This is a genomic window from Pseudomonas laurentiana (assembly GCF_014648275.1).
In the GTDB taxonomy this organism is placed as follows: Bacteria; Pseudomonadota; Gammaproteobacteria; order Pseudomonadales; family Pseudomonadaceae; genus Aquipseudomonas; species Aquipseudomonas laurentiana.
In genome coordinates this window covers 56,799-110,508 of sequence record NZ_BMQU01000014.1, presented here as the reverse complement: position 1 = coordinate 110,508, position 53,710 = coordinate 56,799, and the positions used below count along the sequence as shown (strand labels likewise).

The window sequence follows — 53,710 nt, the reverse complement described above, 5'->3', positions numbered from 1 at the left end:
TCTGCTCGGATCCCTGTGGGAGTTGGCTTGCCAACGATGCAGGCGCCGCGCAGTGACGGGCACCATCGCGGGCAAGCCTCCCACAGAAAAGCGGTGTTTTGTGCGGATTTCTGTGGGAGGAACTGTCTTGATCAGGCTTTGCGTTTCAACGGCTGTGCGCTGAATTTTACGCCCGCCAGGCCGTGCTCGATCAGTGCGCGGATGTTGGCGTGGTCGGTGCCTTGCGGTGTAGCGACTACGCTGCGGTAGTGTTCGCCGAACGCCAGCAGTGCTTCCTGGTTGCTCAGGCCTTCCAGCAGGGCCAGGCCGAGGGTTTTGCACGAGCCTTCGTTTTGCCCGGCTGCGTTTTCGACGCCGCCGTTGTTGAACGCCTGTGGCTGGTAGTCGTAGCCCGACGCGATGAAGGCCAGGGTGTCGGCAAAGAGGTGTTCGCCGCTGTTGAGGCTGGCGCGCAGGGTGGTCAGGTCAGTCATGGGGTTTTCCTTTGGCAAACGCCGCCTGTTGTTCGGGGCTGGCTTCTTTCTGGTATTGGCTTTTCCACTCGGCATAAGGCATGCCGTACACCACTTCGCGGGCGTCATCCAGGCTGAGGTCGATCTGGCGCTCGTCGGCCGCGGCCTTGTACCACTTGGACAGGCAGTTGCGGCAGAAGCCGGAGAGGTTCATCAGGTCGATGTTCTGCACGTCGGTACGCTTGCGCAGGTGCTCAACCAGGCGGCGGAAGGCCGCCGCTTCGAGTTCGAGTTGCTCTTGAGGCGTCATGGCTAGTCTCGTGAAGGTGTGGCGCAGTGGGGGCAGTCTACCGCGATACGGCTTTTTTCAAGTGGCGACCGCCGTTGATGACCACGCTGCTGCCGGTGCTGTACTGGCTCTCCAGCAGGAAGAGCACGGCGTCGATCAACGGTTGAGCCCCAGGCTCGAATTCCAGCAGGGCTTTTTTCAAGGTTTGCTGACGGTATTCCTCGTCACTGTTTTCCTTGAGGATCAGTAACCCCGGCAGGATCGCGTTGACCCTCACGCGCGGGGCGTACTTTTCGGCGAAGGACAACACCATGTTCTGCAGCGCCGCCTTGGTCGCAGCATAGCCAATGTGGCTTTTGCTGCCGCGTGAGGAGGTTTCATCGCAGATGTGGATGATGTCCGACTTTTCCAGCTTCAGCAGTTGCTCGCCCAGGGCCAGGTTGAGGTGGTAGGGCGCCTCGACATGCAATTTGAACATGGTATTGAGGTTGGCCAGGTTGTCGTCCAGCCACAGTGAGGCGTTGTGGACGATGGCGCGCAAGCCTTCAAAGTTGTCTTGCAGGTACTGGATCAGTGCCAGGCGATCGTTCTCGTCGCACAGGTCCGCCTGGAACTGGATGATGTTCGGGTGCTCGGCCTCGTGGCTTTTGCTACGGCTGGCGCTGACGACCGTGTGGCCGGCATTTGCCAGCTTCAAGGCCAGTGCCAGCCCCACACGTTGGCTGGCTCCGGTGACTAGGATTGGGCTGTTCATGTAAGGGCAGTCAACTTTTCTTACGCGTTCGCAGGGTTAGCGCCCAGCATACCCGAACTGTGCTGTGTTGCACGCGCCCTGAGCCGGCTAGCGGCTTTCCAGTGTGGTCGCCGGGGGCGTGGCAGGGTCGGCGCTGCTGGCGTTGAGCCAACCGGCCAGGCAACGGGTCGACAGCGGGATGAAGACGTAGACCATCAGCGGTGTCAGCCCCAGGGTGCTGAGCAGCACGCGTGGCAGCAGGCTCAATTCTGCGAGCCAGTGGCCGAACAGCAGGTTGAAGGCCAGTGACACCGGGAAGAAGGCCAACCAGATGGCTACCGCTTGTTTCCAGCGGGGCGGGCGCTGGGCGGCATGGCTGCCGAACCAGCCATCGATACCACTGACACGGTGTTCCGACGGTTGTTGAAACAGGCCGTTGCCGCGTGCGAGCCATGCGGTGCGTGAGGCCGAGTGCTCCCAGGCGTGCAGGGTTTTTTCATCGGCAAAGCGAAAGATGATCTGGAATTCATCGTCTTGCGGTGGCGGGGCCAGTACGCCTGAACCCAGATAGCCGGGGAAGTCGGTGGCCAGTTGTTCGCCTTCGCGTAGCCAGGCGATCAGGTCCTGGTAGCGGCCATTGGCAACGCGGCGCGCCACCATCAAGGTAACGGGTGGGGTAGACATCGTGTATCTCCGGGCAAATGGAGGCGGCGGATAGTCGCGTCCATGGAACGCTGCCCGGGGTGGTGGGCAGCGCTTGAATACAAGCAAGGATTATTCCGTAAATGGGCTGACTCGTCAGTGCTGATTCGTGGCAGGTTCGCTCAGATCGGTCTTGCGCCTTGTTGCTGTTAGCGGAGTAGAATGGCCTCCACCTTCTGAACATGCGGCTGTCCCGGCGATGACTGAATCCGCCCATCCCTCCCTGAGCTCCAACGCCCTCGATCACGAGGAGCTGTTTCCTATCCGTGAGGTGTCCCGCTTAACCGGTATCAACCCGGTGACGTTGCGCGCCTGGGAGCGCCGTTATGGGCTTATTCAGCCAACACGCACCGAAAGTGGGCATCGGCTGTATTCCCAGGCCGATATCGACGAAGTGCGTAATATTCTCGGCTGGATCGAGCGTGGCGTTGCGGTGAGCAAGGTCGGTGGCCTGCTTGCCAAGAGCCAGGTGATCAAGGCTCAGGCGCTGCAGACACTGCCACAAGGTCTCCAGGACGACTGGGGGCAATGGCAGGCCCAGTTACGTCAAGCGGTCAGGGCGTTTGATGAGCGCCAGCTTGAGCAGGTGTATGGGCAGGTGTTTGCCAGTTATCCGCTGGTGGTGGTGTTCCAGGACATTCTGATGCCGGTGTGGCAGGAAATGCGTACCGCTCAGGACGTGTTTGGCCAGCTCAGCGAGTGGCTGTTCCTCGACGGTTTCCTGCGTGCCCGTGCCTTGCAACGTTTGCAACTGGCGCGTGAGCAGCAAGAGATCCATGTTGTGCTGGCGGCCATCCCCGGGCAGTGCCGTGAGCTGGAGCTGTTGGTGGCTGCGTTGTTGCTGGGCAGCAGCGAGATCGCTGTGAGCGTGTTGCCGCTGGGGCAACCGATGGAGGAATTGAGCCTGGTGTGCGAGCGCATCAAGCCTCATGCCCTGGTGTTGTTTTCCAATCATCCGCCGGCCAATGATCTACCCAAGCGTCTGGCACGCCTGGCATTGGGGCTGGAGTGCCCGCTGTTGTTCGCCGGTGAGGCCGCAGACCTCGCTCAAGACCTGTTGGTGGGTTCGCAGGTCGCGTGCCTGGGCAGTGAGGGGCGCTTGATGCGTCGACGTTTGCAGCAGTACCTGGCGGGCCATCTCGACACTTGAGGGGGCTTCAGGCCGCGTGCACTTCCGGGTGGGCACGGCGATGTTGTTGCAGGATGTACTCGCGCAAGCGCTCGATCTCGGCAGGGTGGCGCTGGCTCAGGCGATAGGCGGCAAGGCCATCAGCAGCCCGCCGCTGCAGGGTGCCCTCAAGCGCAATAGGCGCTTCAGCGTTCCCAGGGTTGAACCACAGCGAAAAACGCGCGGGCGGCTCACCTGGCTGGCGCACTTCAAGCAGTACCCCTTTAAAGGACATTTCTCGCACCCACAGGTCGGTGCTCAGGCCCATGTCGTCTTCAAGGGCGATCGGTGTGTCCAGGGTCAGGCGCCAGGGGCGTACCATCGGCCCGTCTTCGTAGATGCTCGGTGCGCCTACTTGCAGGTGCGTGGCGTGGAATTCGTCTTCAACCAGTTGCAGGGGAAAGCTCATCTGGTGATTTTCGAATTGCGCCTGCAGGGTGACCTGTTCGTGGGCGATCAGGCGGGTCAGCAGGTTCTTGAGTTTGCTGTCGCTGTTAAGCAGCAAGCTGGCCGTCGCATCCGCCACATCGAACTGTGGCGAATGTTGCATGTTCTGAATGAAGTCCAGCTCATCCTGAGTGAGGAGGGCGTCTGCTTGCATGGTCAAACCTGGAAGTTCTGATCAGTCTACGAAGTGGTAAGTTGATGGACAGCACGGCGTCCAGTTGGTTTACGACCGTTGGTCGCTTTCCAGTACGTTGATGCGTGCCAAGGCCTCGGCCAGCTGCTGTTCCAGCTGCGCTGCTCGCTGTTCGGCTTCCACCTGGCGGCTGACGTCGTTCTGAATACCGATGAAGTACTTCAGTTGATCGGCCTCGTTGTATACGGGCGTGATCGACAGTTCGTTCCAGAAGGTGCTGCCATCCTTGCGGTAGTTGAGCAGGATTTCTCGGCAGGGGCGGCCTTCCTTGATGGCCTGGCGGATGCGTTCGCGAGCGGGTTGGTCACGGGCGTTCTGTTGCAGGAAACGACAGTCGCGGTAGAGCACCTCGTTGGCGGTATAGCCGGTGATGCGCTCGAAGGCGGCGTTTACATAGATCAGGATGGTGTCGTCGCCTTCCTGTTCCGCGACCACAATGCCGTCTGTGGAGGCGTCAATCATGCGTTGCAGCAGTTTGGCGTTGATCATGGGCAAGGGCCTGAAAATGGAAAGTTCGACCGGACAGGGTAGCGGGTTTCTGTGTATCGCTCGCAGGCTTACACCGTTGGTGTGAGGCCATTTGCCAGTCTGCAGTGTTAGTATCCTACGTTTTTACTCAGTTTCGGAATCTACTATGAAAGTCGCCATCCTTTCCGGTTCGGTCTATGGTACTGCCGAAGAGGTCGCTCGCCACGCAGAATCGCTGCTCAACGCCTCTGGTTTCGAGGCCTGGCATGCTGGCCGGGCTACTTTGCAGAGCCTTCAGGACTTTGCTCCAGAGGCCTTTCTGGCCGTTACGTCGACCACTGGCATGGGCGAACTGCCGGACAACCTGATGCCGTTGTTCTGCGAAATTCGTGATGCCTTGCCTGCGGCATGGCGTGGTTTGCCTGGCGCCGTCATTGGTCTGGGCGACTCAAGCTACGGTGATACCTTCTGTGGTGGTGGTGAGCAATTGCGCGAGCTGTTTGCCGAGATGGGCCTGAGGGAAGTGCAGCCAATGCTGCGTCTGGATGCCAGTGAGACCGTCACCCCAGAGACCGATGCCGAACCGTGGTTGGCCGAGTTTGGCGCTGCCCTGCGCGGATGACCTGCGCTATTGGTCGGTGGGTCCTGGGATTTCTGTGTCATGACTCACACGGTCAATAAGCTGGCTGGCAATGCAACCCCCGGTTTGATCAGAGCTGGCTAGACTGTCTGCTAGCAGCGCACATGAACGTGCCGGGGTGATTGCAATGAATTCAGCCAATACCGTGCTCAACAGGACTTCGCTTACGCCACTGGGACTGCGCAGATGCCGCTTGCCGAGATACCGTTAAGTGTCTGGCGCACCCGGGGGCATGATTTTTCGTTCCGGGGCCAGACCATCCGTTACTGGACCGCAGGGCAAGGAGAACCACTGCTTTTACTGCATGGGTTCCCAACAGCCAGTTGGGATTGGCACTACCTCTGGCAACCGCTGGCGCAACGTTATCGGGTGATTGCCTGTGACATGCTCGGTTTTGGCGATTCGTCCAAGCCGTTGCGTCATACCTATAGCCTGCTGGAGCAGGCCGACCTGCAGCAGGCGTTGCTTGAACACCTGAACGTCACTGAGCCTGTGCACCTGCTGGGGCATGACTACGGTGCCACGGTCGCTCAGGAGCTGTTGGCACGTCACCATGAAGGGCGGGCGCAGATTGCCAGTTGTGTGTTTCTCAACGCTGCGCTGTTTCCCGAGTGCCATCGGCCCCTGTTGATTCAGAAGCTGCTGCTCAGCCGGCTTGGCTGGCTGGTGGCACGTACGTTTCGACGTGATGATCTGGTCGATTGCGTCAGCAAGATCTATGGGCCTTGCACCCATCCCAGTGAAAGTGCGCTGGATGACTGCTGGAGCCTGATGGTTGCCAACCGCGGCATGCGGGTTTTACACAAGCTAAGTACCTACCCCTTGGAGCGCATCACCTACCGTGAGCGTTGGGTTGGGGCGTTGCTGGCGGGGGGTGTACCGTTGCGGTTCATCAATGGCGCGGTAGATCCGGTGTGCGGAGGCCATGTGGTTGAGCGCTATCGACAGTTGGTGCCTGAGCCCGATGCCGTGTTGCTGCAGGGTATCGGCCATTACCCGCATACCGAATCACCTACCCAAGTGTTGCATCACTATTTGGTGTTTCGCGCACACTTCCAACTGGGGCGCCCGCTGAAACAAGCCTGATCCCGAATGTGAGGATCCGTGGGGAGCCTTGAACCTGGACTCTCGGCTGATCCTGCCACTGTGGGCTTGATTCTGGCGCCGTAATACAGAATAAAAAAGGCCGCTGCAGAGCAGCGGCCAAGTAAGACGTAGATCAAGGAGCTTCAAAATCAACGTCGGTGAACGGGGTAGGCACTCGGGTCTTGAGTGCGCCTACAAACCGGCCAGGAGTTGCTCGGTGAGCGTGCTCTACTGGGCAGGTGGGATAAGAATAAGGCGCTGATCTTTCTGGAAAAATAGCGGTTTCTGACATTCTCTTTTACGCAGGGTGTAATAGTTTTAGGTTATGTAGCGCGATCGTCTGTTGGTAGCGGTGTACAGGTATTTTTGTTTGGCGTGTGTTTGATGTAAGCAATTGTGCAGTGAGGCCAGGCGTGGGCGTTAACTTTTGCGGTGCGTAAGTTGATTATTGGATCCATTGTTACTTGATTGATTTTGATACTTTTCAGGCAGTGTTTTCCATTGGACTTGTGAGTGTGTGTGGGTAGTTTGCTTGCGCAGTAAACCACCACATTCACAAGGACTGCGAATGAATACGCCTACCTCGTTAATATTTTCTACTGAAGAGTTAAGCAGCTTCAGTACTCAAGAACTTTTGCTTGAAATGACCAATACTGTGCTGAGAATACAGTCGGTTCTAAGCAAGGCGCCTTCTTTGGCGCAGGTGATGAGAGGTCAGTTTCAGGCGCGAATGACCGCGCTTGGTTGTGATGTTGATCTTGAGGCCCTGCAGACTCACCAAGGAACGCCGTTGATCAACCTTGTGCTGCAGGCAATGCTCGATCAGCAGGGGTTATCACTGGAAAAGATCGGCCCTCGGCTTTTTAACGCCGGCGTGAGCCAGCCTGTTGAGGTTGACGTAAACGTCGTTCATCAGGTGCTTGGCGAATTGCTGCCCGAGTGGGTCGATACATGGTTGAAGCAGCTTCAAGACTTTTGGGCGGGCGCTTCAAGCCCTGATAAGCCGTTTGGTCCAAACAACCTCTACATACTGTTTGCCCATCTGTTTTTTCTCGATGTTAACGTATGGGCAGGGCGGCGGCCCGAACGATTGGCGCAGGCCAGTCAAGTGGAAACGTTCATTTCTGATATTGATACCAACGTCAGGGCACTTTCACTGCTTGATGAGCGTGGACAGGCCACCCCACTGTTTCAGGCGTTCGTATTAGGCGAGTTTTCCGAGTCCTCTGCCGATACGACGGTTTGGTTGTATAGCGCCTGGGACGGGCTGACGCCGTACCGCGATCTTCAGACACTGCTTGCGGGTATGGAGTGGCGCCTGCAAGCACCTGAAACACGGCAATTGATGCTGCAACATCTGGCCCCATCGCAACAGGCCTTACTTCAGGGGCGAGTACTCAAGGTCGTCGAGCAGCCGTTTGCCGAAAGTGTATTCAAACACCAAGTGTCGGATCTGAAACGTACCCAGCGACAATGGTTTCACGACATCGTGCAGACTGCCCGGGTTAAGGCGCAGGATGCCTGTGAGGTATGGGAAGCACTGACGGCGATGGAAGAGCAGGCGGTGCTGGTTTCGGTGCTGCAGGCCCGCCATGCCGACCGCCTCAGGGAGCACCGTGTCGCCCGTCAGCCAGAGTGGTTGCGGTTTCTGGTGGGTGACGAGAAGGCCGCTTACGAGCAGCGTGAAAAGACGCTGGTTCAGGCCCAGCAGCGCGTAGATACATTGCTTCAGGGGCATGTCAGCTATGAAGCGTTTGCTCACGCGCAAATTCAGGCGTATGTGCAAAAGCACCTGGGCATGACGATTGATGCCGAGCATGTTGTGCTCGATATGACGTACTCGATAGACATTGATGGCCATGCACTGACAGGCGGCAGGCAGTTGACCCTTGGCCAATGGGTGCTTTCGGGGGGATATCGGGGGAAAGATGCTCAGGTGCTCGTGCGGGTTGTGCAGGGGCCGAACCTGTCGACCCCGTTCATTGCAACAATGACCGCCGAGTTGAACCTGCGCGAAGGGTACATTGATTCCACGCAGGCACTTTACTTCAGTGAGGAAGGGGGGACAGCAATGACCGACGCCCTCCGTGCGTGCTTGTCGTTGTCCTTTTTGAGCGCGCGTTATCAGGGCATGGACCAAGCGGCATTCGAGGTGTTCGAGCGCCTTGGCCAACACAGCGGGCCGCTGGAGGCGCTGGGTGTGGAAGTGGGCGGCGTGTTGCTCAACGACCATGGGTTGGCATTGAAGGATCTGTTCTATTTGCGTTATCCCCATGGTGACGACTGGCGCTACATCGTCTATTCGCCAGGTGCCCCAGGGGGCGATGTCAGGGTGTTCGACGCGGTTCACCAGTTGAGTATGGCCATGGGCGAGTGGACGCTTACGCCGGCAGGCCGTGAGTACCTGGTCGGGCAGGTGGCCTTTGCTGACCGCGCTGGCTTTAGTCGCTATCTGGAACAACAGCATCGGTTACCGACCCATTGGACGCGTGAAAGCGTGGTGCTTGAGCGCTGGGTGGTCGGCACATGGCATGACGCGCTCTCCGAGGTTGCCTTCAAGAAGGTGAACGGCCTGCTGGATGAGTTGCAGGCCGTTACTCCGCAGTGGTATCGCGATGCTGCACCGCAAGATCGCCAGGCGCTGACTGACCTGGACTTCGTGCTGTTGGCACTGCGTGGTGAATATGAAGAGCATTACCGCCTTCCCCATTTCCGAAGCTTTGCCCATCACGAAGTCGGGCAGCGGATCAACGCCTTTCTCGGATCAAGCGCAGAGGGTGGTTGGGTGGATCCCGACACGGTGTTGGTGACGTTGGAAACGGATGCCGTGATGACACTGACTCAAGTGGTCATAAGCGGATACGACAGCAGTTTCAATTTTGAGGATTTCGCCAAGCTCGCCTCGACCTGTGGTCAGGATCTGTCGAGGCTCGATCGTCGATTTTTGGCGAGTTATATCCGTTCGGCGAACCTGGGAGAGCGCTACATCGCGCTGGCCAAGCAGACACTGGTCGAGTCGACGGACTCCAATTACAGCCTGTACCGAGCGTTGCATCGCTACCTGCTGTGCTTTCAGATCAAACGGACCTGGCTCTGTGAAACGCTGTCGGGGAACCTCTCCACAGCACAGAGCCGGTGGATGAAGGAAGCGGTTGAGTCGCTTCTGGAGCTCGAACCACCCGTAGTGGGTGGCGATACCTTCAACAAGGACGGTGTTTACCAACTGGCTTTGCGTGGCCGACGTATCGAAGGTGTCTACATTTTCAGGCACCAGCAGGGCAGCTCCGCAGATGACCTGCTCTACACCCCGGATGCACCTGATGGCATCTGGTTGCGCAGTCGGGATGACCTCGCCAGGCAGTGGAAGGAGGGCGGGCTGGGCGATTACTTCTATCAGCGAACGGCGATCAAGGATCAGCGAATCATCGGGACACTGGCGGATGATGTCGTCCGCGCTGGCGATCCGACCGCTACGATCACGCAGGCCTACGGTGAGTACGCCCGCATCAGTGATTTTGGCGATGAGTTTGACGTCATGACGCACCGCATCATTGAAGATGTCGACCTTGATACCACCAGTGTTGCCGAGCGGATATCGTGGTTGTTGTTTGAAGTCGCACTCGGCACAGCCGCCATTCTTTCGATGCCGTTTCCGCCTGCCGCGATGGCGGTATCGGCCTTTACCACGTTGAGGACGTTCACTGTGGGGGCGTTGGCCTATCGCGATGGTGACCGGGCCTCGGCGTTGGCTGCCTTTGCACTTGCCGGGGCGGGCGTGTTCTCGCTGGCCGGGGGCTGGGGGCGGTTGCTCGGTGCCCTTTCCAAGTTATCGGATGGGCCGAGTTCTGCTCAGGTGGAGTTGCTCAAGCGCCTGTGCTCGGACATCGTTGCCCCGGTAGCGCCCCGGACATTGACCCCTGCGTTCAAGGTTTTCCAGGAAGAGCTGACCTTGTTCCTCAATGACATGGACTCGCCCGCGCAGGGGTTGTCTAAAGGTCGTGCCCCATTCGCCAACTGATCGTCTTTGCGGTGGCCAGTAGCAATTGAGCGGCTGGCCCCTGTTCATCGGCATGGAAGATCGAGGTCGGGCCGACTACGGTGATAACTGCCGCGATCTTGCCGACGGCGTTGAACACCGGCGCCGACAGTGCATCGACGCCGGGCATCAGCAGGCCGTGGATATGGTGCAGGCCACGTTCACGGATTTGCGCAAACAACGTGTCGTACTCACTGGCGGTCTGCTGCAGGTTCGCCAGCTCCTGATCGCGCAGCTCGGTGGTTTCGCGCTCCGGCAGGTAAGCACCGAACACCAGCCCGGTAGATGAGCTGAGCAACGGCAGTACCGAGCCGATTTGGGTGACCACGGTTACGGCACGCACGGCAGGCTCAATGCTGACCACGGTCGGGCCCTTGTTGCCCCACACGGCCAAAAAGCAGCTTTCATTAAGTTCATCGCGCAATTGCGACAGCGGCAGTGCGCCGACCTTCAAGACATCCATGCCACCCAGGGCAGCCAGGCCAACCCGCAGCGCTTCGCGGCCCAGCCCGTAGTGGTTGGTTGCCGGGTTCTGTTCGGCAAAACCGCTGGCGATCAAGGCCTGCAGGTAGCGGTGAACCTTGCTCGCAGGCATCTGAACGTGTTCGGCCAGGCGCGACAGCGACGTGGCGGGCGACAGTTCGGCCAAGGCCTTGAGGATGTCGGTGCCGACCTCTGCCGAGCGAACCTTCTGTTTGCCGGTGCTGTCGGCGGTGGAGCTGGCTTTGGCCATGGGGCATTCGATCCGGGAGAGACAGGAGGGCGTCTTTATAGCTTGACGGACTTTGGCAATCAAATTACGTTATGCGTAATGTGATTACGATAAAAATAATGCAGACGTGCTGTTGCCGCCTGGTCGGTACGCAGCCAACTGCCCGTAACCGGCCTCATGGCCAGGAGTCTCGATGAACCTCGATTCCACGTCCTCACTCAGCTACCAGAGCGGTTTCGGCAACGAATTCGCCAGCGAAGCATTGCCGGGCGCCCTGCCAGTCGGGCAGAACTCTCCGCAAAAAGCCCCGTACGGGCTGTACGCCGAACTGTTCTCCGGCACCGCGTTCACCATGACCCGTAGTGAGCTGCGTCGTACCTGGATGTACCGTATCCGGCCGTCGGCCCTGCACCCGGCGTTCGAGCGCCTGGAGCGTCAGCTGGCCGGTGGTCCGTTGGGCGCAGTGACGCCAAACCGGCTGCGCTGGAACCCGTTGGATATTCCCGCCGAGCCTACCGATTTCATTGACGGCTGGGTCGCCATGGCGGCCAACTCGGCCGCTGACAAGCCGTCGGGTGTCAGCGTCTACAGTTACCGTGCGAACCGCTCGATGGAGCGCGTGTTCTTCAACGCCGATGGCGAACTGTTGCTGGTGCCGGAACAGGGCCGTCTGCGTATCGCCACCGAGCTGGGGGTGCTGGAGGTCGAACCACTGGAGATCGCCGTACTGCCGCGGGGCTTGAAGTTCCGGGTTGAACTGCTCGACAGTACCGCGCGCGGCTACATTGCCGAAAACCACGGTGCGCCGCTGCGTATCCCGGACCTTGGGCCGATTGGCAGCAACGGTCTGGCCAACCCGCGTGATTTCCTGGCACCGGTGGCCCACTACGAAGAGCACCAGGGCCCTGTGCCGCTGGTGCAGAAGTTCCTGGGTGAGCTGTGGGGTTGTGTGTTGCAGCATTCACCGCTGGATGTGGTGGCGTGGCACGGCAACAACGTGCCGTACAAATACGACCTGCGTCGTTTCAACACCATTGGCACGGTCAGCTTCGACCACCCGGACCCGTCGATCTTCACCGTACTGACCTCGCCGACCAGCGTGCCGGGCATGGCCAACATCGATTTCGTGATTTTCCCGCCACGCTGGATGGTGGCCGAGAACACGTTCCGTCCACCATGGTTCCATCGCAACCTGATGAACGAGTTCATGGGCCTGATCCAGGGAGCTTATGACGCCAAGGCCGAAGGTTTCCTGCCTGGCGGCGCGTCGTTGCACAGCTGCATGAGCGCCCACGGCCCGGATGCTGAAACCTGTGCCAAGGCGATTGCCGCTGACCTTGCGCCCAGCAAGATCGATAACACCATGGCCTTTATGTTCGAGACCAGCCAGATGCTGAGACCGACGCGCCATGCACTGGAATGCCCGCAATTGCAGGCCGACTACGATAGTTGCTGGGCATCGTTGCCGAGCACCTTCACCCCGAATCGGAGATAACCCATGAATCAGTCCGCCATTGCCCGTAGTTGGGTCGATCACGCCAACGGGCATAGCGATTTTCCGCTGCAGAACCTGCCCCTGGGTATCTTCAGCCGTAAAGACCAGGCGCCACGCTGCGGTGTTGCCATCGGTGATGCCATCCTCGATCTGGAAGGCGCCTTGGCCGCCGGCCTGTTCGAGGGCGAAGCCCGTGTGGCTGTCGAGGCTACCCGTGGCGGTGCGCTGAATGCGTTCTTCGCGCTGGGCCGTGGTGCCCGGGTTGCCCTGCGTGAGCGTCTGCTGGCGCTGTTGGGTGAAGCCAGTGAGCATCAGGCCGCGCTGCGACCACTGCTGTATCCGGCTGCTGAGTGCCAGTTGCACCTGCCTGCCCGGATCGGCGACTACACCGACTTCTACGTGGGCATCGAACACGCCAAGAACGTTGGCAAACTGTTCCGTCCGGACAACCCTCTGCTGCCGAACTACAAGTATGTGCCGATTGGTTATCACGGCCGTGCCTCGACCATTCGTCCGTCGGGCACTGATGTCCGTCGGCCGAAGGGGCAAACCCTGCCTGCCGGGCAGAACGAACCGGTTTTCGGCCCGTGCGCACGGCTCGACTACGAGCTGGAACTGGGCATCTGGATCGGCCAGGGCAATGAGTTGGGCGATGCCATTCCGGTGGCCGAAGCGGCTGAGCATATTGCGGGTTTCTGCTTGCTCAACGACTGGTCGGCGCGTGATATCCAGGCGTGGGAGTACCAGCCACTGGGCCCGTTCCTGTCCAAGAGCTTCATCTCTACGGTGTCGCCGTGGGTGGTGACGGCCGAAGCGCTGGAGCCGTTCCGTTGTGCACAACCGGCCCGTCCGGAAGGTGACCCGCAGCCACTGTCTTACCTGCTCGACAAACGCGATCAGGCGCTGGGCGCCTTCGACATCGAACTGGAAGTGCTGCTGGTGACCGAGCGCATGCGTGAGCAGAACCTCCCGGCCCATCGTCTGACCCTGAGCAACACCTTGAGCATGTACTGGACCGTGGCACAGATGGTCGCGCACCACAGCGTCAACGGTTGCCAACTGCAATCGGGCGACCTGTTCGGTTCTGGCACCCTGTCGGGCGCTAAACCAGGGCAGTTCGGCAGCCTGCTGGAGATTACTCAGGGCGGCAAGGAACCGATCGAGCTGGCATCTGGTGAAGTGCGTCGCTTCCTTGAGGACGGTGACGAGATCATCCTGCGCGCCCGTTGCATCCGCGACGGTGTTGCCAGCATCGGTTTTGGCGAGTGTCGCGGCAAGATCCTGCCAGCACACTAAAAATGAGGGCGGGGCATGGAACTCTATACCTATTTCCGTTCGACCTCGTCGTACCGGGTACGGATTGCCCTGGCGCTCAAGGGGCTGGATTTTCAGTCCCTGCCGGTCAACCTGCTCAAAGGCGAGCAGCGTGAGCCTGCATTTCTGGCGCTCAACCCTCAAGGCCGTGTACCGGCCCTGAGGGTCGACTCCGGGGCGTTGCTGTTGCAGTCGCCGGCGATCATCGAGTATCTGGAAGAATGTTATCCACAGCCGGCACTGCTGCCTGTCGCACTTGAGCAGCGAGCTCAAGCGCGAGGTGTGGCGGCGCTCATTGGTTGCGACATCCACCCGCTACACAATGTCAGCGTGCTCAACCAATTGCGTCAGTTGGTGCATGATGAAACGCAGGTCAATCAGTGGATCGCCCACTGGATTAGCCAAGGGCTGGCGGCGGTTGAACAGTTGATCGGTGACAGCGGCTACTGCTTCGGCGCTCAACCGGGCCTGGCGGATGTCTACCTGATTCCGCAGCTGTATGCCGCACAACGGTTCAGCATCGATCTCAGCAGCTACCCTCGTATCAATCGGGTAGCCGCATTGGCCGCGCAACACCCGGCGTTCGTCCAGGCGCACCCGTCTAACCAACCTGATACCCCATGACGCGGCTGGCGATGGGGTTCAATGAATCGATGTCGTTTTAGGGGGCAGGTGGTTCAAGCGTTCGGTCAGGCGCAAGCGTTGGATCGGGTCATCGCTGAGCAACAAGGCATGCTCCAGGTCGAAACGTTCGGCCTGTGGGCAATCCAGCCGCTGATAGAGGGTGGCACGGGCCAGGTAGTCGCTGGCGTTGGCCGGCCCTAGTTCAATGACCCGTTCAGCATCTTTCAGCGCTGCCAGGTCGTCGTCATGGGTGGTGTGCAGTTGCCGCAGGTTACGCGACAGGCGCTGAAGCATCTGGAGTGGGCTGGCGGTCAGCAGGTGGTCGGCACTCAATGTCATTTGTGGGCCGAACTGCCGACCGAGCAGTTCGCGACAGTCCGCAGGGTATAGACGACGTCCACCACAGGGATCGAGCAGGTGGTCGGCACCCGGCACCCGCAGCAGGAAGTATCCCGGGAAGTTCACACCCTCCAGTGGGATGGACAGGCCACGGGCCAGCTCCAGGCTCAATAGTGCCAAGGCCAGCGGCTGGCCGCGACGGCGCATCAGCACCTTGTCCAGCAGCGCCGCCTGCGGGCGCAATGGGTAATACTCATCCTGCTGAAACCCCAAGGCGCATAGCTGACGCAGCAGGGGTTGCGCCAGTTCGCTCACGGGCAACATGGGCAAGCCCACACTGACTTCGCGCTGCAGTGTTTGCACCAGTGCCAGGTAGTCGGCAGGTTGCAGAGTGGGGTCATGTTCGGCGGCGATCCATAACCCCGCTTCAAACAGCGCGACAGGCTGACGTTCGAGGCAGGCCAGACAGGCTTTGCGTGGGTTCATGAAAGTCTCCGCTCACGCTTATTTTTTAGCTCCGAGCGTGGCTTTCGTCCAGTGCCCCTATCAGTTGGCCAGAGCGTGCCTATACTTGCATCAGCACCCTGCAATTCGGGAGCTTGTCGATGTTTGCTCTGATGCAAAGCACACGCACCCAATCGCTGCACCTGTGTATCGATCCTCCGACCGGGCTCAAGGCCGTGATTGCTATCCATAGTGAGCAGCGTGGCCCCGCTATGGGTGGTTGTCGCTACCTGGCCTACCCCGACGATGAAAGTGCGATGGTCGATGCCATTCGTCTGGCGCAGGGTATGAGTTACAAGGCCGCGCTGGCCGGCTTGCCGCTGGGCGGAGGCAAGGCGGTGATCATTCGCAACCCGCATGTGGAAAACCGTGCCGCGTTGTTTGAGGCGTTCGGTCGCTTTGTCGACTCACTCGAAGGTCGCTACATCACCGCGATCGACAGCGGTACGTCGACGCTGGACATGGACTGCATTGCGCAAACCACACAGCATGTCACGAGTACCACCGCGTCGGGTGACCCCTCGCCGTATTCCGCCATGGGTGTGTTTGCCGGTATCCGGGCGACCTCAATGGCGCGTTTGGGCAGTGACAACCTGGAAGGCCTGCGGGTGGCGGTGCAAGGGTTGGGTAATGTGGGCTACGCCCTGGCTGAGCAACTGCACGCAGCGGGTGCCGAGTTGCTGGTCAGTGACCATGATCCCGGACGGGTGCAATTGGCAATGGAGCAGTTCAATGCTCATCCGATTGCCACTGACGCACTCATCAGCACACCCTGCGATATCTTCGCGCCCTGTGGCCTAGGCTCGATTCTTACAGGACAGAGTGTAATGCAGCTTCGTTGCGCGGCCGTTGCAGGCTCGGCAAACAATCAGCTGACCAACCTGCAGGTGGCCGATCAACTGGAAAATCGCGGCATCCTGTACGCACCGGACTACATCATCAATTCTGGTGGCCTGATTTATGTGGCGCTCAAGCACCAAGGCGAAGAGCTGCCGAGCATTACCGCGCATCTGGCGCGTATTCCTTCGCGACTGACGGAAGTCTTTGCTCATGCCCAGGCGGAGAAGCGCTCGCCGGCACGGGTTGCGCAAACCCTTGCCGAGCGCCTGCTGTACTCTTGAGCGCGTTACTCGGCAGGGCTTTCATCACCCAGCAGTTCGCTGAGCGCATCGGGCTGGCTCTTGAAGGCCTTGGCGAAGACATCGCGGTTTTTCGCCATGTAGATACCGGCGTCCTCAACCTGCTGTTCACTCAATGACGGCACGGCTTTCTTCAGCACTTCGGCCAGCAGTTCAGCCAGCTCAAGCATCTTGTCGTGACGGTCTGCTTCGGCTTTATCCATGAACAAGCGCTCCAGGTCTCGGCTGCTGCGGTACACCACTTCGACGGCCATTCATCACCTCACATGCCTTTCGATAATTGAACAATACGAATACTGTGTTTTTGTACAGTAAAGAGAATAAGGCAATCCATGGATTTTGGATAGTGGCATTTTTATAGCCAAACCCTCGGCCTTCGGCCATTCATCTTGTTGGGCACGTGCCTTGCGGCAATCTGCCGCCTTCTCAAACCCAATGCCTGGCCTTTTTACTGCATGCAGATAAAGCGTCATGTATCTGCTGCATCCTCCTTCAAGCCGTATCAAGGAATCTGTACCGTGAATAACAATTGGGCTGACAAACTACGTAAAAGCCTCCATGGCTCTGCCGACTCACTGGGTAACCTGTGCGTTGAGGCGTTTCATTACCTGGCCTTGTTCGGTATCGGTGCAATTACGGCCTACGCTGCCGTAGTGACATTCATGGAGATGCTGGGCAAGGGCGGTGTCAGTGTCGATGACATCCTGCTGTTGTTCATCTATCTGGAACTGGGGGCAATGGTCGGTATTTATTTCAAGACCAACCACATGCCAATCCGCTTCCTGTTGTATGTGGCGATCACTGCCTTGACCCGCCTGTTGATCGGCGATGTATCGCATCACAAGGCTCCCGATGTGGGCCTGCTGTATGTGTGCGGCGGTATCCTGCTGCTGTCGTTCTCGATCCTGGTGGTGCGCTTCGCCTCGTCGCGCTACCCCTCGAGCAGGGCGATTAACGCGAGCGGCAAGGACATCGAAGAGGGCAAATAGAGCCCTCGGTAGTGCAGTGCCCCTGTTAATGAGGGGCGCCGTGCAGGGTGGTGCGGTCACGCTCGGTCATTGCCGTCAGGATAGCCACGGCGCTGTGCCCTCGCTCAATGGCAAGGCCGAACTGGATGCTTTCGATCAAGCGTTGCAGGCGCTTGGGATCATTGCGTTGTGCGGCGTGTACCAGGCGTTTGGCAACGATACCCTGGGCGTCGGAGAGGGTCAGCATGATGCTGCCGTCGAGGCGTTCGATGCTCAGGTTGACCCGGTACTCTGGCATGAACGCGGCACTGATTTGCTCAAAGGGGTTGTTCATGGTGCGTTACCTGGCGATGTCATGCAGTGATTGACAGGCCTAGCGCCTGGTGAGTTCGTCACTGTGAACACAGCAAGGTCTGTGCCCGTCAGGCACAAAAAAGGCGAGCCGCAGCTCGCCTTTTTTCGTTGACCCGTCTACTTCAGCTATTGAGGGCTTGCTGGTTTTCCTCGAAGTCTTCCTGCAGCAGCTGATCGGTGTGTTCGCTTTCGGCGCTTTGTTGAGGCACTGCACGTTTACTGCGCAGTTTGCCGTAGAAGTGTTCCAGCGCGTGGTTGAGCTTCTCGGCCGCACCGTCCACCGCCTGCTCCAGCGAAGCGGCCTTGTGGGTTACGGAAATCGGTTGGTGGCCTTTGGGGCGAGCCTCCATCTGGCAACGTTTGTCGTGTGGGCCGGGCTTGGTGCCGTTTTCGTCCCCCAGGTGAACTTCGATGCGGGTGAGGTCTTCTTCGAAGCGGTCGAGTTGTTGTTCGACGGTGCTGCGGACCCACTGTTCCAGCCGGATGCTGCTTTGAATATGGTTGTCGCTATTGACATGGACTTGCATAGATCAATCCTTATTCAGCTAGCTCGCAAGAGAATCGATGATGCCGATGTGGCCTGTGGTAATCATCGCCTCTTGACTACAAGGTCAGGCAGTTGGCGAAACAATTCAAGCCCTTTTGAAAGAAAAATATCTTGTCGCAAAAAGCGGGCTTCGGAGGGCGTGTTTACCTGCGCTGGATCAAGAGGCCTCGTTGCAGACGTGCTGGGTTGATTGTTACCGCAAGTGTAAAAAAGCGTAAATGCGCTTTACTCGGTGGTGAGAATAACTATCATTCGCCCCCTGTTTCTATTTACGTAGAATTTACACTTCCAGGGAGAGGTCCACCATGTCCCCCAGCTTTACCAAGTCCTGCCTCGCACTCGCGTTGTGTTCGCTGTACACCGTCCAGGCTTCGGCCCAGAGTCAGCCTCTTGAGTTGGACAACATGGTGGTGACCGCCTCCGGTTTTTCCCAGCAGATCAAGGATGCCCCAGCGTCGATTTCGGTCATCTCCCGTGAGCAGATCGAGAACAAGTCCTACCGCGATGTCACCGATGCGCTGCGCGATGTGCCGGGCGTGGTGGTCACCGGTGGCGGCAGTTCCAGTGACATCAGCATTCGAGGCATGGCCTCGAAGTACACCCTGATGCTGGTCGACGGCAAGCGCCAGGATTCGCGTGCTACCCGCCCCAACAGCGATGGGGCCGGGATCGAGCAGGGCTGGATGCCCCCGCTGGAGGCCATTGAGCGAATCGAGGTGGTGCGCGGGCCGATGTCGTCGCTGTATGGCTCCGATGCCATGGGCGGTGTGATCAACATCATCACCCGCAAGGTCACGCCGCAGTGGTACGGTGGGATCCGCACCGAGTCGACGTTCCAGGACCGTTCTGACTCCGGTGACTATTCCAGCACCAGTGCATTCATTTCCGGGCCTTTGGTCGAGAACCTGGTGGGCCTTCAGTTGTACGGGCAGCGCTCACGCCGTGACGAGGACCACATCGTCAATGGCTTCAATGAGCAAAGTACCGACAGCGCCACGGCCAAGCTGTCGTTTACCCCGGATACAAACAACGACATCACCTTTGAAGCCGGCAAGTCCGAACAGGAACGCAACGCCACCTTGGGCCGCTCGGCACGTTCTTCTTCCTCGCAGAACGATTACGACCGTACCCATTTCTCGGTGAGCCACGCGGGGCGCTGGGAAAGCGTCACGACCGACAGCTACCTGCAGCAGGAGCAGATCGAGAACCCCGGTCGCAAGATGGAGCTGGAGAACACCGTGCTCAACTCGCAGGTGTCGTTTTACAGCGACTCGCACATCACGACCTTCGGCGGTCAGTACAAGTACGAAGACCTGAGCGATCAAGGCAACCAGCTTGCCTCGGCGGCAACCCTCAACCAGCTTACCCGCTGGTCCTGGGCGTTGTTCGCCGAAGACGAGTGGCGCCTGACCGACCAGTTCGCCCTGACCGGCGGCTTGCGCATGGACCGGGACGAAAACTACGGCACTCATTGGTCGCCACGCCTGTATGGGGTCTATCACCCGACCGAGCAGTGGACGATCAAGGGCGGTGTGTCCACCGGCTACCGTTCACCGGACATCCGTGCTGCCGTTGACGATTGGGGGCAGATCACTGGCGGTGGCGGTGATCCGGCGATTATCGTCGGCAATTCGGGGCTAAAACCGGAGAAAAGTGTCAGCCAGGAAATTGGTTTCATTTGGGATAATCTTGAGGGCTTCTCGACCGGCCTGACGGTGTTCAACACCGACTTCAAGGACAAGATCACCGAGCAGCGTCGCTGCACCGACAGCACCGGTAATGCGTCCGGGCAGTGCCAGATCGACGGCACCTCGTACAAGTTCATCAGTGATCGGGTGAACGTCGATGAGGCGCAGATGCGTGGCGTCGAGGCTACCCTGGACTGGGCCATTACCCAGCACCTGACACTGGCGACCAACTACACCTTCACCGATTCCGAGCAGAAGAGTGGGGCGCTCAAGGGCAAGGCGTTGAACCAGATGCCCCGGCACATGTTCAACGCCACCCTGGACTGGCAGAACACTGATCAGTTGGGCACATGGACGCGGCTGAACTACCGTGGCAAGACCTCCGACTATCTGGGGCGTACCACGATGTCTGATGGCACGCCGTCCTACACCTTTGTTGATGTTGGCGGTACCTACAAGGTGACCAAGAACCTCAAGCTGCTGGCGGGCGTTTACAACGTGTTCAACAAGGAAGTCGATTACGCCGACTATCAAACGGTTCTGGATGGGCGTCGCTACACCGTCGGTATGGACCTGTCGTTCTGATCGAGGGGGACGCCTGCTGGGGTTAGCTGCGCAGTGCCTGGCGGTACTCGCCCGGTGTTGCGCCGAGGGCCTGACGGAAGCGGTTACTGAAGTGGCTGGCGCTGGCAAAGCCGCAGAGCAGGGCCACCTGGAGCATGGGCAGGTCACTGAAGCGAAGCAGTTGGCGTGCCTTGGCCAGGCGCCGGGCCAGCAGGTACTGGTGGGGTGGTAGCCCAAAGCTGGTGCGGAACATGCGTGCGAAGTGGTACTCGGACAAGTTGCACAGGGTCGCCAGTTCACCCAGACTGATCGGCTGGTCGAGGTGCTGCTCGATAAAGTCGGCCAACTGCCGACGTTGGTGCGGCGCCAGGCCACCTTTGAGCCTTACCCCCTGACGCAGGCCAACCTGGCTGAGCAGGGCGTGGCTGACCAGCTCGTGTGCGAGACTGCTGGTCAGCAGACGTTCGGCAGGTTCGTCCCAGTCCAGGGCGATCAATTGGCGAAAGCGTCGAGCCTGCTGGGGATCATCCAGAAAGGTGTTCTCTTGCAGTTGCAGCTCCCGCGGCTCACGGTCCAGCAGGCGCACGCACTCCAGGGCGAACTGCGCCTGGGTGATGTACAGATGCACCAGGCGGATCTTGCCGTTGATCACCCAGTTCGAGTCATGCCCGGCTGGAAGAATGCACAGTTTGTCCGGCCCGCCCTTGGCTGAGGGGCGTTCGCGGCGAAACGTGCCTGTGCCGCCATCGATGTAGCACGACAGGGTGTGATGGCTGGGTGCCTGGTAGTCGCGTGCATCGTCCTGATTGTTCCACAAGGCTGCAACCATGCCGTCACCCAGCTGCGCACTGTGTTCCAGGCGAGTGTTGGGCGAATCGTGCAGTGCGTTGAAGACTTGCAGGGTGTCCAGCGGGGTCATGGTGGTTACCTCTGTCGCCATCCTACCGCTGTCCACCGCCGCGTAAAGCCGTCGGCGATGGAAAAGCGCAAGTTTGTGCAAGCCTGACCTGATGCCAGAGCGGACACTGCACCTCAGCCCGGAGGAGCTTTGTCATGAACCTGTTTTTATATGTGTTGACCGTTGTCATCTGGGGCACCACCTGGATCGCCCTGAAACTGCAACTGGGCGTGGTGGCGATCCCGGTATCGATTGTCTACCGCTTTGCCTTGGCGGCGTTGTTGCTGTTCGTCATTCTGCTGGTCAGCCGCCGTTTGCAACCGATGAATCGTCGGGCTCATGGCCTTTGCCTGGCGCAGGGGCTGTGCCTGTTTTGCGTCAACTTCATGTGCTTCCTGACGGCCAGCCAGTGGATTCCCAGCGGCCTGATCGCGGTGGTGTTCTCCACTGCGACCCTGTGGAATGCGCTCAACGCCAGGGTGTTTTTCGGGCAGCGTATCGCGACCAACGTATTGGGCGGTGGCGCACTGGGGTTGTTAGGCTTGGCACTGTTGTTCTGGCCAGAGCTGTATGGTCATGCCGCCAGCCGTGAAACCCTGATCGGTCTGGCACTCGCCCTGGTCGGCACCTTGTGCTTCTCGGCGGGCAACATGCTCTCCAGCCTGCAGCAAAAAGCCGGCCTGAAGCCCATGACCACCAACGCCTGGGGCATGTTCTACGGGGCCTCGATGCTGGCGGTGTATTGCCTGATCAGCGGCATTCCCTTCGCCATGGAATGGAACACGCGTTATATCGGCTCGCTGCTGTACCTGGTGATTCCGGGCTCAGTGATCGGCTTTACCGCTTACCTGACCCTGGTTGGGCGCATGGGGCCAGAGCGCGCTGCGTATTGCACGGTATTGTTCCCGCTGGTGGCGCTGAACGTCTCGGCGTTTGCCGAAGGTTATCAATGGACACCGCCGGCGTTGTTCGGGCTGTTGCTGGTGATGCTCGGCAACGTGCTGGTATTTCGCAAGCCCAAGCCACGGGCGCCCCTGGGCGCCCTGGCTCAGCGTCTGTAGCCGTTTACTTCCAGACCTGCGGATTGACCAGGTCACGCGGGCGTTCGCCGTTCAAGGCGCTGCACAGGTTGTCGATGGCACGGTTGGCCATGGCTTCGCGGGTTTCGGCGGTGGCCGAGCCGACATGGGGCAGGGTAACGGCATTCTTGAGTTGGAACAGCGGTGATTCGCTCAGCGGTTCCTTCTCATAAACATCCAGGCCGGCACCGCGAATGGTGCCGTTCTGCAGTGCTTGTACCAGTGCCGCTTCGTCCACCACCGGGCCACGGGAGACGTTGATCAGGAAGGCGCCGGGTTTCATCAGTTGCAACTCGCGCTGGCCGATCAGGTGCTGCGTCTGGGCCGTGAGCGGTACCACCAGGCAGACGAAGTCGGCTTCCGCCAGCAGGTGCTCCAGGCTGCAGTACTGCGCGCCGAGTTCCTGTTCCAGTGCCGGTTTGCGGCTGTTGCCGCTGTACAGCACGGGCATGTTGAAGCCCAGGCGGCCACGGCGGGCGATGGCAGCACCAATGTTGCCCATGCCAACGATACCCAGGGTCTTGCCGAAGACATCGCTACCGAAATGGGCAGGCCCTACGGTGGCTTGCCATTGCCCGGCCTTGGTCCAGGCGTCGAGTTCGGCAACCCGGCGGGCAGCGCTCATGATCAGGGCAAAGCCCAGGTCGGCGGTGCTTTCGGTCAGGACATCGGGGGTGTTGGTCAGGGCAATGCCGCGCTCGTTGAAGTAGGCCAGGTCATAGTTGTCGTAACCCACTGAAACACTGGAGACCACCTCAAGCTTGGCCGCGGTTGCCAGTTGTGCCTGGCCCAACTTGCGCCCGGCGCCAATCAGGCCGTGGGCCTCGGGCAGTGCTTCGTTGAATTGTGCGCTGATATCGCCGAGCTTGGGGTTCGGCACTATCACGTTGAACGTCTGCTGCAGGCGCTCGACCATCGGCGGGGTGATGCGGCTGAAGGCAAGGACAGTCTTTTTCATCGGTGGAATCTCTGCTGGCGGTCAAGAATGAAGCGGCTATTGGGTAGCACGCTATCATTCTCGACCCCGATCGTGCAGCAGGTTTTACGTCGCGATGCGTAGCTGGTGGGTCTTCAGGTCGGCTTCGTGGGCCGCGAGAATTTCCGGTAGCGAGCTGCGCAGGTACTCGACCCAGGTCTTGATCTTGGCATCCAGGTATTGCCGCGACGGGTAGATGGCATAGAGGTTCAGTTCCTGCAGGCGATAGTCGGGCATTACCCGCACCAGCGAGCCATCACGCAAGCCGTCGATTGCCGAGTAGATCGGCAGTACGCCAACACCCATGCCACTGCGGATGGCGGTCTTCATGGCGTCGGCCGAGTTTACCTGGAACGGTGCCTGGGTGATGTTGACCACTTCCTGGCCTTCAGGGCCATCGAACAGCCACTTCTCCAGTGGGATCACCGGGCTGACCATGCGCAGGCAAGAGTGACCGAGCAGGTCGGAGGGTTTTTGCGCGCCACCGTTGCGTTTCACGTAGTCCGGCGAGGCACAGCAAATGCTGTAGGTAATCCCCAGGCGTTGCGAGACAAAGCCTGAGTCCGGCAGCTCGCTGGCCAGTACGATGGACACGTCATAGCCTTCATCCAGCAGGTCTGGCACGCGGTTGGCCATCGTCAGGTCAAAGGTGACGTCCGGGTGGGTCTCGCGGTAGCGGGAGATGGCATCAATGACGAAGTGCTGCCCTACGCCGGTCATCGAGTGCACTTTCAACTGACCCGCCGGTCGTGAGTGGGCATCGCTGGCCTCGGCTTCAGCTTCCTCGACATAGGTGAGGATTTGCTCGCAGCGCATCAGGTAGCGTTTGCCGGCTTCGGTCAGGGCTATCCGTCGGGTGGTGCGGTTGAGAAGACGGGTTTGCAGGTGCGCTTCGAGGTTGGAAACCGCCCGCGAGACGTTCGCGGTGGTCGTATCCAGTTGAACGGCAGCGGCAGTAAAACTGCCAACCTGGGCCACACAACTGAATGCACGCATGTTTTGCAGGGTGTCCATGGGTCGCTCTCAAGGTAGACGACAAATTGTGACACGAAGTTACAGTGTTGGTCTTCAGACTAAAGCCGGATTATCACCGTTTTCGTAACAAAGATTCGCAGTAATACACGCTTATCGCCAGTGCTGTCGCCCCCTAGAATTGTGTTCTCCAAGCGTCATCCACCTTCTATGTCGGGAATTCGCAGCTGTGCCGCGTCGCATCATCAGAGCGTTGAATGCGCTCAGTGTCTGTGCCTTTAGCTTGACCTTGAGCGGCTGTATCGGAACCTGGGGCATTGCCCCGGAAAGCAAGACGCTGCAAGCCAATACCCTGACCACCGACGAGGCGATTCGCGAGGCTGCTCGCGATGCCCATTGGCCTGAGCAGCAATGGTGGCATGCCTATGGCGACCCGCAGCTCGACCGCTGGATCGCCCTGGCCGTCAAGGACAGCCCCACCATGGCGATGGCGGCTGCGCGGGTTCGTGAGGCCAAGTCCATGGCCGGTGTCATTGAATCGGCCGAGAAACTGCAGGTCAACGGGGTCTCGACGATCAAGCGTCACAACTGGCCGGAAGACCAGTTCTATGGCCCCGGCGCCCTGTCGGGCAGCAACACCTGGGACAACAATGCGGCACTGGGCTTCAGCTACGCGCTGGACCTCTGGGGCCGTGAGCGCAATGCCAGCGAGCAAGCCGTAGACATGGCCCACATGAGCGTGGCGCAGGCCCGTCAGGCCCAGCTTGAGCTGCAGAACAACATTGTGCGCGTGTATATCCAGTTGTCGCTGCACTTCGCCCAGTACGACATCGTCAAGGCTACCCTGGAACAGCAAGAGCAGATCCTGGCCCTGGCCGAACGGCGGCTGGCCGGTGGCATCGGCACTCAATTCGAAGTCAGCCAGGCGCAGACGCCACTGCCGGAAACCCACCGCCAGTTGGACGCGTTGAATGAAGAAATTGCCTTGTCACGCAACCAACTGGCGGCGTTGGCGGGCAAAGGGCCGGGCGAGGGTGCACAACTGCAGCGTCCTACCCTGTCGCTCAATGCTGCGCTCAAGCTGCCATCGGCCTTGCCGGCTGAACTGGTTGGCCAGCGTCCGGACGTGGTCGCCAGCCGCTGGCAGGTGGCTGCTCAGGCCCGTGGCATTGATGTTGCCCATGCCGGCTTCTTCCCCAACGTCGATCTGGTCGGCAGCCTGGGTTACATGGCTACTGGTGGCGGGGCGCTGGAGTTCCTTACCGGGAAAAAATTCAACTACAGCATCGGGCCGGCGATCAGCCTGCCAGTGTTCGATGGTGGCCGTCTGCGTTCGCAACTGGGCGTTGCTTCGGCTGGCTATGACATCGCGGTAGCCCGTTATAACCAGACGGTGGTCGATGCTCTCAAGGGTATCTCTGACCAGTTGATTCGCCGTGAGTCGATGAACGAGCAGCAGCACTTTGCTGCGGAATCGGTGGCATCGGCACAGAAAACCTATGACATCGCCATGGTCGCGTTCCAGCGTGGCCTGACCGATTACCTCAATGTCCTGAACGCGCAAACCCTGTTGTTCCGCCAACAACAGGTCCAGCAGCAGGTCCAGGCAGCGCGCCTGACGGCTCATGCCGAGCTGGTGACGGCACTGGGTGGTGGTCTGGGTGCGGGTAACGACGTACCGGACGAAGACCGTCAGGCCGCGCCGAAAACCCCTAAAACCTTGGCGATCTTCGACAAACCGAGCCACGCCGAATGAGCGCAATGACCTTTCCGTTTCGCTGGCTGGCGTCGCTGGAGTGGCGCCGAGGGTTCTTTGATTGGGTCCGTAGCGACGGGGTGACCTGGGTCTACATCTTCAAGGTCCTGTGCGCCGCGTTTATTACCCTGTGGCTGGCCATGCGGCTGGAGCTGCCGCAGCCGCGCACGGCGATGATCACGGTGTTCATTGTCATGCAGCCGCAGAGCGGCCATGTGTTCGCCAAGAGTTTCTATCGCTTCCTGGGCACGCTGGCCGGTTCTTCAATGATGGTGGCGTTGATTGCCATCTTTCCGCAGAACACGGAGTTGTTTCTACCGAGCCTGGCCGTGTGGGTGGGGATCTGCTCGGCGGGTGCCATGCGGTATCGGACCTTCCGTGCCTACGGTTTCGTGCTGGCCGGTTACACCGCGGCGATGGTTGGCCTGCCAGCGTTGGCCAACCCCGATGGTGCCTTCATGGCAGCGGTGTGGCGGGTACTGGAAATTTCCTTGGGTATCCTGGTGTCGACCCTGGTCAGTGCGGCGATTCTCCCGCAATCGGCCAGTGCCTCGATGCGCAATGCCCTGTACCAGCGTTTTGGAGTGTTTGCCGGGTTTGTTGCAGAGGGCCTGCGTGGCGAGAGCCAGCGCGATCGCTTCGAGAGCAGCAACGTGCGCTTCATCGCCGAAGCGGTAGGCCTGGAAAGCCTGCGCAGTGTCACGGCTTTCGAAGACCCGCACATGCGTCGGCGCAGTGGTCGCCTGGGTCGCTTGAACAGCGAGTTCATGGCCATCACCACGCGCTTCAACGCCTTGCACCAACTGCTTGAGCGCTTGCGTCTGCGTGGGCCATTGCAGATCGTCACGGCCATCGAACCCGGCTTGTATGCGCTGGCTGAATTGCTCGACGGTTACGCCGGGCGCGGCCTGACCGATGCCGATGCGGCGCGCCTGGCCCAGCAGTTGGCCGTCTACAAGGAAGGTTTGCCGGAGCGGGTGCGCAGCTTGCGCGCAGCGTTTGTCGAAAGCTCGCCAAGCGACGCCGACCTGCTCGATTTCCATACCGCCTATGAACTGCTCTATCGTTTTGTCGACGATATGCACAGCTATGCCCAGACGCACGCTTCCCTGGCTGACCACAGCCATGCACGCGAGCAATGGGATGAGCCGTATGTGGCCCAGACCAACTGGCTGGTCTCGCTGGCTGCAGGCGTGCGGGCTTCGTTCATCCTGCTGGTGCTGGGCAGCTACTGGATCATCACGGCCTGGCCCAGCGGGGCGATGATGACCCTGATCGCTGCCGCTACCGTGGGCCTGTCGGCGGCGACGCCGAACCCCAAGCGAATGTCGTTCCAGATGGCATGTGGCACCTTGCTTGGAGCCCTCATCGGGTTCTTCGAGATGTTCTTCGTGTACCCCTGGATTGATGGCTTCCCATTGCTCTGCATGGTGCTGGCGCCGGTCTACGTGCTGGGTGCATTCCTGTCGTCACGCCCTGCGTATTTCGGGGTCGGGGTGGGCCTGTTGATCTTCTTCTCCACAGGCTCAGTGCCGGACAACCTGACCGTCTACAACCCCTACAACTTCATCAACGACTACATCGCCATGGTCATCGGCATGTTGGTCTGCGCCGCTGCCGGGGCCATTATCCTGCCGCCGAACAGCCGTTGGTTGTGGAGTCGACTGGAGCAGGATCTGCGTGGGCAGGTGCTGTTTGCGATTACCGGGCGCCTGCGTGGCCTGGGTTCGGCGTTCGAGAGCCGTACCCGTGACCTGCTGCACCAGGCCTATGGTCTGGCGGCGGGCAAGCCGTTGGTACAGAGCTCGCTGTTGCGCTGGATGTTTGTGGTGTTGGAGGTTGGGCATTCGATCATCGAGTTGCGCAAGGAGCAGGCTGTTCTGCCCGTGCATCCGTGCTATGCCGAATCGCAACCCTGGCGCCAGGCGATCCGGGTGATGGGACGGGCGCTGGCGCGGCTGTTCCTGCAACCCTCGGCGAGCAACCACGAGCGTGCGCTGGTGGCGGTGGACCATGCCATCAGCCGAGTCCAGGCGACCGACGAGCCGTTTGCCCGACACTTTGACACTTCGGCTCTGCGCCGGGTACAGAGTTACCTGCACTTCATCCGTACCTCCCTGCTTGACCCGCAATCGCCGTTGGCCGAACTGGCTCCGGTGAAAGGACTGCCCGATGCCCCGTGAAATTGCCTTCCATGGCATTTACATGCCCACCATGACGTTGATGTTCCTGATTGCCGCCGTACTGGCCTGGGGCCTGGACCGCTTTATCGCCGGCTTCGACGGCTACCGATTTTTCTGGCACCCGGCGCTGCTGCGTCTGTGCCTGTTCATCTGCCTCTTTGGCGCCATGGCGCTGACTGTCTACCGTTGAGACCTTGTTGATGAAAAAGTTTTTCAGCCTGATCGCCACCCTGCTTGTACTGGCCGCCGCCGTGGTGATCGGCCGGCAGCTCTGGGTCCAGTACATGAACACGCCCTGGACCCGCGATGGCCGGGTACGTGCCGACATCATCAACGTCGCCGCCGACGTGCCCGGTTACGTGGTCGATGTGCCGGTGCGTGACAACCAACTGGTGAAAAAGGGCGATCTGTTGATGCAGATCGACCCCGAGCACTATGAGCTGGCAGTCAAGCAGGCCCAGGCGCTGGTCGCCTCGCGCAAGGCCACCTGGGAAATGCGCAAGGTCAATGCCAGCCGCCGGGCCGACATGGACAACCTGGTGATCTCCAAGGAAAACCGTGACGACGCCAGCAACATTGCCAACTCGGCGATGGCCGACTATCAGCATGCCCAGGCCCAATTGGCGGCAGCCGAACTGAACCTGCAGCGCACACGGATCCTCGCCACTGTCGATGGGTATGTGACCAACCTCAACGTTCACCGGGGCGACTATGCGCGTACCGGTGAGGCGAAGATGGCCGTGGTCGACAAGAACTCCTTCTGGGTCTACGGCTTCTTTGAAGAAACCAAGCTGCCGCATGTGCGGGTCGGTGACCACGCCGAGTTGCAGATGATGAGTGGCGAAGTGCTCAAGGGGCATGTGGAGAGTATTTCGCGGGGTATCTATGACCGCGACAACCCGGAAAGCCGTGAGTTGATCGCCGACGTCAACCCGACCTTCAACTGGGTTCGTCTGGCTCAACGGGTGCCGGTGCGTATCCACATCGACGAAGTGCCGGAAGGCTTCCTGCTGGCAGCGGGTACCACCTGCACCGTAGTGGTCAAGGAGGGGAAGGCCGAGGCGAAATGACCTGAATCGACACGGCTGTGTAGTGTTCAGAGAGTGCGGTCAAGGCCAAAGCGCTTCTTCAACACCCACTGCTGCAGCCGATGGGGTAACAATGCCTGTAGCAGGGGGAGGGCCCGGCTGCCATTGCCCAGGCGCACCAAGGGGGCAGGTTTTGCTTGCTGTACTGCTTTTAGCAGGCCTTGGGCAAACTCATGGGCGGGAGTCGGTTTGTCTTGCGAGGCACGGGCACGGGCACGAATACCTTCGCGCAACGGCCACCACGGCGATTGTTCATCCAGTAGCTGTTCGGCTTCACGCCCGGCATTGCTGGCAAAGCTGGAGGCGATCGCACCGGGCTGCACTTCCATTACCCGTATGCCGAAGGGCGCCAGCTCCAGGCGCAAGGCGTCGCTCAAGGCATGCACCGCTGCCTTGGATGCACAGTAGACACCAGCGAAGGGTGTGACCAGTACGCCGGAGACGCTGCCAATGTTCACCACCAGGCCACGGGCTCGTCGCAGCGCAGGAAACAGGGCGCGGGTTACGCCGACCAAGGCGAATACGTTGGTTTCAAATTGGCGGCGCATCGCCTCGACACCACCGTCCAGCAGCGGTCCCATGGCGCCGTACCCGGCATTGTTGATCAATAGGTCGAGGCCACTGCCGCGCTGCTCCAGCGCTGTCGCCAGTGTCGCAAGGCTTGCCTCATCAGTGACGTCCAGTTGTCGTGCCGTAAGCCCGATGGCCTGCAAGCGGGCGACATCCTCGGGTTTGCGGGCGCTGGCCCAGACCTCGAAGCCCGCTGACTGGAAGGCTTCGGCCAGGGCGAGGCCGATTCCGCTGGAGCATCCGGTGATCAGGACGGTTGGCATGGTGCGATCCTTGGCGATAGAGGAGCCTGGGATCATACGTCATCAAGCAGGGGGCGGGCGTACCTCCAGGGTTCAATCCGCGAAGCGGCCCTGCAGGTGTTCGGCGCGAAACTCCAGCGTTTGCGGGCGATAGCCAGAGCGCAGAGGCGGTAGCGGCAAGCAGGCCTCCCAACTGGCCCCGGCCTGCAAGTCGCCCGGGCCGCGATAGCGGGGTGCCGAATAGGTGTTTTCCGCCAGATTGACCTGATCGCCCGGGGCATACGCGGCGATTCGCCAGCGGAGCTCTACCAGTGGTTGCGGGTTGGTGTTGGTCAGTTTTACCTGAAGTGGCCGGTCGGCCGGGCAGCGCTCGGGGGCATAGTTCAAACGCATGTCCAGGCGTGCCAGTTGAGCGGCCTCGCGGTTGTCCTGCCAGAGTACCCACAGCCCAACCATGCCAAGGCCGAACACCGCGGACATGGAGATGGGCAGGGCCTTGGCTGGGTAGCGTAACAGCAGGATCAGCCAGGACAGGATCAGGACGACGCCGATAAGCATGAGGGCTGCCTTGAGTGCGTGATATCACCATCGTAGCGATAAAATGGCACTCGACCAAGCGCTGGCGGAGGCTGCCAGTGACTGGGCCTCAGTCGACCGGATGATCGCGCAGGAACACCAGGTTGTCCGGCTTGGACAGCTCGGCGCTGTAGTAGTAGCCCTGCACATCGAACTGTTTCAGCCGGTCTGGGTTGTCGATGCGCTCCTGGATGACGAAGCGGCTCATCAGGCCACGGGCTTTCTTGGCATAGAAACTGATGATCTTGTACTGGCCGTTTTTCTGGTCGCGAAACTCGGTGTTGATCACGCGGGCATTGAGCGCGCTGCGTTTGACTGCGCTGAAATACTCGTTGCTGGCCAGGTTGAGCAGCAGGTCATCGCCTTGATCGACCAGTGCCTGGTTCAGCCATTCGCTGATGCGCGTGCCCCAGAACGCATACAAATCCTTGCCGCGTGGGTTGGCCAACTTGGTGCCCATCTCCAGCCGGTACGGTTGCATCAGGTCAAGCGGGCGTAGCAGGCCATACAGGCCGGAGAGCATGCGCAGGTGTTCCTGGGCGTAGCTGAAGTCGTCTTCGCCAAGGCTTTCGGCGTCGAGCCCGGTGTAGACATCGCCCTTGAAGGCCAACAGCGCCTGCTTGGCGTTGGCTGGCGTGAAATCTGGAGTCCAACTGCCGAAACGGGCGGCGTTGAGCCCGGCCAGTTTATCGGACAGGTGCATCAGCTCCGCGATCTGCGCTGGCGTAAGGTCTCGCAACTGACCGATCAGCGCCTGCGAGTCGTCCAGGTACTGTGGCAGGGTGAAACGCTGGGTCACCGGCGGGGTGTCGTAGTCGAGGGTTTTGGCGGGGGATATCACCGTCAGCATGCAAAGGGCTCCTTCAGTCGTGCTGCGGATTCTACGGGGCAGGGCGGTCGATCTCCAGCTATGGGCACGATAGTCCCTGCGTTATAGTGCCGGCGATCAGAACGGAGAGTGTTGTCTTGCGCATTGCCCTTATATTGCTGGCGGGATGGTTGAGTATGTCGACTGCCTTGGCCGGTGCTGCCGAGGTTGCCACCTACGATCGCAGCAGTTGGCCTGAACAGCTCGATTCCCCGGCACTGTTCGATGTAGCCTCGCGGGCCGAAATTCTTGGTTTTGCCAAAGCCCTGCATGACAGTGAAACGCTGGATCAGGCCGAGTTGACGACACGGCTGGGCCTGCGGCAGATCAATTTGCTGTCGGTCAATGCGCTTCGTCAGCGGCTCTGGCAACGGTTGTGGCGTAATTATGACCTGGCCCAACAGAGCTGCGAGCAGGACGCCTCATTCTGTTATGCGCTGGAGAGCCTGGCGGATCTGCGTGCTCAGGCGGGTCAGTTCAAGGTCGCTGCCGACTCTTTCTATGGCGCGTGGGCCGAGCCAAGCCGGAGCTTCCACGAGCGTTACCTGGATGAACTGTTGCGCAAGGCCGCTTTGTTTCCACAAACCAGCAGCGAGATCGAGCGTTTCTCCAACCTGGAGCGCAATGGTGACGAACTCAACGACCGGGTGTTCCTGCTGACGTTCGAGGGCGGCCCTACGTTGGCGGGCGGTGCCAGCGATGCCCTGGCTGATTACTTGCGCCGGCAGAAACTGTCAGCGACGTTCTTTGTGCTCGGTGACAGTCTGCAGAAACGCCGTGACAAGACGTCTGTCGCTGCGCTGCAGGCGCTTTACCACGGGCAGTGCGTGGGTACTCAGGGCTGGCAATATCGCTCCCACAGCCATTGGGTGGACTGGCAGGACTCTATTCTGCGCAGTCAGGCGCGGGTCAGCAGTGATCTGCCCGGGCAGTATGTCGCGCAGTTCCGTCCGCCCTATGGTCAGCGTCGTGCCGACGGGCAGGCCTTCTTCAGTCGCCAGCATGTGCAGGTGGTGTTGTGGGATATCGATGCCCAGGACCAGAGCGCACTGGATGCCGAGCAGTCGGCACAGCGGGTGCTGAGCTTGATGTTGCTGTGGCGCAAAGGGCTGATCCAGTTCCATGACGGCCAGCCCAAGGCTCAGGCTGCACTGACCTGGCTGCTGCAGAAAACGGCGCAGAGCGGGATCGCGTGGGAGGGGTGCAAGGACTTCGCGGCAGACCGTTGAGGTGCGGGCGTGGGAGCGTATTGCAGGCAGCCATTGAGCCGACTGGATTTTTGACTTTAGCGGTGCATGGGGTTTACGCCAAGCGGTTTTTGCCCTCTTGAAAAATAAACTTCAAGAATGCGTAAAAACGCTTTTTACCGTCATGGGTTTTGCGGTATTACAAAGACAGACCGCCGAACCCTGCAACACAGGTGGCGTCTTACTCGCCATCCTTTGTTTGTAGCTGCCCACCCGTAACGACGCGGGCCCCGGGGAGCATCAGCGGTCACATCGCGGCGCAGCACCGCTTGGGTATTGCGTCGTCAGGCTCCCACAAAGGTGACCGAGTATGGATGATCAAGGACGTACCACTTCTTCCAACCTGCCAATCCTTTACGTGCTCGATACCAATGTTCTGATTCACGATCCGAACGCGTTACTGAACTTCGAGGAGCACCACGTCACCATCCCGATGACCGTGCTCGAGGAGCTCGACAAGCTCAAGGACGGTAAACATTCCGTCGCTGCAGAATGTCGTCAGGCCATTCGCTTGATCGACCAGACCCTGGGTGATGCCTCGCCTGCCGATGTTGAGCAGGGCGTACCTATCCAGCGGGGCAAGAGCGGCCCGAAAGGTTTCCTGTCCATCCTGATGACGCCGCGCACCGAGCCGCACCGCTTGTTGCCCGAGCATTTGAACGACAACATCATCATCAACCAATTGCTTGAGTTGCGGAGCCGGCGCAAGGAACTGGATGTGGTGCTGGTGACCAAAGACATCAACATGCGCCTCAAGGCCCGAGCCTGTGGAATCGCGGCCGAGGACTACAGTACCGATCAGTTGGTCGATGACGTTTCCCTGCTGTCCAAGGGCTACCACTCGGTGAGTGGTTCGTTCTGGGATCGGGTCAGCAAGGTCGAGACCCGTCAGGAGCGTGGGCGCACCTGGCACCGTGTGCAATTGATCGACAACCTGCCGGCGGTTCACATCAACGAGTTCATCATTGATGAGCAGGGTTTTGTCGGCTGGATCAAAGGTATCAAGGACAGCGAACTGCTGTTGCTCGACCTGCACCAGGAGCCGCTGCTGCATCAGGAAGCCTGGGGCTTGAAACCGCGAGACATTCATCAGGGCCTGGCGCTGTTCGCCTTGCTTGATCCGGACATCCACCTGGTCAACCTGACGGGCGCTGCCGGTTCCGGCAAGACCATTCTGGCCTTGGCGGCAGCCATTGAGCAGACCATGGTCAGCAAGCGTTACCGGCGCATCATCGCCACCCGCAGTGTGCAGGGGCTCGACCAGGAGATCGGCTTCCTGCCAGGCACCGAAGCGGAAAAAATGGAACCTTGGCTGGGCGCCATTACCGACAACCTCGAAGCGCTGCACATGGACGATGAGAGCACCCATGGCAGTGTCGAGTACATCCTGGAGAGGGTTCCGCTGCAGTTCAAATCGCTTAACTACATTCGCGGTCGCAGCTTCCAGCAAAGCCTGATCCTGATCGACGAGTGCCAGAACCTGACCCCGCACCAGATGAAAACCATCATCACCCGTGCCGGTTCCGGTTCCAAGGTGATCTGCCTGGGCAACCTGGCGCAGATCGATACCCCTTACCTGTCCGCGACCAGCTCGGGCCTGACCTACCTGACCGAGCGCTTCAAGGACTTCCCCAACGGTGTACACATCACCCTGCAAGGGGTGCCTCGTTCGATTCTGGCCGAATACGCCGAATCGCATCTGTGACGTCTCGTTCGGGCGGCCATGTGCCGCCCGAACTTTGTCGCATGGCCCGTGCGAAAAGTTGACCTGCAGGTTTACAATCAAGGTCCGCTGATCAGGAGTATGGCTGTGCTGACACATCTCGATTCTCAAGGTCGGGCCAACATGGTCGACGTTACCGAAAAGGCCGTGACCTCGCGTGAAGCTGTCGCTGAGGCGCGCGTGCGCATGCTCCCGCAAACCCTGCAGATGATCGTCGACGGTGACCATCCCAAAGGCGATGTGTTTGCCGTGGCCCGCATTGCCGGGATCCAGGCCGCGAAAAAAACCAGTGACCTGATCCCGCTGTGCCACCCGCTGATGCTCACCAGCGTCAAGGTCGAGCTCAGTGCCGAAGGCCTCGACACGGTGCACATCCTGGCCCGCTGCAAGCTGGCCGGGCAAACCGGTGTCGAGATGGAAGCCCTGACGGCGGCCAGTGTGGCCGCGTTGACGATCTATGACATGTGCAAGGCCGTTGACCGTGGCATGACCATCGACAGCGTGCGCCTGCTGGAGAAGCGCGGCGGCAAGAGTGGTGATTATCAGGCAGGTGATGCATGAGTTTGAACGTGCAGTATTTCGCCCGTTACCGGGAAACACTGGGGCTGGAGAGCGAAACGCTCGAGGGCGTGTTTGCCTCGGTGGATGCCTTGCGCCAACACCTGTTGCAGCGCGGCGGAGCCTGGGAGGTGCTGGCCGAGCAGAACATCATGTGTGCACGTAATCAGGATCTCTGTTCACTCAGTGAGCCGTTGGCTGATGGCGATGAGGTGGCGTTTTTTCCAACCGTGACCGGAGGTTGAGCATGGCGATTCGGGTGCAGGCAGCCGCTTTTGATCCAGGCGCCGAGCTCAATGCCCTGCATGCGGCCAATGTGGGGATTGGTGCCGTGGTCGGGTTTGTGGGTTACGTGCGCGACTTCAATGAGGGGCGCGAGGTTGCGGGCATGTTCCTGGAGCACTATCCGGGCATGACCGAGAAAGCCCTCGGCAAGATCATTGCCGAGGCTGAGTTGCGCTGGCCGTTGCTGCGTCTGGAGGTATTGCATCGTATTGGCGCGCTGGAGCCTGGTGAGCCGATTGTCTTCGTCGGGGTGGCCAGTGCGCATCGTCAGGCGGCCTTCGATGCCTGCAACTTCGTGATGGACTACCTCAAGACCCGCGCACCATTCTGGAAAAAGGAAAATACGGCCGAAGGGCCGCGTTGGGTCGAAGGGCGGGTCAGTGACCAGTCAGCGGCGCAGCGCTGGGAGGACGGTCGCTAATCGACGTAAACAGGTTAATCGCCCGTGTTGCTGGCGGTGCCATGCCTCGGTATCTCTCGCTCATCCAGGTGTTGAAATTGTGTACGTAAAAGTCCAGTATGGATTTATAAGTACAAAACAATTTCAGGCTTGTCACTTTCCTCTGTCTTGCAACACACCTCCAATAATGAGCGAGAGAGCCCTCATGAAGACCACTACCCTGATTGCCGGTCTGGCCCTGAGCCTGTTGGCCAGCAGTCATCTGTTCGCCGCCGAGAAAACCCTGCGTATCGGTATCGAAGCCGCCTACCCGCCGTTCGCCTTCAAGACCCCGGACGGCAAGATCAGCGGCTTCGACTACGACATCGGCAATGCCCTGTGCGCGCAGATGCAGGTGAAATGCCAATGGACCGAGCAAGAGTACGATGGGCTGATTCCCTCGCTGAAGGTCAACAAGATTGACGCGGCGCTGTCCTCCATCACCATCACCGAAGAGCGCAAGCGCTCGGTGGACTTTACCCACAAGTACTATTTCACCTCGGCCCGCCTGGCGATGAAGGCCGGTACCCAGGTCGATGACCAGTATCAGAGCCTCAAGGGCAAGCGCATCGGCGTGCAGCGCGCGACCACCACCGACCGCTATGTCTCTGAAGTGCTGGCGCCAAAAGGCGTAGAGATCGTTCGTTACACCAGTAATGAAGAGATCTTCATGGACCTGGTTTCCGGGCGCCTGGACGGTGTGTTCGCGGACACCATCCCGCTGGAGCAAGGGTTCTTGTTGACGCCCAAGGGTGAGGGCTATGCCTTTGTCGGGCCTGAGCTGAAAGATCCGAAGTACGTCGGCGAAGGTGCCGGTATTGCCGTGCGCAAGGGTAATACGCAACTGGTAAGCGAGATCAACAAAGCCATCGACGAAATCCGTAGCAATGGCGAGTACCAGAAAATCCAGGCCAAGTACTTCAAGTCGGATATCTACGGCGACTGATCTGCGCCAGACTCAGGGCCTGATGCTGTTCAGGCCTTGAGTTCCTTCAGGTGTTTGTACACCGTCGCCCGCCCCATGTTCAGCACATTGGCCACATAGTTGGCTGCACTCTTGCCACGAAACGCGCCTTCGGCGTGCAGGGCAAACACCAGTTCGCGTTTATGCTCGCGGGTCAGCAGGTTCAGGCTGAGCTGGCGTTGGCGCAACCAGCCGTTCAGGAACGTGTTGATGCGTTCCTGCCAGTCATCGCGGAACAAGGCGTCGGGTTGCGGGATCACTTTGCTGGGCGAGAGGAACAGGTCCAGGGCGGCCTTGACGCTTTCAAACAGGGAAATGTTCAGGTTGATGCACAACACGGCCATGGGGTTGCCGTTGGCATCGCGCAGCACTGTACTCAGTGAGCGAATCTTCTGACCATCCCAGTTGAGCTTCTCATAAGGACCGATATTGGTTTCGTCGGTGCCTTCTTCGAACATGTCTTCCAGGGCCGCATCATCACCGATCTCTCGCTTGGAGAGGTTGTTGGCAATGTAGTCGATCTTCTGGCTGCGCAGGTCGTGCAGCACCACTTCGGCATGCGGGAAGAACAGGGTGGCGATGGCATCGGCGATCGCCCGGAAATTGTCCAGGGCCGGGTCGGGGCGAGGTGTCGACATTGAGACGGGCTCCAGCGGTTGTCAGCGCCCTGGGTGAAAGGGCGCTGGGAGTGTGCCGCAAACGCAGTGGCGCGTCACCCTTGGGCTGCAATCAAGCGCTCAGGCGAGAGCATGGCGGCGGTCAGGCCAAAGTCCTTGAGTGATTCGGGCAATGCCTCGCCGCGCACCAGTGCGGCACTGGCCTGGCCCATGGCCGGCGAGGTCTGGATGCCATAGCCGCCTTGTGCCGCGACCCAGAACAGGCCGGGTACTTGAGGGTCGAAACCGGCGATCAGGTCGCCGTCGGCCACGAAGCTGCGCAGCCCGGCCCAGGTGCGGGTGGGGCGGCGAATGCTCAGGGTGGTGGCTTCTTCGATCTGGTATATGCCCATGGCGATGTCCAGTTCTTCCGGCTGCACATCGTGGGGCGCCACCGGGTCGGCGTTGGCGGGCGACCCCAGCAGCATGCCGGCGTCGGGCTTCATGTAGAAGGACTCGTCGAGGCTGACCAGCATCGGCCAGTCATGGCTGTCCACGCCTTCTGGCGCGGCGAAGATAAAGGCCGCGCGTCGTTTGGGTTGCAGGCCCAGCGGCCGTGCGCCAGCCAGTTCGCCGATCTGGTCAGCCCAGGCACCTGCTGCGTTGATCAACACCGGGGCGCTGAAACTGCCGCGCCCCGTGTGGACCTGCCACAGGCCATCGGTGCTGCGTTCTATACGCTGCACTTCGCAGTCGCTGTGCACTTCACCTTGTTGGCGGCGAATACCACGCAGGTAGCCCTGATGCAGGGCGTCGGTGTCGATATCGCTGGCGCTCGGGTCATAGAGCGCGCCATGCACCTTGTCACGGCGCAGTACGGGGAGGCGCTCGCAGGCTTGTTCGGCACTGAGCAACTGCACCTCAGGCACGCAGGCCCTGGCGCTGTCGAACTGGCGTTGCAGTTCCTCGGGGTCGCCGGTGAAGTCGACCGTCATTTCCCCGCGCGGGGTCAACAGCGGATGTTCGGCAAAACCCGCGGGTGGGGCGTCGAAGAATGCCCGGCTGGCGAGCGTCAGGGCGCGTACTTGCGGTGTGCCATAGGCGGCGGTGTAGAGCGCCGCCGAGCGACCGGTGGAGTGATAACCCGGCTGCGACTCGCGTTCGAGCAGCACGACCTTGCCATGGCCGGCGAGCCAGTAGCCGGTGGAGGCGCCGGCAATGCCGGCGCCAATAATGATGAACTCTGCTGGTTGCATGAACGTCTCCGGTTGCCGTCAGTCGGCGCGCTGCAGTCGATAGAGCGCATTGGCCAGGGCGATGTCTTCAAGGCCCAGGCCGATGGAGCGGAAGAACGCATGGCGCTGGTAGTCAGGACGCGGCGCCTGATCGCTCAGCAGTTGTGCCAGGTCACCGATGATCGCGTCGGCTTGCCAGCCATGCTGTTCGCTGGCGATGCGCATTTCCCCGGCCGATCCTGGCGTGGTCAGGCGGTAGTCGCAGTAGACGTCCATGCTCGCGAGGGTTTCTGGCGGCACTTCATGGGCGCGCACGGCGTTGGTGCTGATCGAGGTGATCAGGGCCGGTTTGCTCAACTGGCGCGGGTCGATGACCGGGCTGGCCGAGGACGTACAGAGCATGATGACATCGGCATCCTGTACCGCCTGTTCAAGGCTTTCGGCGAAGGTCAGGCGTGGATCAAGGTCACTCAGGGCGCGACGTTGTTCGGCGCTCTGCTGATGCAGGCGCGGCGAGTAGAGGCGGATGTCCTGCCAATCACGCAGGTCGCGGGTATAGCGCAGGTGCGCACGGGCGATGGGACCGCTGCCGATCAGGGCCAGGCGGCGGGCACCGGTTGCGGCCAGTGCATCGACGGCCACGGCGGTGGTCGCGGCCGTACGCGCGGTGGTCAGTTCGCCAGCGTCGCAAAGCAACAGTGGCTGGCCGCTTTGCATGGACATCAGCAGTGTCCAGGCGGTAACCAGCGGGCCGCTGTCACGAACGATATAGGGCGATGTCTTGACCCCATAGACACCGTCTTCAGCCAGTACGCCGCCGTAGTTGATGAAATCGCCAGCACCCCCTGGGAACTCGACGAGCTGCTGCGGCGGTTGCACGGCTTGCCCTGCGGCCAGGTCGCGAAACAGTTTGCGCAGGATCTGCGGAACATCCAGCTGGCTGAGCAGTTGGCGGGCGTGCTGTTGATCAATGACGAGGGGCGCGGACATGCAGAGCTCCAAATAAACTATTTTGTCTATTATGGACTTTTTGTTCTTGCGGGCAATATCGCGGCATAAAAAAACGCCACCTGGAAGCAGGCAGCGTTTTCGGTGTTGCAGTACAGCCGATCAGTGAGGTTTGCGTGGCACTGCGTCGAGCAACTCGGTCGGTGGCATCTCGCAGCTGATCTTGCGTCCCAGCAGTGTTTCGATGGCCGGCAGCTGGTAAGAATCATCTTCACCGGCAAAGCTGATCGATACGCCGCTGGTGCCGGCACGACCGGTACGACCGATACGGTGAACGTAATCGTCCGGGTCTTCTGGCAGGGTGAAGTTGATCACATGGCTGATGCCGTCGATGTGAATCCCCCGACCTGCCACGTCGGTGGCCACCAGTACGGTGATCCGGCCTTCACGGAAGTTTTCCAGGGTGCGGATACGCTTGTGTTGCGGCACGTCGCCGGACAACTGGGCAGCGTTGACGCCGTCGCGTACCAGGCGCTCTTCAATACGGCGGACTTCATCCTTGCGGTTGGCAAAGACGATGACCCGTTCCCATTTATTGCGGGTTACCAGGTTATACAGCAACTTGTATTTGTCGCTGCCGGCCACGGCATAGACGTGCTGCTCGACGGTTTCGCTGGCGACGTTCTCCGGCTCGATCTCGACGATGGCCGGGGTGGTGGTCCACTGCTTGGCCAGGTTCATCACGTCTTCGGTGAAGGTGGCCGAGAACAGCAGGGTCTGGCGTTCGCTTTTCGGTGGTGTCTGGCGAATGATCTGCCGTACCTGCGGGATGAAACCCATGTCGAGCATGCGGTCGGCTTCGTCCAGCACCATCACTTCGACCATGTCCAGGTGCACTTCGCCGCGCTGGTTGAAATCCAGCAGGCGGCCCGGTGTGGCGACCAGGATGTCGCAATGGCGCGCTTCAAGCTGCTTGAGCTGCTTGTCGAAGTCCATGCCGCCGACGAACGTCATCACGTTCAGGCCGGTGTATTTGGTCAGTGTGGCGGCGTCCTTGGCGATCTGGACAACCAGTTCCCGAGTCGGTGCGATGATCAGTGCTCGCGGCTCACCCATGTAGCGCTCTTTGGGGGCCGGGGTCTGCTGCAGTTGGGTAATGATCGAAATCAGGAATGCGGCGGTCTTGCCAGTGCCGGTCTGGGCACGGCCGATAGCGTCCTGACCGCGCAGGGTATAACCCAATACTTGCGCCTGGATGGGCGTGCAGTAGGGGAAGCCCAGGTCATGAATGGCATGCATCAGCTCGGGCGAGAGCTTGAAGTCGTGGAAACGGGTCTTGCCTTCCTGGGGTTCAACCACGAAGTCTTCCAGTTTCCAACTGGATGCCGCTGGTTTTGGCTTGCGCTCACGGCGTGGCTTGGGTTCTACCGGTTTATCAGCCTGCGCTGCTGCTGGCGCTTGAGCCGCTGGCTGGGCCGATGGGGCAGGGGGCTTGGGTTGTGCAGGTGGCTGCACCACGGGGGCAGCGGTTTCGGCAGCGAGTTGCTCAGCCTCGCCTTTGCCGAACATCTTCTTGAGTGCTTTGAGCACGGTCATCTCGTCAATTGGTTAAGGAATGTACGCCGGCCAGTGTAATGCAAGATTCGGGCGCGGCGTAGTGGATTGCGCTGACGGCTACACGGAAGTCGTGCTTCAGATCAAGTGTTGTGTCAGCCAGGCACCGATATCGTGGATTTCTTCGGGCAACACTTCGTGTTCCATCGGGTATTCCTGCCAACTGACGTTAACCCCCCACTGCTTGAGGTGCTCGTAGGCGGTACGGCCCATGGCGTTCTGTACCACGTTGTCGTACTGGCCATGCAGGCACAAGGCAGGGGTGCGTTGCTGGCTGGCGCTCAGCTCCCGTTCCGGGCTGAAGGTTGGCGCGTAGGTTGACAGGGCCAGGACACCGCCCAGCGTGCCTTGCCACTTTATATACGCGGTGTGCAGCACGACCGCACCACCTTGTGAAAAGCCGGCGAGAAAAATCCGCGTTGGATCGATCCCTTTGGCGCGCTCGGCCTCGATCAAGGCAATGACCTGGTCCGCTGATGCTTCCAGTTGCCCGCGATCGATCGAGCGGGCCGGACTCATGGCAGTGATGTCGTACCAGCTCGGCATTTCATAGCCACCGTTGATGGTCACCGGGCGGGTGGGTGCCTGGGGCATCACAAAGCGGGTGCTTAACAGATGTTCCTGCAAGGCTTCGGCGACCGGCAGGAAGTCGTAACGGTCTGCCCCCAAACCGTGCAACCAGATCACACAGGCATCGGGGGTATTTTGCGGCTCAAGTATCAACGGGTTGCTCATTACTGCTCCGAAAATGTGCGCACGCTCTTATTGAGTGCATGAAAAGGAGGCGTGTCGGTTCGATCCGGGAAAAACTTGTCGAAAGGCGACAAGTTTACCTATTGGCGCACACTGAATCGCTTAAGCGGCCCAGAGTGGTACGCGCCTTGCTATGAACCTTCCGACGTGACGCGAGGCGTTCCGACGGTAACACCATTTAGCGATCAAAGGCTGTCACAGAACAGCGTTATTGCGCCATTGACCCAAAAGCAAGCCAGCGCGGGTCGGATGCGCCTCATAAGGGTGCGGTGCAATCGGCTCGAACACAACAAGAGCAATCTGGAGGTTTTAATGAAGATGTTGAAATCCACTCTGGCAGTCGTTACCGCTGCCGCCGCACTGGGTATCAGTGCGTTTGCGCAGGCCGGTGCAACCTTCGATGCCGTGCAGAAGAAGGGTTTCGTCCAGTGTGGCGTGAGTGACGGCTTGCCGGGCTTCTCGGTGCCGGATGCCAAGGGCAAGATCGTGGGTATCGATGCCGACGTCTGCCGCGCTGTCGCCGCTGCGGTCTTCGGCGATGCGAACAAGGTCAAGTTCAGTCAGTTGAACGCCAAGGAGCGTTTCACTGCGTTGCAGTCCGGTGAAGTGGATGTGCTATCGCGTAACACTACCTGGACCAGTTCGCGCGATGCCGGCATGGGCCTGGTGTTCGCAGGCGTCACTTATTACGACGGTGTAGGCTTCCTGGTGAACAAGAAACTTGGCGTTTCCAGCGCCAAGGAGCTGGATGGCGCAACCATCTGCATCCAGGCCGGTACCACCACTGAACTCAACGTCTCCGACTACTTCCGCGCCAATGGCCTGAAGTACACCCCCATCACCTTCGATACCTCCGATGAAAGCGCCAAGTCGCTGGAGTCCGGCCGTTGCGACGTGCTGACCTCCGACAAATCGCAGCTCTATGCTCAGCGCTCCAAGCTCGGGTCACCAAACGATTATGTCGTGTTGCCTGAAACCATCTCCAAGGAGCCACTGGGCCCTGTTGTGCGCAAGGGCGATGAAGAGTGGTTCAGCATCGTCAAGTGGACCCTGTTCGCCATGATCAATGCTGAAGAGGCGGGTATCACCTCGAAGAATGTCGAAGCTGAAGCGAAATCGACCAAGAACCCTGACGTCGCCCGTCTGCTCGGTGCTGACGGTGAGTATGGCAAAGACCTCAAGCTGCCCAAAGATTGGGTCGTACAGATCGTCAAGCAAGTCGGTAACTACGGCGAAGTCTTCGAGAGGAACCTTGGCAAGAGCACCGATCTGAAGATCGACCGTGGCCTGAATGCCCTCTGGAACAACGGCGGCATCCAGTACGCGCCACCAGTGCGCTGATGGGTACGGCCTGTGGCAGCGTGCTGCTGCAGGCCGTTTCGTTCCTTCTCTTCGGGGCATTTCATGCAAAATAAAATCGGCGCACCCAAAGGGTTTTCCCTGAGCGATCCACGTGTGCGTGCGTGGCTGTTCCAGATCATCACCGTGGTCGCGGTGCTGGGGCTGGGTTGGTACTTGTTTCACAATACCCAAACGAACCTGCAACACCGAGGCATCACCTCGGGTTTTGACTTTCTTGAGCGCAGCGCCGGTTTCGGTATCGCTCAGCACCTGATTCCCTACACCGAGTCCGATAGCTATTCCCGGGTGTTTGTCATCGGCCTGCTCAACACGCTGCTGGTGACCTTCATCGGTATTATCCTGGCGACCGTGCTCGGTTTTATCGTCGGTGTGGCCCGGTTGTCACCGAACTGGATGATCAGCAAGCTGGCCACGGTATACGTCGAAACTTTTCGTAACATTCCGCCGCTGCTGCAGATCCTGTTCTGGTACTTCGCGGTGTTCCTGACCCTGCCGGGGCCGCGCGGCAGCATCAATTTTGGCGATACGTTCTTTATCAGCAACCGTGGCTTGAACATGCCGGGTGCTTCAGTGGCGGAGGGTTTCTGGCCATTCGTCGGCAGCCTGGTGGTCGCCGTGATCGCCATCGTGCTGATGGTGCGCGTGGCCAACAAGCGCTTTGAGGAAACCGGTGAGCCGTTCCATAAATTCTGGGTCGGCCTGGCGCTGTTTTTGGCCATTCCCGGGTTGTGCGCGTTGTTGATCGGCAGCCCATTGCATTGGGAGGTACCGCAGCTCAAGGGCTTCAACTTTGTGGGCGGCTGGGTGCTGATCCCCGAGCTGCTGGCCCTGACCTTGGCCTTGACGATCTATACGGCGGCGTTCATTGCCGAGATCGTTCGCTCCGGGATTCGCTCGGTCAGCCACGGCCAGACCGAAGCCGCGCGTTCATTGGGCCTGCGTGAAGGGCCAACCCTGCGCAAGGTCATCATTCCCCAGGCACTGCGCGTAATCATTCCACCGCTGACCAGCCAATACCTGAACCTGGCGAAGAACTCCTCGTTGGCAGCGGGTATTGGCTATCCGGAAATGGTTTCGCTGTTCGCCGGTACCGTGCTCAACCAGACCGGCCAGGCTATCGAAGTGATCGCCATCACCATGAGCGTCTATCTGGCCATCAGCATCAGCATTTCCCTGCTGATGAACTGGTACAACAAGCGCATTGCGCTGATCGAGCGGTGAGGACAAGCGCATGAGTACCCATGTTTTCAAACCCGATATGCCGCCGCCGGTTAAAGCCGTCGGTGTCCTCGCATGGATGCGCAACAACCTGTTCTCCAGCTGGCTCAACACCTTGTTGACCCTGTTTGCCGTGTATCTGGTCTGGCTGATCGTGCCCCCCCTGTTGCAGTGGGCATTCATCAATGCCAACTGGGTGGGCACCACTCAGGCCGACTGCACCAAGCACGGCGCCTGCTGGGTGTTCATTCAGCAGCGTTTCGGTCAGTTCATGTACGGCTATTACCCCAGCGAACTGCGCTGGCGGGTCGACCTTACGGTGTGGCTGGCAGTGATTGGCGCGGCGCCCCTGTTTATTGCCCGGGTCCCACACAAGGTTGTCTACGGCCTGGCGTTCCTGGTGATGTACCCCGTACTGGCCTACACCCTGCTGCACGGTGGTTACCTGGGCTTGGTTGCGGTGGCGACCAGCCAATGGGGGGGCTTGATGCTGACCCTGGTGATCGCCACCGTGGGTATCGTTGGCGCATTGCCGCTGGGCATTCTGTTGGCACTGGGGCGGCGTTCGAGGATGCCGGCAGTGCGCGTGGTGTGTGTCACGTTCATTGAGTTCTGGCGTGGCGTGCCGTTGATCACGGTGCTGTTCATGTCGTCGGTAATGCTGCCGCTGTTCCTGCCTGAAGGCATGAGCTTCGACAAGCTGCTGCGGGCGATGATCGGGGTAATCCTGTTCCAGTCGGCCTACATTGCCGAGGTGGTGCGCGGTGGCCTGCAGGCCATTCCCAAGGGGCAATACGAGGCGGCTGCCGCCATGGGCCTGGGCTATTGGCGGGCCATGGGCCTGGTGATTTTGCCGCAAGCCCTGAAACTGGTTATCCCCGGCATCGTCAACACCTTCATTGCCCTGTTCAAGGACACCAGCCTGGTCATCATCATCGGCCTTTTCGACCTGCTCAATAGTGTCAAGCAGGCCGCCGCCGACCCTAAATGGCTGGGTATGGCGACCGAAGGCTATGTCTTCGCCGCCCTGGTGTTCTGGATTTTCTGTTTCGGTATGTCCCGCTACTCCATGCATCTGGAGCGTAAGCTGGACACAGGCCACAAGCGTTAGGAGTGTTCCCATGAGTGAAGCGATCAAACAGCCTGTGAGCCCTGAAGGCATTATTCAGATGCAGGGCGTGAACAAGTGGTACGGCCAGTTCCACGTGCTCAAGGATATCAACCTGAACGTGCGCCAAGGTGAGCGTATCGTCCTGTGCGGGCCTTCGGGCTCGGGCAAGTCGACGACCATCCGTTGCCTCAATCGCCTTGAAGAGCACCAGCAAGGTCGCATCGTGGTTGATGGTGTCGAGCTGACCAACGACCTCAAGCAGATCGAGGCGATTCGCCGTGAAGTGGGCATGGTGTTCCAGCACTTCAATCTGTTTCCGCACCTGACCATTTTGCAGAACTGCACCTTGGCCCCCATGTGGGTACGCAAGATGCCCAAGCGCAAGGCCGAAGAAATCGCCATGCACTACCTGGAGCGGGTCAGGATTCCGGAGCAGGCCAACAAGTATCCGGGGCAGTTGTCCGGTGGTCAGCAGCAGCGGGTAGCGATTGCCCGGGCATTGTGCATGAAGCCGAAGATCATGCTGTTCGATGAGCCTACGTCGGCGCTCGATCCGGAGATGGTCAAGGAAGTGCTCGACACCATGATCGGCCTGGCCGAAGACGGCATGACCATGCTTTGCGTGACCCACGAAATGGGCTTTGCCCGGACCGTGGCGAACCGGGTGATCTTCATGGACAAAGGAGAGATCGTTGAGCAGGCGCCGCCGAACGACTTCTTTGACCGGCCACAGAACGAGCGAACCAAGCTGTTCTTGAGTCAGATCCTGCACTAAGGGCTGAAACGCAATCGCCGGCTTTGCCGGCGATTGCGTTACGGGATCAGTTGTTTTCTGTCTGTACGGGCGCAGGTGGCGGACGCAGGCCGACTTCCGCGATCAGCTTGAGCTCCTTGCCGTTGCGAATCACCTCGATCGCCACTTTGTCATTGGGTTTGGTCCGCGCCACCTGGTTCATCGAGCGACGGCCGTCACCGGCGGCCTCACCATTGATGCTCAGGATCACATCGCCCAATTGCAGGCCGGCTTTTTGCGCTGGTCCATCGCGGAAGATCCCGGCGACGACGATACCTGGCCGACCCTGCAGGCCGAACGAATCTGCCAGTTCCTGGGTCAATGGCTGCACTTCGATACCCAGCCAGCCACGGATAACCTGGCCATGCTCGATGATCGACTTCATGACTTCCAGTGCCAGGTTGGTCGGGATGGCGAAGCCAATGCCCTGCGAGCCGCCGGACTTGGAGAAAATCGCCGTATTGATACCGGTCAGGTTGCCGTTGGCATCGACCAGCGCGCCGCCTGAGTTACCCGGGTTGATCGCCGCGTCGGTCTGGATGAAGTCTTCATAGGTGTTCAAGCCCAGCTGGTTACGCCCGGTGGCGCTGATGATCCCCATGGTGACGGTTTGGCCGACGCCAAACGGGTTGCCAATGGCAAGGGCGACATCGCCGATATGAATACCGTCGGAGCGACCAATGGTGATCGAGGGCAGGTTTTTCAGGTCGATCTTCAGTACCGCGAGGTCTGTCTCAGGGTCGCTACCAATGACGCGGGCGAGGGTTTCGCGGCCGTCCTTGAGCGCCACCACAATCTGGTCGGCCCCTGCGGTCACGTGGTTATTGGTCAGCAGGTAGCCTTCCGGGCTCATGATCACTGCCGAACCCAGGCTGGACTCCCAGCGTTTTTGCTTGGGCAGGTTGTCGCCGAAGAATCGGCGGAACTGCGGGTCTTCGAACAGCGGGTGAGCGCTCTTGTTCACCACTTTGGTGGTGTACAGGTTGACCACGGCGGGAGCGGCAATGTTCACCGCATCGGCATAGGACACCGGTCCCTGCATGATGCGTGTGGTTTGCGGTGCCTGTTGCAAATTGACGTCCTGGCTGGGCAAACCGACCCATTGCGGGAAGCGCAGGATGACCAGCAGGGCGATCAGTACACCGGTCAGCAGTGGCCAGCCAAAGTAACGCAAAGCCTTGAACATTGAGCGAGTCTCGGGAGATGGCAGAGGGCCGCGAAGTAGGGAGGCGCGCGATCATACTGCGTCAGGCGCTGCGCTGAAACTGCGCAGCATGTTGACGGATAGCGGTAGTTGACCCGGCGCCCCCTGGCGTATGCCGTCGGTTTCCCCAAACCGGTCGACGGCCCATAATGACGTTCATTATACGAGGCCTTGTGCCGCGCTGAACTGCTGAATTGAGGAGTCTTTTCATGGCTGTCGCCCTGAGTACCCTGGTCGAGGAAGCCGACCGTTACCTTGGCAGTGCAAAAATCCAGGATTACTGCCCCAATGGCCTGCAGGTCGAGGGCAATCCACAGGTGACGCGCATCGTGAGTGGCGTCACTGCCAGCCAGGCGTTGCTTGATGCCGCTGTCGAGGCGGGTGCCGATCTGGTGCTGGTTCACCATGGCTACTTCTGGAAGGGTGAAAACCCTTGCATCACGGGCATGAAACAGCGCCGCCTGAAGACCCTGCTCAAGCATGACCTGAGCCTGTTGGCCTATCACCTGCCGCTGGACCTGCACCCGGAAGTCGGTAACAACGTGCAACTGGCGCGGCAACTGGATATCACCGTTGAAGGTCCGCTGGATCCTGAAAACCCACGGGTAGTGGGGTTGGTCGGCTCGTTGGCCGAACCGCTCTCTGCCCGCGATTTTGCCCGCAAGGTGCAGGATGTGATGGGGCGTGAACCCCTGCTGATCGAAGGTGAAGGGGTTATTCGCCGGGTCGGCTGGTGTACGGGCGGTGGCCAGGGTTACATTGATCAAGCGATTGCCGCGGGTGTCGATTTGTTCCTCAGTGGTGAAGCGTCCGAGCAGACCTTCCACAGTGCACGGGAAAACGGCATCAGCTTCATCGCCGCGGGTCATCACGCAACCGAGCGTTATGGTGTGCAAGCACTGGGCGATTACTTGGCGCGGCGATTTGCGCTGGAGCATCTGTTCATTGATTGCCCGAACCCCATCTGAAACTCAAAACCCCTAGGCATATTCTTATACCGTTTCGTTCTAGTTTGCTTCCTCAATAGAATTGGACGCTGTGCTAGAGTGCCGAACGCGAACACGGCCCGCTGGCCGTCCATAAGATCGATTTTCCGTGAGTAGCCATGGTCGACAAACTGACGCATTTGAAACAGTTGGAGGCGGAGAGCATCCACATCATTCGTGAGGTGGCCGCCGAGTTCGATAACCCGGTGATGCTGTACTCGATTGGCAAGGATTCGGCAGTGATGCTGCATCTGGCGCGCAAGGCTTTCTTCCCGGGCAAGCTGCCGTTTCCAGTGATGCATGTCGACACGCAGTGGAAATTCCAGGAGATGTACAGCTTCCGCGACAAGATGGTCGAGGAAATGGGCCTGGAGTTGATCACCCACGTTAACCCTGAAGGTATCGCCCAGGGGATCAACCCGTTCACCCACGGCAGCGCCAAGCACACCGACATCATGAAGACCGAGGGCCTGAAGCAGGCACTGGACAAGTATGGTTTCGATGCTGCGTTCGGTGGTGCTCGTCGCGATGAAGAGAAATCCCGCGCCAAGGAGCGCGTGTACTCGTTCCGCGACAGCAAGCACCGCTGGGACCCGAAGAACCAGCGTCCTGAGCTGTGGAACGTCTACAACGGCAAGGTGAACAAGGGCGAGTCGATTCGTGTGTTCCCGCTGTCGAACTGGACCGAGCTGGATATCTGGCAGTACATCTACCTGGAAGGTATTCCGATCGTACCGCTGTACTTCGCTGCCGAGCGCGAAGTGATCGAGAAGAACGGCACGCTGATCATGATCGATGACGAACGCATTCTCGAGCACCTCTCCGACGAGGAGAAGGCTCGTATCGTCAAGAAGAAAGTGCGTTTCCGTACCCTTGGCTGCTACCCGTTGACGGGCGCGGTGGAGTCCGAAGCTGAAACCCTTACGGACATCATTCAGGAAATGCTCCTGACGCGAACGTCCGAACGCCAGGGCCGTGTCATCGACCACGATGGCGCCGGTTCGATGGAAGACAAGAAACGTCAAGGCTACTTCTAAGTTAGGGTCAGAGCATGTCGCACCAATCCGAATTGATCAGCGAGGACATCCTCGCTTACCTGGCCCAGCACGAACGTAAAGAACTGCTGCGCTTTTTGACCTGCGGTAACGTCGATGACGGCAAGAGCACCCTGATCGGGCGCCTGCTGCACGACTCCAAGATGATCTACGAAGACCATCTGGAAGCGATCACCCGCGACTCGAAGAAAGTCGGCACCACTGGCGAAGACATCGATCTGGCGCTGCTGGTCGACGGCCTGCAGGCCGAGCGTGAGCAGGGCATCACCATCGATGTGGCCTACCGCTATTTCTCCACCGCCAAGCGCAAGTTCATCATTGCCGACACCCCAGGCCATGAGCAGTACACCCGCAACATGGCGACCGGTGCTTCTACCTGCGACCTGGCGATCATTCTGGTCGATGCCCGCTATGGCGTGCAGACCCAGACCCGCCGTCACAGCTACATTGCGTCGCTGCTGGGCATCAAGCACATCGTTGTTGCCATCAACAAGATGGACCTCAAGGGCTTCGATGAGCAGGTCTTCGAGTCGATCAAGGCCGACTACCTGAAGTTTGCCGATGCGATCAATTTGAACCCGAGCAGCCTGCACTTTGTACCGATGTCGGCACTCAAGGGCGACAACGTGGTCAACCGCAGCGAGCGTTCGCCGTGGTACACCGGCCCTGCGCTGATGGAAATTCTTGAAACCGTGGAAGTCGCCGCCGACCGCAACTTCACCGACCTGCGCTTCCCGGTGCAGTACGTGAACCGGCCGAACCTGAACTTCCGTGGCTTTGCCGGTACCTTGGCCAGCGGTGTCGTGTACAAGGGCGACGAGATTGTCGTGCTGCCGTCGGGCAAGAGCAGCCGGGTCAAATCCATCGTCACCTTTGAAGGTGAACTGGAGCAGGCGGGTCCAGGCCAGGCCGTAACCCTGACCATGGAAGATGAGATCGATATCTCCCGTGGTGACTTGCTGGTACATGCCGACAACGTTCCACCGGTCACCGATCAGTTCGATGCCATGCTGGTGTGGATGGCTGAAGAGCCCATGCTGCCGGGCAAGAAGTACGACATCAAACGTGCCACCAGCTACGTGCCGGGCTCGATTGCCAGCATCACCCACAAGGTTGATGTGAACACCTTGGAGCAGGGCGCCGCCAGTGCGTTGCAGCTCAATGAAATCGGTCGGGTCAAGGTCAGCCTGGACGCGCCGATTGCCCTCGACGGCTATGACAGCAACCGCACGACCGGTGCTTTCATTGTCATCGACCGTTTGACCAACGGCACCGTGGGTGCCGGCATGATCATCGCGCCACCGGTTGTACCGCACGGTTCGGTGGGTCATCACGGCAAGATGGCGCACGTGGCCACTGAAGAGCGTGCACTGCGTTTCGGTCAGCAACCGGCTACCGTGCTGTTCAGCGGCCTGTCGGGCGCGGGCAAGAGCACCTTGGCGTATGCCGTTGAGCGCAAACTGTTCGACATGGGCCGTGCGGTCTACGTGCTCGATGGTCAGAACCTGCGTCACGACCTGAACAAAGGGCTGCCACAGGACCGCGCCGGGCGTACCGAGAACTGGCGTCGTGCTGCACACGTAGCGCGTCAGTTCAACGAAGCGGGTCTGCTGACCCTGGCGGCCTTCGTCGCGCCGGATGCCGAAGGCCGTGAACAGGCCAAGGCGCTGATCGGCAAGGAGCGCCTGGTCACGGTATACGTCCAGGCCTCGCCAATGGTTTGCCGCGAGCGTGACCCGCAAGGGCTCTATGCTGCCGGTGGCGACAACATTCCGGGTGAGTCCTTCCCGTACGATGTGCCGCTGGATGCCGACCTGGTGATCGACACCCAGACCGTCAGCCTGGAAGACGGCGTGAAGCAAGTGCTCGACGTGCTGCGTAAGCGCGGCGCGATCTAAGCACCTGGCTTGACCGAAAACCCCGCGCTTGTCGCGGGGTTTTTTATTGTCAACGGCCCTGTACTCTGTGTATGAGCCGAGGTCAGATGTGTTTTTCCGACACCGGAATCACCCGCCGTTCCTTCACCGCCTTGAAGGAAAAACTCGAATAGATTTCTTTCACTCCCGGTAATGACTGCAGCACCTCGCGGGTGAATTCGCCAAACGACTCCAGATCGCGGGCAAGGATTTCCAGCAGGAAGTCGTAGCGCCCGGAGATGTTGTGGCAGGCGACGATCTCGGGAATTTCCATCAGTCGCTGTTCGAAGGCGCGCGCCATTTCCTTGGTGTGCGAGTCCATCATGATGCTCACGAACGCGGTTACGCCGAACCCCAGAGCCTTGGGCGAGAGGATGGCCTGGTAGCCAGTGATGTAGCCGGTTTCTTCCAGCAGTTTGACCCGCCGCCAACAAGGTGAGGTGGTCAGTGAGACACTGTCAGCCAGCTCGGCGACGGTGAGCCTGGCATTGTCTTGCAAGGCACCCAGCAGGGCTCGGTCGGTACGGTCGATGGCGCTAGGCATAATTTGCCCTCCACGGTCCTTTATTATTGTTTTTATGCCAATAAATGCCAGGTTGACTGGGTTTATTTGGAAAAATATCAGCACTTGAGTGGCATAAGCTTATAGCAAACCACACGAGGCTGTTGCCATGCGCGACTCCAACAATAAAACCGGTTTTTCTACGCGTGCCATTCACCATGGTTACGATCCGCTGGCGCACAACGGTGCATTGGTGCCACCGATCTACCAGACTGCAACGTTCGCCTTTCCATCGGTCGAGTACGGCGCTGCGTGCTTCGCAGGGGAGGAAGCGGGGTACTTCTACAGCCGAATTTCCAACCCGACCCTGGCTTTGCTGGAGGCGCGCATGGCCTCGCTGGAAGGCGGCGAGGCCGGGCTGGCGCTGGCGTCGGGCATGGGCGCGATTACCTCCACGTTATGGACCTTACTGCGCCCCGGTGACGAAATTCTGTTGGGCCGTACCCTGTATGGCTGCACCTTCGCGTTCTTGCATCATGGTATCGGCGAGTTTGGTGTCACCTCGCGGCATGTCGATATGAGCGACCTGCAAGCGCTCGAAAGCGCGATCACTCCAGCCACGCGGGTGATCTACTTCGAGTCGCCCGCGAACCCTAACATGCAGCTCACAGACATTGCCGCCGTGGCGAAAATTGCCCATCGGCACGGCATCCTCGTCGTGGTCGACAACACCTACTGCACACCGTACCTGCAGCGTCCGCTGGAACTGGGTGCGGATCTGGTGGTGCATTCAGCAACCAAATACCTCAGCGGTCACGGTGACATCACTGCTGGCCTGGTCATTGGTCGCAAGGCGTTGATTGACCGTATTCGCCTGGAAGGCCTGAAGGACATGACCGGCGCTGTCCTCTCACCCCATGATGCCTCACTGCTGATGCGCGGCCTGAAGACGCTCACCTTGCGCATGGAGCGTCATTGCAGCAATGCGCAGGCTATCGCCGAGTTCCTCGTCGAACAGGCGCAGGTGGAGTTGATCAACTACCCCGGCTTGCCAGGTTTTTCCCAATACGAACTGGCGCAGCGGCAAATGCGCTTGCCGGGCGGGATGATTGCCTTTGAGCTCAAGGGCGGCATTGCTGCCGGTCGTCGCTTCATGAATGCCCTGCAATTGTTCAGCCGTGCCGTCAGTCTGGGCGATGCCGAATCGCTGGCCCAACATCCGGCGAGCATGACCCATTCCAGCTATACCCCGCAGGAGAGAGCCCAGTACGGCATTTCTGAGGGGTTGGTGCGGCTGTCGGTGGGCCTGGAAGACATCGACGACCTGCTGGCCGATATCGCGCAGGCATTGAAGGCCTGCGCCTGAACCGACACGGATGAGGTCAATGCAATGGTGGCGATGATGAACCTTGTGTCTGGCGACGGTATGGCAGGGCAGCCTGGACATGACCCGGAGGTTGATTCCGACCCCGGTGAAACAGCCGAGTGGCTCGATGCGCTGGACTCGACCTTGCGGCATTGTGGCCCGACG

Annotated in this window: 54 protein-coding genes (1 of these 54 running past the window's edge); 30 read left to right on the top strand and 24 right to left on the bottom strand. The window is 59.8% G+C overall.

Going from position 1 to position 53,710, the window contains the following annotated elements; genetic code table 11:
* Positions 1-131: 131 nt before the first annotated feature.
* The 4 genes from IE038_RS15760 to IE038_RS15745 form a co-directional block, all read right to left on the bottom strand.
* Positions 132-473: a HopJ type III effector protein gene (locus IE038_RS15760; protein WP_163934440.1), complete on the bottom strand. Its 342-nt coding sequence runs from the start codon at positions 471-473 to the stop codon at positions 132-134.
* On the bottom strand, positions 466-762 hold the full coding sequence (locus IE038_RS15755; RefSeq protein WP_099775766.1) for a DUF1244 domain-containing protein: 297 nt from the start codon (positions 760-762) through the stop codon (positions 466-468). Before IE038_RS15755 ends, IE038_RS15760 begins: the two co-directional genes overlap by 8 nt.
* A 37-nt stretch (positions 763-799) precedes the next feature.
* Entirely contained in the window at positions 800-1,495 is a 696-nt protein-coding gene (folM, locus tag IE038_RS15750) for a dihydromonapterin reductase (RefSeq protein ID WP_163934443.1), read from the bottom strand.
* A gap of 87 nt (positions 1,496-1,582) precedes the next feature.
* A complete protein-coding gene (locus tag IE038_RS15745; RefSeq protein WP_163934446.1) occupies positions 1,583-2,158 on the bottom strand; it encodes an antibiotic biosynthesis monooxygenase in 576 nt (191 codons plus the stop codon).
* Positions 2,159-2,375: 217 nt separating this feature from the next.
* Here IE038_RS15745 and IE038_RS15740 point away from each other — a divergent pair, with 217 nt between their 5' ends.
* On the top strand, positions 2,376-3,326 hold the full coding sequence (locus IE038_RS15740; RefSeq protein ID WP_163934449.1) for a MerR family transcriptional regulator: 951 nt from the start codon (positions 2,376-2,378) through the stop codon (positions 3,324-3,326).
* Positions 3,327-3,333: 7 nt separating this feature from the next.
* Here the strand turns inward: IE038_RS15740 and IE038_RS15735 are convergent, their stop codons facing one another.
* Positions 3,334-3,945: a hypothetical protein gene (locus tag IE038_RS15735; RefSeq protein ID WP_163934452.1), complete on the bottom strand. Its 612-nt coding sequence runs from the start codon at positions 3,943-3,945 to the stop codon at positions 3,334-3,336.
* A 69-nt stretch (positions 3,946-4,014) separates the two neighbouring features.
* Positions 4,015-4,473: a PAS domain-containing protein gene (locus IE038_RS15730; RefSeq protein WP_163934455.1), complete on the bottom strand. Its 459-nt coding sequence runs from the start codon at positions 4,471-4,473 to the stop codon at positions 4,015-4,017.
* Between the two features lie 145 nt (positions 4,474-4,618).
* Between IE038_RS15730 and IE038_RS15725 the strand changes: the two genes are divergently transcribed.
* The 3 genes from IE038_RS15725 (at position 4,619) to IE038_RS15715 (ending at position 10,196) form a co-directional block, all read left to right on the top strand.
* The gene (locus IE038_RS15725) at positions 4,619-5,074 is read left to right on the top strand and encodes a flavodoxin (protein WP_163934459.1); all 456 of its coding nucleotides are present in this window, start codon (positions 4,619-4,621) and stop codon (positions 5,072-5,074) included.
* Between the two features lie 204 nt (positions 5,075-5,278).
* Positions 5,279-6,178, top strand: coding sequence for an alpha/beta fold hydrolase (locus tag IE038_RS15720; RefSeq protein ID WP_163934462.1), 900 nt, complete (start codon positions 5,279-5,281; stop codon positions 6,176-6,178).
* Positions 6,179-6,884: 706 nt separating this feature from the next.
* On the top strand, positions 6,885-10,196 hold the full coding sequence (locus IE038_RS15715; protein WP_163934466.1) for a dermonecrotic toxin domain-containing protein: 3,312 nt from the start codon (positions 6,885-6,887) through the stop codon (positions 10,194-10,196).
* Here IE038_RS15715 and IE038_RS15710 read toward each other — a convergent pair.
* A complete protein-coding gene (locus IE038_RS15710; RefSeq protein ID WP_189395893.1) occupies positions 10,168-10,947 on the bottom strand; it encodes an IclR family transcriptional regulator in 780 nt (259 codons plus the stop codon). The genes IE038_RS15715 and IE038_RS15710 overlap by 29 nt on opposite strands.
* 172 nt (positions 10,948-11,119) lie before the next feature.
* On the opposite strand from IE038_RS15710, the gene hmgA reads away from it, so the two are divergent.
* From hmgA to maiA, 3 genes are read left to right on the top strand one after another with little or no spacing between them, the layout of a single operon-like run.
* A complete protein-coding gene (gene hmgA / locus IE038_RS15705; RefSeq protein WP_189395892.1) occupies positions 11,120-12,421 on the top strand; it encodes a homogentisate 1,2-dioxygenase in 1,302 nt (433 codons plus the stop codon).
* A 3-nt stretch (positions 12,422-12,424) separates the two neighbouring features.
* Positions 12,425-13,717 carry a fumarylacetoacetase gene (fahA, locus tag IE038_RS15700; protein ID WP_189395891.1) on the top strand — a complete coding sequence of 431 codons (1,293 nt, stop codon included), beginning with the start codon at positions 12,425-12,427 and terminating at the stop codon, positions 13,715-13,717.
* 15 nt (positions 13,718-13,732) lie between these two features.
* The gene (maiA, locus tag IE038_RS15695; protein ID WP_163934472.1) at positions 13,733-14,359 is read left to right on the top strand and encodes a maleylacetoacetate isomerase; all 627 of its coding nucleotides are present in this window, start codon (positions 13,733-13,735) and stop codon (positions 14,357-14,359) included.
* 18 nt (positions 14,360-14,377) lie between these two features.
* On the opposite strand, the gene IE038_RS15690 is transcribed toward maiA, so the two are convergent.
* On the bottom strand, positions 14,378-15,184 hold the full coding sequence (locus tag IE038_RS15690) for a SirB1 family protein (RefSeq protein ID WP_163934475.1): 807 nt from the start codon (positions 15,182-15,184) through the stop codon (positions 14,378-14,380).
* 119 nt (positions 15,185-15,303) lie between these two features.
* On the opposite strand from IE038_RS15690, the gene IE038_RS15685 reads away from it, so the two are divergent.
* Positions 15,304-16,323, top strand: a complete 1,020-nt coding sequence (locus tag IE038_RS15685) for a Leu/Phe/Val dehydrogenase (RefSeq protein ID WP_163934478.1) — start codon at positions 15,304-15,306, stop codon at positions 16,321-16,323.
* A gap of 5 nt (positions 16,324-16,328) precedes the next feature.
* On the opposite strand, the gene IE038_RS15680 is transcribed toward IE038_RS15685, so the two are convergent.
* Positions 16,329-16,595: a YebG family protein gene (locus tag IE038_RS15680; protein WP_065758788.1), complete on the bottom strand. Its 267-nt coding sequence runs from the start codon at positions 16,593-16,595 to the stop codon at positions 16,329-16,331.
* A 264-nt stretch (positions 16,596-16,859) separates the two neighbouring features.
* On the opposite strand from IE038_RS15680, the gene IE038_RS15675 reads away from it, so the two are divergent.
* Positions 16,860-17,330, top strand: coding sequence for a phosphate-starvation-inducible protein PsiE (locus IE038_RS15675; RefSeq protein ID WP_163934481.1), 471 nt, complete (start codon positions 16,860-16,862; stop codon positions 17,328-17,330).
* 25 nt (positions 17,331-17,355) lie between these two features.
* Here the strand turns inward: IE038_RS15675 and IE038_RS15670 are convergent, their stop codons facing one another.
* Complete coding sequence (locus IE038_RS15670; RefSeq protein WP_163934484.1) at positions 17,356-17,643, bottom strand: DUF3509 domain-containing protein; 288 nt, start codon at positions 17,641-17,643, stop codon at positions 17,356-17,358.
* Positions 17,644-17,785: 142 nt separating this feature from the next.
* Entirely contained in the window at positions 17,786-18,190 is a 405-nt protein-coding gene (locus IE038_RS15665; RefSeq protein WP_102052782.1) for an HPF/RaiA family ribosome-associated protein, read from the bottom strand.
* Between the two features lie 325 nt (positions 18,191-18,515).
* On the opposite strand from IE038_RS15665, the gene IE038_RS15660 reads away from it, so the two are divergent.
* Positions 18,516-20,483 (top strand): ligand-gated channel protein, encoded by a 1,968-nt coding sequence (locus IE038_RS15660; protein WP_163934488.1) that lies wholly within the window; start codon positions 18,516-18,518, stop codon positions 20,481-20,483.
* Positions 20,484-20,505: 22 nt separating this feature from the next.
* Here the strand turns inward: IE038_RS15660 and IE038_RS15655 are convergent, their stop codons facing one another.
* Positions 20,506-21,381 (bottom strand): helix-turn-helix domain-containing protein, encoded by an 876-nt coding sequence (locus tag IE038_RS15655; RefSeq protein ID WP_163934493.1) that lies wholly within the window; start codon positions 21,379-21,381, stop codon positions 20,506-20,508.
* A gap of 134 nt (positions 21,382-21,515) precedes the next feature.
* Between IE038_RS15655 and IE038_RS15650 the strand changes: the two genes are divergently transcribed.
* Positions 21,516-22,421 carry a DMT family transporter gene (locus tag IE038_RS15650; RefSeq protein WP_189395890.1) on the top strand — a complete coding sequence of 302 codons (906 nt, stop codon included), beginning with the start codon at positions 21,516-21,518 and terminating at the stop codon, positions 22,419-22,421.
* Between the two features lie 4 nt (positions 22,422-22,425).
* Here IE038_RS15650 and IE038_RS15645 read toward each other — a convergent pair whose 3' ends face one another.
* Both IE038_RS15645 and IE038_RS15640 read right to left on the bottom strand, forming a co-directional pair.
* On the bottom strand, positions 22,426-23,397 hold the full coding sequence (locus IE038_RS15645; RefSeq protein WP_163934491.1) for a 2-hydroxyacid dehydrogenase: 972 nt from the start codon (positions 23,395-23,397) through the stop codon (positions 22,426-22,428).
* Positions 23,398-23,481: 84 nt separating this feature from the next.
* Positions 23,482-24,429, bottom strand: a complete 948-nt coding sequence (locus tag IE038_RS15640; protein ID WP_189395889.1) for a LysR family transcriptional regulator — start codon at positions 24,427-24,429, stop codon at positions 23,482-23,484.
* 187 nt (positions 24,430-24,616) lie between these two features.
* Between IE038_RS15640 and IE038_RS15635 the strand changes: the two genes are divergently transcribed.
* From IE038_RS15635 to IE038_RS15620, 4 genes are read left to right on the top strand one after another with little or no spacing between them, the layout of a single operon-like run.
* Positions 24,617-26,143: an efflux transporter outer membrane subunit gene (locus tag IE038_RS15635; protein ID WP_189395888.1), complete on the top strand. Its 1,527-nt coding sequence runs from the start codon at positions 24,617-24,619 to the stop codon at positions 26,141-26,143.
* Positions 26,140-28,326 (top strand): FUSC family protein, encoded by a 2,187-nt coding sequence (locus IE038_RS15630; RefSeq protein WP_189395887.1) that lies wholly within the window; start codon positions 26,140-26,142, stop codon positions 28,324-28,326. The genes IE038_RS15635 and IE038_RS15630 overlap by 4 nt, the downstream gene beginning before the upstream one ends.
* Positions 28,316-28,516 carry a DUF1656 domain-containing protein gene (locus tag IE038_RS15625; RefSeq protein ID WP_163936199.1) on the top strand — a complete coding sequence of 67 codons (201 nt, stop codon included), beginning with the start codon at positions 28,316-28,318 and terminating at the stop codon, positions 28,514-28,516. The genes IE038_RS15630 and IE038_RS15625 overlap by 11 nt, the downstream gene beginning before the upstream one ends.
* Positions 28,517-28,526: 10 nt before the next feature.
* Complete coding sequence (locus IE038_RS15620; protein WP_163936202.1) at positions 28,527-29,396, top strand: efflux RND transporter periplasmic adaptor subunit; 870 nt, start codon at positions 28,527-28,529, stop codon at positions 29,394-29,396.
* A 26-nt stretch (positions 29,397-29,422) separates the two neighbouring features.
* Here the strand turns inward: IE038_RS15620 and IE038_RS15615 are convergent, their stop codons facing one another.
* The 3 genes from IE038_RS15615 to yaaA form a co-directional block, all read right to left on the bottom strand.
* A complete protein-coding gene (locus tag IE038_RS15615; protein ID WP_163936205.1) occupies positions 29,423-30,247 on the bottom strand; it encodes an SDR family oxidoreductase in 825 nt (274 codons plus the stop codon).
* A gap of 72 nt (positions 30,248-30,319) precedes the next feature.
* Positions 30,320-30,784, bottom strand: coding sequence for a multidrug transporter (locus tag IE038_RS15610; protein ID WP_189395886.1), 465 nt, complete (start codon positions 30,782-30,784; stop codon positions 30,320-30,322).
* Between the two features lie 88 nt (positions 30,785-30,872).
* Entirely contained in the window at positions 30,873-31,652 is a 780-nt protein-coding gene (gene yaaA, locus IE038_RS15605) for a peroxide stress protein YaaA (RefSeq protein ID WP_189395885.1), read from the bottom strand.
* 116 nt (positions 31,653-31,768) lie between these two features.
* Here yaaA and IE038_RS15600 point away from each other — a divergent pair, with 116 nt between their 5' ends.
* The 6 genes from IE038_RS15600 (at position 31,769) to IE038_RS15575 (ending at position 36,868) form a co-directional block, all read left to right on the top strand.
* The gene (locus IE038_RS15600) at positions 31,769-32,899 is read left to right on the top strand and encodes a polysaccharide deacetylase family protein (RefSeq protein WP_163936211.1); all 1,131 of its coding nucleotides are present in this window, start codon (positions 31,769-31,771) and stop codon (positions 32,897-32,899) included.
* 328 nt (positions 32,900-33,227) lie between these two features.
* A complete protein-coding gene (locus IE038_RS15595; RefSeq protein WP_163936214.1) occupies positions 33,228-34,622 on the top strand; it encodes a PhoH family protein in 1,395 nt (464 codons plus the stop codon).
* Positions 34,623-34,727: 105 nt separating this feature from the next.
* Positions 34,728-35,201, top strand: coding sequence for a cyclic pyranopterin monophosphate synthase MoaC (gene moaC, locus IE038_RS15590; protein WP_099776780.1), 474 nt, complete (start codon positions 34,728-34,730; stop codon positions 35,199-35,201).
* Positions 35,198-35,443, top strand: coding sequence for a MoaD/ThiS family protein (locus IE038_RS15585; protein ID WP_163936217.1), 246 nt, complete (start codon positions 35,198-35,200; stop codon positions 35,441-35,443). The genes moaC and IE038_RS15585 overlap by 4 nt, the downstream gene beginning before the upstream one ends.
* Before the next feature lie 2 nt (positions 35,444-35,445).
* On the top strand, positions 35,446-35,904 hold the full coding sequence (gene moaE / locus IE038_RS15580) for a molybdopterin synthase catalytic subunit MoaE (RefSeq protein WP_163936220.1): 459 nt from the start codon (positions 35,446-35,448) through the stop codon (positions 35,902-35,904).
* A gap of 184 nt (positions 35,905-36,088) precedes the next feature.
* On the top strand, positions 36,089-36,868 hold the full coding sequence (locus IE038_RS15575; protein WP_163936224.1) for an ABC transporter substrate-binding protein: 780 nt from the start codon (positions 36,089-36,091) through the stop codon (positions 36,866-36,868).
* 29 nt (positions 36,869-36,897) lie between these two features.
* Here IE038_RS15575 and IE038_RS15570 read toward each other — a convergent pair whose 3' ends face one another.
* The 5 genes from IE038_RS15570 to IE038_RS15550 form a co-directional block, all read right to left on the bottom strand.
* Complete coding sequence (locus IE038_RS15570) at positions 36,898-37,524, bottom strand: helix-turn-helix transcriptional regulator (protein WP_163936227.1); 627 nt, start codon at positions 37,522-37,524, stop codon at positions 36,898-36,900.
* Between the two features lie 74 nt (positions 37,525-37,598).
* The gene (locus tag IE038_RS15565; RefSeq protein ID WP_189395884.1) at positions 37,599-38,738 is read right to left on the bottom strand and encodes an NAD(P)/FAD-dependent oxidoreductase; all 1,140 of its coding nucleotides are present in this window, start codon (positions 38,736-38,738) and stop codon (positions 37,599-37,601) included.
* Positions 38,739-38,756: 18 nt separating this feature from the next.
* On the bottom strand, positions 38,757-39,707 hold the full coding sequence (locus IE038_RS15560) for an ornithine cyclodeaminase family protein (RefSeq protein ID WP_163936230.1): 951 nt from the start codon (positions 39,705-39,707) through the stop codon (positions 38,757-38,759).
* A gap of 120 nt (positions 39,708-39,827) precedes the next feature.
* Positions 39,828-41,255: an ATP-dependent RNA helicase RhlB gene (rhlB, locus tag IE038_RS15555; RefSeq protein WP_229775675.1), complete on the bottom strand. Its 1,428-nt coding sequence runs from the start codon at positions 41,253-41,255 to the stop codon at positions 39,828-39,830.
* 102 nt (positions 41,256-41,357) lie between these two features.
* A complete protein-coding gene (locus IE038_RS15550) occupies positions 41,358-42,014 on the bottom strand; it encodes an alpha/beta hydrolase (RefSeq protein WP_189395883.1) in 657 nt (218 codons plus the stop codon).
* Between the two features lie 330 nt (positions 42,015-42,344).
* Between IE038_RS15550 and IE038_RS15545 the strand changes: the two genes are divergently transcribed.
* From IE038_RS15545 to IE038_RS15530, 4 genes are all read left to right on the top strand, one after another.
* Positions 42,345-43,373 carry an amino acid ABC transporter substrate-binding protein gene (locus tag IE038_RS15545; protein ID WP_189395882.1) on the top strand — a complete coding sequence of 343 codons (1,029 nt, stop codon included), beginning with the start codon at positions 42,345-42,347 and terminating at the stop codon, positions 43,371-43,373.
* Positions 43,374-43,436: 63 nt separating this feature from the next.
* Complete coding sequence (locus IE038_RS15540; RefSeq protein ID WP_163931937.1) at positions 43,437-44,615, top strand: amino acid ABC transporter permease; 1,179 nt, start codon at positions 43,437-43,439, stop codon at positions 44,613-44,615.
* A 10-nt stretch (positions 44,616-44,625) separates the two neighbouring features.
* The gene (locus IE038_RS15535) at positions 44,626-45,723 is read left to right on the top strand and encodes an amino acid ABC transporter permease (protein WP_189395881.1); all 1,098 of its coding nucleotides are present in this window, start codon (positions 44,626-44,628) and stop codon (positions 45,721-45,723) included.
* 10 nt (positions 45,724-45,733) lie between these two features.
* Complete coding sequence (locus IE038_RS15530) at positions 45,734-46,498, top strand: amino acid ABC transporter ATP-binding protein (protein ID WP_065761990.1); 765 nt, start codon at positions 45,734-45,736, stop codon at positions 46,496-46,498.
* 46 nt (positions 46,499-46,544) lie between these two features.
* On the opposite strand, the gene algW is transcribed toward IE038_RS15530, so the two are convergent.
* On the bottom strand, positions 46,545-47,702 hold the full coding sequence (algW, locus tag IE038_RS15525; protein WP_163931934.1) for a Do family serine endopeptidase AlgW: 1,158 nt from the start codon (positions 47,700-47,702) through the stop codon (positions 46,545-46,547).
* A gap of 227 nt (positions 47,703-47,929) precedes the next feature.
* Here algW and IE038_RS15520 point away from each other — a divergent pair, with 227 nt between their 5' ends.
* From IE038_RS15520 to cysN, 3 genes are all read left to right on the top strand, one after another.
* Positions 47,930-48,688: a Nif3-like dinuclear metal center hexameric protein gene (locus IE038_RS15520; protein WP_163931931.1), complete on the top strand. Its 759-nt coding sequence runs from the start codon at positions 47,930-47,932 to the stop codon at positions 48,686-48,688.
* Between the two features lie 137 nt (positions 48,689-48,825).
* On the top strand, positions 48,826-49,743 hold the full coding sequence (cysD, locus tag IE038_RS15515; RefSeq protein ID WP_163931916.1) for a sulfate adenylyltransferase subunit CysD: 918 nt from the start codon (positions 48,826-48,828) through the stop codon (positions 49,741-49,743).
* 14 nt (positions 49,744-49,757) lie between these two features.
* Positions 49,758-51,659, top strand: a complete 1,902-nt coding sequence (cysN, locus tag IE038_RS15510) for a sulfate adenylyltransferase subunit CysN (RefSeq protein WP_163931913.1) — start codon at positions 49,758-49,760, stop codon at positions 51,657-51,659.
* 82 nt (positions 51,660-51,741) lie between these two features.
* Here cysN and IE038_RS15505 read toward each other — a convergent pair whose 3' ends face one another.
* Positions 51,742-52,221, bottom strand: a complete 480-nt coding sequence (locus IE038_RS15505; protein WP_163931910.1) for an Lrp/AsnC family transcriptional regulator — start codon at positions 52,219-52,221, stop codon at positions 51,742-51,744.
* 127 nt (positions 52,222-52,348) lie between these two features.
* Here IE038_RS15505 and IE038_RS15500 point away from each other — a divergent pair, with 127 nt between their 5' ends.
* Complete coding sequence (locus IE038_RS15500; protein WP_163931908.1) at positions 52,349-53,545, top strand: methionine gamma-lyase; 1,197 nt, start codon at positions 52,349-52,351, stop codon at positions 53,543-53,545.
* Positions 53,546-53,605: 60 nt separating this feature from the next.
* Positions 53,606-53,710, top strand: the start of a protein-coding gene (mdeB, locus tag IE038_RS15495; protein ID WP_229775679.1) for an alpha-ketoglutarate dehydrogenase. Its footprint extends 2,562 nt past the window's final position; 105 of the gene's 2,667 nt are visible here — the first part of the coding sequence; its start codon is at positions 53,606-53,608; the stop codon falls past the right edge of the window.

What these genes read in the sequence shown, in the direction of transcription:
- IE038_RS15760 (WP_163934440.1), bottom strand. Translation starts at nt 473, where the DNA reads ATGACTGACCTGACCACCCTGCGCGCCAGCCTCAACAGCGGCGAACAC.
- IE038_RS15755 (WP_099775766.1), bottom strand. Translation starts at nt 762, where the DNA reads ATGACGCCTCAAGAGCAACTCGAACTCGAAGCGGCGGCCTTCCGCCGC.
- folM (WP_163934443.1), bottom strand. Translation starts at nt 1,495, where the DNA reads ATGAACAGCCCAATCCTAGTCACCGGAGCCAGCCAACGTGTGGGGCTG.
- IE038_RS15745 (WP_163934446.1), bottom strand. Translation starts at nt 2,158, where the DNA reads ATGTCTACCCCACCCGTTACCTTGATGGTGGCGCGCCGCGTTGCCAAT.
- IE038_RS15740 (WP_163934449.1), top strand. Translation starts at nt 2,376, where the DNA reads ATGACTGAATCCGCCCATCCCTCCCTGAGCTCCAACGCCCTCGATCAC.
- IE038_RS15735 (WP_163934452.1), bottom strand. Translation starts at nt 3,945, where the DNA reads ATGCAAGCAGACGCCCTCCTCACTCAGGATGAGCTGGACTTCATTCAG.
- IE038_RS15730 (WP_163934455.1), bottom strand. Translation starts at nt 4,473, where the DNA reads ATGATCAACGCCAAACTGCTGCAACGCATGATTGACGCCTCCACAGAC.
- IE038_RS15725 (WP_163934459.1), top strand. Translation starts at nt 4,619, where the DNA reads ATGAAAGTCGCCATCCTTTCCGGTTCGGTCTATGGTACTGCCGAAGAG.
- IE038_RS15720 (WP_163934462.1), top strand. Translation starts at nt 5,279, where the DNA reads ATGCCGCTTGCCGAGATACCGTTAAGTGTCTGGCGCACCCGGGGGCAT.
- IE038_RS15715 (WP_163934466.1), top strand. Translation starts at nt 6,885, where the DNA reads ATGAGAGGTCAGTTTCAGGCGCGAATGACCGCGCTTGGTTGTGATGTT.
- IE038_RS15710 (WP_189395893.1), bottom strand. Translation starts at nt 10,947, where the DNA reads ATGGCCAAAGCCAGCTCCACCGCCGACAGCACCGGCAAACAGAAGGTT.
- hmgA (WP_189395892.1), top strand. Translation starts at nt 11,120, where the DNA reads ATGAACCTCGATTCCACGTCCTCACTCAGCTACCAGAGCGGTTTCGGC.
- fahA (WP_189395891.1), top strand. Translation starts at nt 12,425, where the DNA reads ATGAATCAGTCCGCCATTGCCCGTAGTTGGGTCGATCACGCCAACGGG.
- maiA (WP_163934472.1), top strand. Translation starts at nt 13,733, where the DNA reads ATGGAACTCTATACCTATTTCCGTTCGACCTCGTCGTACCGGGTACGG.
- IE038_RS15690 (WP_163934475.1), bottom strand. Translation starts at nt 15,184, where the DNA reads ATGAACCCACGCAAAGCCTGTCTGGCCTGCCTCGAACGTCAGCCTGTC.
- IE038_RS15685 (WP_163934478.1), top strand. Translation starts at nt 15,304, where the DNA reads ATGTTTGCTCTGATGCAAAGCACACGCACCCAATCGCTGCACCTGTGT.
- IE038_RS15680 (WP_065758788.1), bottom strand. Translation starts at nt 16,595, where the DNA reads ATGGCCGTCGAAGTGGTGTACCGCAGCAGCCGAGACCTGGAGCGCTTG.
- IE038_RS15670 (WP_163934484.1), bottom strand. Translation starts at nt 17,643, where the DNA reads ATGAACAACCCCTTTGAGCAAATCAGTGCCGCGTTCATGCCAGAGTAC.
- IE038_RS15665 (WP_102052782.1), bottom strand. Translation starts at nt 18,190, where the DNA reads ATGCAAGTCCATGTCAATAGCGACAACCATATTCAAAGCAGCATCCGG.
- IE038_RS15660 (WP_163934488.1), top strand. Translation starts at nt 18,516, where the DNA reads ATGTCCCCCAGCTTTACCAAGTCCTGCCTCGCACTCGCGTTGTGTTCG.
- IE038_RS15655 (WP_163934493.1), bottom strand. Translation starts at nt 21,381, where the DNA reads ATGACCCCGCTGGACACCCTGCAAGTCTTCAACGCACTGCACGATTCG.
- IE038_RS15650 (WP_189395890.1), top strand. Translation starts at nt 21,516, where the DNA reads ATGAACCTGTTTTTATATGTGTTGACCGTTGTCATCTGGGGCACCACC.
- IE038_RS15645 (WP_163934491.1), bottom strand. Translation starts at nt 23,397, where the DNA reads ATGAAAAAGACTGTCCTTGCCTTCAGCCGCATCACCCCGCCGATGGTC.
- IE038_RS15640 (WP_189395889.1), bottom strand. Translation starts at nt 24,429, where the DNA reads ATGGACACCCTGCAAAACATGCGTGCATTCAGTTGTGTGGCCCAGGTT.
- IE038_RS15630 (WP_189395887.1), top strand. Translation starts at nt 26,140, where the DNA reads ATGAGCGCAATGACCTTTCCGTTTCGCTGGCTGGCGTCGCTGGAGTGG.
- IE038_RS15625 (WP_163936199.1), top strand. Translation starts at nt 28,316, where the DNA reads ATGCCCCGTGAAATTGCCTTCCATGGCATTTACATGCCCACCATGACG.
- IE038_RS15620 (WP_163936202.1), top strand. Translation starts at nt 28,527, where the DNA reads ATGAAAAAGTTTTTCAGCCTGATCGCCACCCTGCTTGTACTGGCCGCC.
- IE038_RS15615 (WP_163936205.1), bottom strand. Translation starts at nt 30,247, where the DNA reads ATGCCAACCGTCCTGATCACCGGATGCTCCAGCGGAATCGGCCTCGCC.
- IE038_RS15610 (WP_189395886.1), bottom strand. Translation starts at nt 30,784, where the DNA reads ATGCTTATCGGCGTCGTCCTGATCCTGTCCTGGCTGATCCTGCTGTTA.
- yaaA (WP_189395885.1), bottom strand. Translation starts at nt 31,652, where the DNA reads ATGCTGACGGTGATATCCCCCGCCAAAACCCTCGACTACGACACCCCG.
- IE038_RS15595 (WP_163936214.1), top strand. Translation starts at nt 33,228, where the DNA reads ATGGATGATCAAGGACGTACCACTTCTTCCAACCTGCCAATCCTTTAC.
- IE038_RS15585 (WP_163936217.1), top strand. Translation starts at nt 35,198, where the DNA reads ATGAGTTTGAACGTGCAGTATTTCGCCCGTTACCGGGAAACACTGGGG.
- moaE (WP_163936220.1), top strand. Translation starts at nt 35,446, where the DNA reads ATGGCGATTCGGGTGCAGGCAGCCGCTTTTGATCCAGGCGCCGAGCTC.
- IE038_RS15575 (WP_163936224.1), top strand. Translation starts at nt 36,089, where the DNA reads ATGAAGACCACTACCCTGATTGCCGGTCTGGCCCTGAGCCTGTTGGCC.
- IE038_RS15570 (WP_163936227.1), bottom strand. Translation starts at nt 37,524, where the DNA reads ATGTCGACACCTCGCCCCGACCCGGCCCTGGACAATTTCCGGGCGATC.
- IE038_RS15565 (WP_189395884.1), bottom strand. Translation starts at nt 38,738, where the DNA reads ATGCAACCAGCAGAGTTCATCATTATTGGCGCCGGCATTGCCGGCGCC.
- IE038_RS15560 (WP_163936230.1), bottom strand. Translation starts at nt 39,707, where the DNA reads ATGTCCGCGCCCCTCGTCATTGATCAACAGCACGCCCGCCAACTGCTC.
- IE038_RS15550 (WP_189395883.1), bottom strand. Translation starts at nt 42,014, where the DNA reads ATGAGCAACCCGTTGATACTTGAGCCGCAAAATACCCCCGATGCCTGT.
- IE038_RS15545 (WP_189395882.1), top strand. Translation starts at nt 42,345, where the DNA reads ATGAAGATGTTGAAATCCACTCTGGCAGTCGTTACCGCTGCCGCCGCA.
- IE038_RS15540 (WP_163931937.1), top strand. Translation starts at nt 43,437, where the DNA reads ATGCAAAATAAAATCGGCGCACCCAAAGGGTTTTCCCTGAGCGATCCA.
- IE038_RS15535 (WP_189395881.1), top strand. Translation starts at nt 44,626, where the DNA reads ATGAGTACCCATGTTTTCAAACCCGATATGCCGCCGCCGGTTAAAGCC.
- IE038_RS15530 (WP_065761990.1), top strand. Translation starts at nt 45,734, where the DNA reads ATGAGTGAAGCGATCAAACAGCCTGTGAGCCCTGAAGGCATTATTCAG.
- algW (WP_163931934.1), bottom strand. Translation starts at nt 47,702, where the DNA reads ATGTTCAAGGCTTTGCGTTACTTTGGCTGGCCACTGCTGACCGGTGTA.
- IE038_RS15520 (WP_163931931.1), top strand. Translation starts at nt 47,930, where the DNA reads ATGGCTGTCGCCCTGAGTACCCTGGTCGAGGAAGCCGACCGTTACCTT.
- cysD (WP_163931916.1), top strand. Translation starts at nt 48,826, where the DNA reads ATGGTCGACAAACTGACGCATTTGAAACAGTTGGAGGCGGAGAGCATC.
- cysN (WP_163931913.1), top strand. Translation starts at nt 49,758, where the DNA reads ATGTCGCACCAATCCGAATTGATCAGCGAGGACATCCTCGCTTACCTG.
- IE038_RS15505 (WP_163931910.1), bottom strand. Translation starts at nt 52,221, where the DNA reads ATGCCTAGCGCCATCGACCGTACCGACCGAGCCCTGCTGGGTGCCTTG.
- IE038_RS15500 (WP_163931908.1), top strand. Translation starts at nt 52,349, where the DNA reads ATGCGCGACTCCAACAATAAAACCGGTTTTTCTACGCGTGCCATTCAC.